This is a genomic window from Pseudomonas tructae, assembly GCF_004214895.1.
GTDB lineage: Bacteria > Pseudomonadota > Gammaproteobacteria > Pseudomonadales > Pseudomonadaceae > Aquipseudomonas > Aquipseudomonas tructae.
This window is the reverse complement of record NZ_CP035952.1, coordinates 1,026,124-1,083,794: the sequence shown is the minus strand read 5'-3', so window position 1 is coordinate 1,083,794 and position 57,671 is coordinate 1,026,124. Positions and strand designations below refer to the sequence as shown.

The window sequence follows — 57,671 nt, the reverse complement described above, 5'->3', positions numbered from 1 at the left end:
GAAGGCTTCCAGAAAGGTGCCGACGGCCAGTTGTCGTTCGCCGCGCGCTGGCTATTGGCGCCCTACCTGGCGGGGGCCTGGCTCAACTCGCGCGCGTGGACACGGCGTCATCCGCAAGCCGATGAAGTGTGCGACGGCGTGTACCTGGGGCGGATTCCGGGCAAGGGTGAAGCCGCGCACTTCACCGCCATTGTCGATCTGTGCGCCGAACTGCCCGCCGCCGTTGCCCCAGGCCAGGCCTACCGCGCCCTGCCCAGCCTCGATCTGGTCGTGCCCACAGCCGAGCGCTGCCGGGAAGCGGCGCTGGCCATCGAGCAACTGCGTGCCCAGGGCCCGGTACTGGTCTGCTGCGCCCTCGGCTATTCGCGCAGCGCCAGCGCCGTGGCCGCCTGGCTGGTGCTCAGCGGGCGCTGCGCCAACGCCGCACAAGCGCAGCAACGCATCAGCCAGGCACGCCCCGGGGTGGTCCTGCATGCGCAGCACCTGCGGGTGATTGAACGCCTGCAAACGGAGCCTTGCCAGTGAGCGACGAAATCCACCTGGCCCTGGTCGCCAGGCTGCTCAAGCGCGGGCGCCAGGTCGAGCGACTGGCCGACGGCATCAGCCTGTTGGCGGTGTTTTTTGGCTTGGCGGCGCCATTGCTCGGTGTGCCCGCATCGTGGTTCAGCGCCATGCTGTGCAGCCTGTTGCTGCTGGCAGGTTTGCTGCAGAAGTTCTTCGCTGTGCGCGTGGCGCTGGACGCCGAGCTGTTTGCCCACCTGGCCGCCCGCAACGATCAACTCGCGCAACACACCCAGGCCCTGGACCAGTCGTTGTTCGCCCTGGGTCTCAAGGCCAATCCGGTCGATGACCGCGACTGGCAGGCACGTAGTCTGGCCGCCATGGGCCTGCTGCGCAAACAACTGCTGTGTTTTGCCGTGCAGGCCGTGCTGGCGCTGACCGCCATCCTGCTTTTTCCCTTGCTCAACCTTGTCGGATAAGGACCTTGCCCATGCTTGCTGCCCTAACCGCCTTTGCCATCACCTCGGTCGCGCGCCTGATCACCGGCGCCCGCGCCTTGTGGCTGGGCTGCACGCCGCAACCGGTGCAACGGCTGTACTACGCCAACCACAGCAGTCACGGCGACTTCGTGCTGATCTGGGCGTCGCTGCCTCAGCCCCTGCGCCAGCACACCCGGCCGGTAGCCGGTGCCGATTACTGGCAAAAGCCGGGCATTCGCCAGTTCCTGATCAAGCGGGTATTCAATGGCGTGCTGATCGATCGCCAGCACAGCGACGCCCAGAGCCATCCCTTGCAACCGATCCAGGATGCTCTGGCCCAGGGCGATTCGCTGATCTTCTTCCCTGAAGGCACCCGCAACCTCAGCGACGAGCCGTTGCTGGCATTCAAGAGCGGCCTGTTTCACCTGGCCAGTGCCCACCCGCAGGTCGAGGTGATTCCGGTGTGGATCGCCAACCTCAACCGGGTCATGCCCAAGGGCCGCGCCCTGCCTTTGCCGCTGCTGTGCACCTTGAGTTTTGGCGAGCCCCTGCAACTGCTGGCAGACGAAAGCAAGCACGCGTTTCTCGACCGGGCCCGCCAGGCCCTGTTGGCCCTGGCCCCGAAGGAATCCTGAGATGGACAACAACACCCTTTCGCTGTTCGCCGGCATCGGCGGTTTGCTGCTGCTCGCCAGCCTGATCGGTCGCCTGCTCAAATGGCGCGCGGGCCCTGCGCCCCACGCGGTGATCGACAACCTCAATGCACGGATCAACGCCTGGTGGGTGATGGTCCTGGTCATCGGACTGGCCTTCCTGTTCGGCAAGCTGGGGGTGATCCTGCTGTTCTACTGCGTGTCGTTCTACGCCCTGCGTGAATTCCTGACCCTGACCCCGACCCGGCGCAGCGACTACCCGGCCCTGGTGGCGGCGTTCTATGTCGCCCTGCCGGTGCAGTACCTGTTGATCGCCATGGACTGGTACGGGCTGTTCAGCATTTTCATTCCGGTCTACCTGTTCCTGCTGTTGCCGATCCTCGCCAGCTTCGGCGGCGACACCACGCGTTTTCTCGAACGTGCCTCGAAAGTGCAATGGGGGTTGATGATCGCGGTCTACTGCCTGTCTTCGGTACCGGCGTTGATGACCCTGGATATCCCCGGCTACGAAGGCCGCAACCTGCTGCTGATCGCCTGGCTGATCCTCGTGGTGCAGATCTCCGACGTGCTGCAGTACGTCTGCGGCAAGCTGTTCGGCAAACACAAGGTGGCGCCAAAACTGTCGCCGTCAAAGACCGTCGAAGGCCTGGTCGGCGGCGTGGCCCTGGCCACGTTGATTGGCGCCACCTTGTGCTGGATCACCCCGTTCAGCTTCTGGCAGGCGGCGCTGATGGCCCTGACCGTCAACCTCATGGGCTTTGCCGGCGGCCTGGTAATGTCGGCGATCAAGCGCGACCGGGGGGTCAAGGACTGGGGCCACATGATCGAAGGCCATGGCGGCATGCTCGACCGCATGGACTCGGTGTGCTTCGCCGCGCCAGTGTTCTTCCACTTCGTACGCTACTGGTGGGTCTGAGCGTCAGACCAACAAATCGTAGGACAGCTTGCCGATCAGGATCAGTAGCAGCACCAGGAACAGCGCACGCACAAAAGGCACGCCCTTGTGCACCGCAAGCCAGGTGCCGGTCAACGCGCCGAGGATGTTAAAGGCGGCCATGGGAATGGCAATCAGGTAAAGGACGTTGCCAGTCGGGATGAAGAACAGCAGTGCGGCGACGTTGGTGGCAATGTTCACCAGCTTCGCTGACGCCGACGCGTGCAGAAAGTCGAAGGCAAAGCAGCGGATGAACAGGAAGATCAGAAAGCTGCCGGTACCGGGCCCGAACAGGCCGTCATAGAAGCCGATGGCGCCACCGATGACAATCGCCAGCAGCTTCTCACGGGTGCCGATACGCATCGGCTTGTGCAGGGCACCGAAGTCCTTTTTGCAGAAGGTGTAGATCGCCATCAGCACGATCAGCACCAGCACCGCCGGGCGCATCAACGATTGCGGCACCAGCGATACCGTCGCGGCGCCGACAAAGGCCATGGCAAAGGCTGCACAGGCCGCCGGGATCACCAGCCCCCAGTCGATCACCACCTTGCGCACGAACGAGCGGGCGGCAAACGCCGTGCCGCAGGCTGAAGCAACCTTGTTGGTGCCCAGCAACGCCGCCGGTGGCGACGCAGGCAACACGTTGAACAACGCCGGAATCTGGATCAGCCCGCCACCGCCGACTGCCGCATCGATCAGGCCGGCAGCAAAGGCAAACACGCAAAGGATGACAATATCGACCATGGTTTCAGGCTCTGGCAGTAAAGAACGGGCGCGCCAAGGTTAACCAACGGCCGATTTTTGTGTTGCAATGCCATATTGCGAAAACTGCAACGAGGTGGTGCATGGCCCTGGATATGCTGGCGGAACTGGAAGTGTTCGCCATGGTTGCCCGCAAGCGCAGCTTCGTCGCCGCGGCACGCGCCCTGGGGCGCTCGCCCAGCGCTGTGACCCGCGCTTTGCAAGCCCTGGAAGAAAACGCCGGGGCCAAGCTGTGCAATCGCTCGGCCAACGCCGTGAGCCTGACCGAAGCGGGTGAGCGTTTTCTGCCCTATGCCTACAAAATGCTCGATCTGCAACGTGAAGCCGACGAAGAACTGGCCGGGCTCAGCGGCCTTGCCTCCGGCTGGGTGCGTTTTTCCGCCCCCGAATCACTGGCGCCGGTATTGCCCGGCTTGATTGCGCAGTATGGCTTACGCTACCCGCAGGTAAACGTCGATGTGATCTTCAGCGACGAGCCGATCGACCCGGCCAACAGCAAGCTGGACTTCTCGATTAGGGGCGCCTTTGCCCAGGACAGCGAGCTGATCGGCTACCCGTTGTGGCGCTACTCACGCTCGCTGTATGCAAGCCCCACTTACCTGCAACGGCACGGTACGCCCCCATCGATCGAGGCGCTGGAGGCCCATGCGCTGATCCTGCACACCGCACCGCGCATTCTCAAGGAATGGCAGTTTCGCAGCGCCGAACAGGCGGTAAGCCTGCGGGTGCATCCCAAGTTTCGCTTCAGCTCCGGGGTTGCCGTGTTCCAGGCCGCCCTGGCCGGTGTCGGTATCGCCCGCCTGGCCGACTGGCTGGCCGAACCCGAGGTACAGGCCGGGCGTCTGCAGCGGGTCTGCCCGGAGTACCGTCTGACCGCCAGCAACGGCGACAGCCCGCAGATGCATGCGGTGTACCCGGCCGGCAGCCTGCCGCAACGGGTCAAGGCGCTGCTGGAGGTGATCCGCGGCTTTGGCGACAGCCTCGATCGATAACTGCGGACGTGCGCTCCCAGACACCAAAAGGTCGAGACCAGACATCTGCCCGGCACCGATCCCACCTATGGTGATGGGCCTTTGAGCAAACCTCTGGAGCCTGGAATGTCCGATTTCATCACTGTGCTGCGCGAGACCTGCCCCACCCCCGTGCTGGATGCAACCAAATGGCAACGCATCGGCGGCGACCCGCACACGGTCAACCTCAACGCCTATGTGTCGGCCGATGGCAGCAAGATCATGGGCACCTGGATCTGCACGCCGGGCAAGTTCCAGGTCAGTTACGAGAAGTGGGAGTATTGCCACTTTCTGGATGGCTATTGCGTGATCACCCCGGAAGGTGAACCAGCGGTACACCTGAAAGCCGGTGATGTGTTCGTCATCGAACCGGGGATGAAGGGCACCTGGGAAGTGGTGGAGACGGTGCGCAAGTACTTCGTTTTTGCCTGATGACAGAAGAACAGTTCGGGCCTGGACAGTACCCAGGCCCGAACCGGTTTCATTGCCCGTTTACAGCGACCGTCACGAAGAGATCGGCCGGCCGGTCTTGCGCCGCGAGTGAAAAGCCGCCGCCCTCGGGCGCAAAGGCCGCCATGGCGGCCACCAGGCCATGCACCTGTTGGTCCAGCAGCGCATCGCCAGGCGCGGCGCTGCTACGCAACCCCGCAGGTGCTACTGCGAAGTTGGCAACCATGGCGCTGGTCCACTGCGTACCATCGGCAAACTCGATCCGCTCCAGCTTGTAGCGATCATCAGTGGTCGTGAACCAATCCTGCACGGTGACCTGCTCCTGGCCATTGCGATGGCTGAAGATCACGTGGTTGCCGGAGCGACTGGTGAGGATGTCCTGCGCCGCGATGCCCTCGCCGAATCGCAGCACATCAATGTTGCCCGACGCAAAGCTGGTGTCATCGCGCAGCACATCCTGGCCATCACCGAGGTTGAACAGGTACAGGTCCGAACCCGTGCCGCCGTAGAGCTTGTCGTTGCCCGCACCACCGACCAAGCGGTCATTGCCAGCGCCTGCGGTAAGCGTGTCATTGCCAAGGCCACCGTCGAGCACGTCGTTGTCCGCACCCGAGGTCAGGCTGTCGTCGCCCCCCAGACCACTGAGCGTCTGATTGCCGGTACTTGCGCCCAACAGCACGTCGTTGCCTTCGGTACCGGTCGTCACCAGCAAGGGCGCAGACACCATGGCACTTGTCCACACCGTGCCATCGGCAAACTCGATCCGCTCCAGCTTGTAGCGATCATCAGTGGCAGTGAACCAGTCCTGCACGGTGACCTGCTCCTGGCCATTGCGATGGCTGAAGATCACGTGGTTGCCGGAGCGGCTGGTGACGATGTCCTGCGCAGCGATGCCCTCGCCGAATCGCAGCACATCACTGTTGCCCGACGCAAAGCTGGTGTCATCACGCAGCACATCCTGGCCATCACCGAGGTTGAACAGGTACAGGTCCGAACCCGTGCCGCCGTAGAGCTTGTCGTTGCCCGCACCACCGACCAAGCGGTCATTGCCAGCGCCTGCGGTAAGCGTGTCATTGCCAAGGCCACCGTCGAGCACGTCGTTGTCCGCACCCGAGGTCAGGCTGTCGTCGCCCCCCAGGCCACTGAGCGTCTGGTTGCCGGTACTTGCGCCAACCAGCACGTCGTTGCCCTCGGTACCGGTCGTCACCAGCAAGGGCGCAGACACCATGGCACTGGTCCACACCGTGCCATCGGCGAACTCGATCCGCTCCAGCTTGTAGCGATCATCAGTGGCAGTGAACCAGTCCTGCACGGTGACCTGCTCCTGGCCGTTGCGATGGCTGAAGATCACGTGGTTGCCGGAGCGGCTGGTGAGGATGTCCTGCGCAGCGATGCCCTCGCCGAATCGCAGCACATCACTGTTGCCCGACGCAAAGCTGGTGTCATCGCGCAGCACATCCTGGCCATCACCGAGGTTGAACAGGTACAGGTCCGAACCCGTGCCACCAAACAACTTGTCGTTGCCCGCACCACCGACCAAACGGTCATTGCCGGCCCCCGCAGTGAGGGTGTCGTTGCCAAGGCCACCGTCGAGCACGTCGTTGTCCGCACCCGAGGTCAGGCTGTCGTCGCCCCCCAGACCACTGAGCGTCTGGTTGCCGGTACTTGCGCCCAACAGCACGTCGTTGCCCTCGGTGCCGGTCGTCACCAGCAGGGGCGCAGACACCATGGCACTTGTCCACACCGTGCCATCGGCGAACTCGATCCGCTCCAGCTTGTAGCGATCATCAGTGGCAGTGAACCAGTCCTGCACGGTGACCTGCTCCTGGCCGTTGCGATGGCTGAAGATCACGTGGTTGCCGGAGCGGCTGGTGACGATGTCCTGCGCCGCGATGCCCTCGCCGAATCGCAGCACATCAATGTTGCCCGACGCAAAGCTGGTGTCATCGCGCAGCACATCCTGGCCATCACCGAGGTTGAACAGGTACAGGTCCGAACCCGTGCCGCCGTAGAGCTTGTCGTTGCCCGCACCACCGACCAGACGGTCATTGCCGGCCCCCGCAGTGAGGGTGTCATTGCCAAGGCCACCGTCGAGCACGTCATTACCCGAGCCGCTGGTCAGGCTGTCATTGCCGGCCAGCCCTCTGATTGTCTGATTGCCAGTACTGGGACCGGTAAGCACATCATCATTGGCCGTACCATTCATCGCCAGGGACAGTTCAGTGACGTAGGCGCTGTCCCAGCGGGTGCCATCGGCAAACTCGATGCGCTCCAGCTTGTAGCGATCATCACTGGAGGTGAACCAGTCCTGAACGGTGATCCGGTCCTGGCCATTACTGTGGCTGAGGATCACATGGTTGCCGGCACGGCTGATGCTGATGTCGTCGGCGCTGATGCCTTGGCCCAAACGCAACACATCGATGTTGCCGGAGGCGAAACTGCTGTCATCGCGCAGTACATCCTGGCCGTCGCCCAGGTTGAACAGGTACAGGTCCGAGCCCGAACCACCGTACAGCGTATCGTTGCCGGCACCGCCACTGAGCTGGTCGTTGCCACCACTGGCGGTGAGCGTGTCGTTGCCGGCCAGGCCACTGAGTGTCTGGTTGCCGGTGCTTGGCCCGACAAGGACATCATCGCCAGCCGTGCCGGTGATCACCAGCAGCGAAGTGGAGATCAGGGCACTGCTCCACACCGTGCCATCGGCAAATTCAATTCGTTCCAGCTTGTGGCGATCATCGCCGGTGCTGAACCAGTCCTGCACGGTAATCCGGTCCTGGCCGTTGCGATGACTCAGGATCACATGGTTGCCGGAGCGGCCGATGCTGATGTCGTTCGCGCTGATGCCTGCGCCGAAGCGCAGCACATCGATGTTGCCGGAGGCATAGCTGCTGTCGTCTCGCAGGATATCCTGGCCATCACCGAGGTTGAACAGGTACAGGTCCGAGCCCGAGCCACCGTAGAGCGTATCGTTGCCAGTCCCACCGCTGAGTTGGTCGTTACCGCCGCTTGCGGTCAGCGTGTCATTGCCGGCCAGGCCACTGAGGACCTGGTTACCGGTGCTCGGACCCGTAAGAACGTCATCCCCTTCTTCTCCACTCAGCACCAACAATGGCGCGGAGATCATCGCGCTGGTCCACACCGTACCGTCGGCAAACTCGATCCGCTCCAGCCGGTAGCGGCCATCGACAGAGGTGAACCAGTCCTGAACGGTGATCTGATCCCGGCCGTTACGGTGGCTGAGGATCACATGATTGCCAGAACGAGTGATGGTGATATCGTCCGCGCCAATGCCTTCGCCGAAACGCAGTACATCGATATTGTCGGCGTTGAAGCTGCTGTCATCGCGCAGCAGGTCCTGACCGTCGCCCAGGTTGAACAGGTACAAGTCCGAGCCTGAGCCACCGTACAGCTTGTCGTTGCCGGTACCGCCGTTGAGCGTGTCGGCCCCACCGCTGGCGGTGAGGGTGTCATTGCCCGCAAGCCCGATGAGGGTCTGGTTGCCAGTACTCGGCCCGCTGATCAGGTTATCGCTTGCATCCCCAGTCATCAGCAGCAGTGGCGCAGACACCATGGCGCTGGTCCACACCGTGCCATCGGCAAACTCGATCCGCTCCAGACGGTAGCGACTGTCGGCAGAGGTGAACCAGTCTTGTACCGTGATCTGGTCCCGGCCGTTGCGGTGGCTGAGCACGACATGATTGCCCGCGCGGGTTATGCTGATGTCGTCTGCGCCAATGCCTTCGCCAAAACGCAGCACATCGATATTGTCGCTGTTGAAGCTGCTGTCATCGCGCAGCACATCCTGGCCATCGCCCAGGTTGAACAGGTACAGGTCAGAGCCTGCGCCACCGTAGAGCACATCGTTGCCGGTGCCGCCATTGAGCTGGTCATTGCCGGCACCTGCGGTGAGGGTGTCGTTGCCCAGCCCACCCTCCAACAGGTCGTTGCCTGCGCCCGTGGTCAGGCTGTCGTTGCCGGCCAGCCCTCGTAAGGTTTGATTGCCAGTACTGGGGCCGGTGAGCACATCATCATTGACCGTGCCGTTCATCGCCAGGGACAGCTCGGTGACATAGGCGCTGGCCCAGCGGCTACCATCGGCGAACTCTATCCATTCCAGTTTGTAGCGATCATCGCTGGTGGTGAACCAGTCCTGCACAGTGATCCGGTCCTGGCCGTTGCGATGACTGAAGACCACATGGTTGCCGGAGCGGCTGATGGTGATGTCGTCGGCACCGATGCCTTGGCCGAAGCGCAGTACATCGATGTTACCGGAGGCAAAACTGCTGTCGTCGCGCAGCACATCCTGACCATCGCCCAGGTTGAACAGGTACAGGTCAGAGCCCGAGCCGCCGTAAAGCACATCATTACCGCTCCCGCCGTTGAGCTGGTCATTGCCGGCACCCGCGTCAAGCGTATCGTTGCCCAGCCCGCCTTCAAGCAGGTCATTGCCTGAGCCCGCCGTCAGGCGGTCATTGCCGGCCAGCCCGCGTATCGTTTGATTGCCGGTACTGGGACCGGCGAGCACATCATCATCAGCCGTGCCATTCATCGCCAGAGACAGTTCGGTGACATAGGCACTGGTCCACTGACTGCCATCGGCGAACTCGATGCGCTCCAGCTTGTAGCGATCATCACTGGAGGTGAACCAATCCTGCACGGTGACCTGGTCCTGGCCATTGCGGTGGCTGAGGATCACATGGTTGCCGGAGCGGCTGATGGTGATGTCGTCGGCGCTGATGCCTTGGCCGAAACGCAACACATCGATGTTGCCGGAGGCGAAACTACTGTCATCGCGCAGTACATCCTGACCATCGCCCAGGTTGAACAGGTACAGGTCCGAGCCCGAACCACCGTAAAGCCTATCGTTGCCGGTACCTCCACTGAGCTGGTCGTTGCCACCGCTGGCGGTGAGCGTATCGTTGCCAGCCAGGCCATTGAGAGTCTGGTTGCCGGTGCTGGGCCCCACCAGTACATCGTCTGCTTCGCTACCGCTGATCACCAGCAACGCAGTGGAAATCATGCTGCTGCTCCACACCGTGCCATCGGCAAACTCGATGCGTTCCAGCTTGTAGCGATCATCAAGGGTACTGAACCAGTCCTGCACGCTAATCCGGTCCTGGCCATTGCCATGGCTGAAGATCACATGGTTGCCGGAGCGAGTGACGGTAATGTCTTGCGGCCCGATACCGGCGCCGAAGCGCAACACATCGATATTGCCCGAGGAGTAGCTACTGTCGTCGCGCAACACATCCTGGCCGTCGCCTAGATTGAACAGGTACAGGTCCGACCCCGAGCCACCGTAAAGCACATCGTTGCCGGTACCGCCGGTGAGCTGGTCGTTGCCGCCGCTGGCTGTGAGCGTGTCATTGCCAGCCAGACCGTTAATAATCTGGTTACCGGTACCCGGCCCGGTGAGCACGTCATCGCCCTCTGTCCCGTTCTGCACCAGCAGTGGCGCAGACACCATGGCACTGGTCCACAGCGTGCCATCGGTAAACTCGATTCGCTCCAACCGGTAGCGGCCATCTGCGGCAGCGAACCAGTCCTTGATCATCACGCTGTCCTGGCCGTTGCGGTGGCTGAGCAGCACGTGATTGCCGGATCGGGTGACGATGATGTCATCGGCGCTGATCCCGGCGCCAAAACGCAGCACATCGATGTCACTGCCGTTGAAACTGCTGTCGTCACGCAGTACATCCCGGCCATCACCCAGGTTGAACAGGTACAGGTCAGAGCCCGAACCTCCGTACAGCGTATCGTTGCCCACGCCCCCCTCAAGGCGATCGGCGCCGCCTCCCGAGGTCAAGGTATCGTTGCCCGCACCACCGTTCAGGGACTGTACGAAGTCAGCACTGACCCCGGTAATGATGTCGTCTCCTTCACCACCCAGTTGCTGCAGCAATCGCGCATTGAGCTCGGCGCTGGTCCAGACCGAGTTGTCGGCAAACTCGATCCGCTCCAACTGATAACGGCCAGAGTTGCTGGCAAACCAGTTCTTCACCGTGATCCTGTCCACGCCATTACTGTGGCTGAGCAGCAAATCCAGCCCAGAGCGGCTGACGGCCAGGTCGGCAGGCGCAATGCTGTTGCCGAACCGGAGAATGTCCACCTTGTCGTTGCCATTGCCGAAATTGTCATCGGCGATGACGTCCTGACCATCACCCAGGTTGTAGATGTAGATATCAGCACCGGCACCACCGTTGAGCACATCATTGCCGATGCCCCCGCGAAGCAGGTCCTCACCGGCTCCTGCGGTCAGGATGTCGTTACCTGCTCCGCCACTCAATATCTGCGAAAAATCAGCACTGACGCCGGTATAGACGTCATCACCGGAGCCTCCAAGGAAACGCAGCACCTGCGCACTGAGGTCGGCGCTTTTCCACACCTGGCCGTCGGCGAATTCGATGCGCTCCAACTGATAACGCCCGGAGTTCTGAGCAAACCAGTTGCTGATGGTGATGCTGTCCTGGCCATTGCTATGGCTGAGCAGCAAGTCCTTGCCGACGCGGCTGACGCTGATATCCCGGGCAAAAATGCCGCTGCCCAAGCGCAGGGTGTCGACGATGTTGTTACTTTGATATTCGTTGTCATCGCTGATCCGGTCCTGGCCATCGCCCAGGTTGAACAGGTAGACATCCGAACCACGACCACCGGCGAGGGTGTCATTGCCACGGCCGCCGTGGACCAGGTCGTTGCTCTCCCCCAGGCTGAGCGTGTCGTCACCACTGGTGCCGTAGCGGTAGGTCAATGACGTGGCACCCTGGGTCAACGTAGCAACAACGGCAGCGACTGCCGAACTGGAATACACCGTGAGGTCGTTGCCTTGAATAAAGCCGTGCAGGGCACCGCGCAGCAACTCCAGGTTCCTGCCGCTGCCCGTGTTCACGCCACGCACCGCCTGAATGAAGTCAAGCAACGTCTCCTGCCCACGGGCAGGGTCTGATTGCACAACCCCGACAAGATCATCGATTATCCGACTGAAATCACCGAGCCAGGCACCTGTACCGTTGTCCTTTACCCAGCCAATCTGGTTGAACAGCGGCTGCAGGTGAGTGCTGGACGCCAACTGATAGAACACCGTGTCGACAAGGTCCCGGAACAGCCCATTGAATATCGCGGCATACTCTTGCCCCGAACCTCGCGGCAGATCGATCGCATCACCATAGAACGCTTCAAGCGCGCCAATCCGACGCGCATCGATGATGGACTGGTAATAGTTACGGTACTCACCGGTTTGCCCGGTCCATTTGAATATCAGTTTTTCGAGCACTGCTTGCCGCTGTTGCCGGGACTGCGCGCCGACAAACTCGCCCACCAAACTTTGCAGTTCGCCCGAGGCGTCACGCACCATGGCCTGGTGCAAGGAGTGAACTTTCCCAAAGCCTGCGGCATCGGGCAGTTGCGCAATGGCCGCACTGACCTCGAGCAGGTCTTCTTTTACCAACGAGGGATTACGCACAAACCAGACATCGGTCATGGTCGCTTGCTGGCCATTGTCCTTGGTAAAACTGCCCACTTGCCGGTGTTCATTACCAAAGGCGTCGGCCTGCGTCTGCTCGGTATACTTCAACGCCAGCGACTGTATGCCCAACTGACTGAGCGAATACAACTCTCCCTCATCGGACACACCGTTCTGATTGAGGTCACGCCACACCCTGAGCGAACTGAACGCACTGTCGGCACTGTCGACCTTGCCATCTGCGTTGCTGTCCAGCCGGGCAAGCGCCTGAAAACCGTTGCGTGCCTTGCTGCCGTCAGCCAGCAGGGTCTGATCGCCAAACAGCTCGGCGCCACGGGTAATCTTGCCATCGCCGTCAAGGTCCAGCGCCAGCAAGCCGTCATCAGCGGCGGCGAACCCGGTCAATTCACGCAGGCCATCGCCGCCGTGGTCAAAGTAGATACCCGCCGCCAAACCGCTGGTTTCCACACCGTCACCATCAAGGTCGAGGATCAGCGGTGACCCAGGAGCAGGTGGAGGGGTCTGGGGCGGCGGCGGTGGTGGTGCGTCACCATTGGGGGTCGGGTCGACGCCGTTGGGAATACCATCACCATCCTTGTCGGGGTCCTTGTCATCGGGGATGCCGTCGCCATCCAGGTCACCCGGACCGCGTGGATTCAGGTCGTAATCATCGGGAATGTAGTCACCATCGTCATCCAGGTCCTTGAAGTCCGGAATTCCGTCGGCGTCGGTATCCGGACCAAAAGGGTCCTTGTCGATGGTGTTGGGAATGCCATCACCGTCGGTATCGTAGGTCGGCAGGTTCAAGTCCCAGCCGGGATAATTGCCGCCATTGTTGGGCAAGGTCGGGGGAATACCGGCGGCGTCCAGCAGGGTTCTGGTCACCGCATTGCAATTGGTTCCGAACATGTCGTAATCGGTGGTACTGCCCTGAATCTGGCCAGCCACGGTCTTCAAGGTTTGCCAAACCTCGGCAGCATTGCGCCCGCTCAGATCCAGTTCGACCTGACCGCGCTCGGCAGGAGAATCGTTGCCCCGGGCATCGCGAGAAGACTCCAGAGGCTGGTCAATCTTTACGTCGATCTCGCCAAAGTCGAAAGGGTTATCGCTCTGCGGCCCGCCTCTGATAACCGTCTCATTGCCAGCGTCATCCTGATAGACAAGGTAGCTGTGCTTGAAATTAGTGCCCGCGACTGACTTGGACTCGATAAATATCTTCGCCATCATGCGTTCCTGCCGTTGAGTTACACCGCGCCAGACCTACCTGTCCACTCAATCCACAACGACATCGACGACTAACTGATTTTGATTGTAAGTGGCCGTTATTGTTTTACTGAAATCCCACGCTGCCATCCGCGACGCCATGTCCTCGGCCACCGGTACGGTGTAGATGAACTGGTCACGGCCAGTCGTAGCGCTAGCCGGTACGGGCAGCGCGCCGAGTGTGTTCATATATTGGGTAAACTGGGCCTGCGTCATGACACCCGCCGCGGCTTTCGACAATAACTGGCTGTAGTGTTTTGCCGATCCACGAAAGTGCTCGAACGAAAAGGCACGACGGCCCTCGAGCAAATCTTCGAAGTTATAAAGAAGAAGAAATTGATGAAAGACCGGGTTGCCTTTCATATCGACGCTCAAGGCAATGTTCCAGTGAACGTGTACGCCGTCTGCTGCCGTACATTCTCTGGACAGGCCGATAAACCTGACTTTATCGGTGGATGAATACAAGGCGTCAATCGCGGGTTCGTCCTTGATGACGGTGAACTGCCCACGCAAAGCGGCAACCGCATCAAGGTCCATTCGCGCACCCGCAACGTCACGCACATAGCGCTCAAACGACAGCAGGTTCTCGTCCAGTGAGCAAACATCTTCCATCGGTTTTCCCTCAGGTCGCTCCACAGCTGCGTGGATAGAATCGGCACCGAGCAAAACACCTACCGTTACCAGCACTGACACCCTGCGCCGGAGCCATCGCTCGACAGTTGCCTGGGCGATTTCATTGAGCATGACGGGGACTGCTAGGTGAAAGATCCATTTTCATCACGCTTGCGAATGGTCGCAAATGGCCACTCCACCAGTGTAATCGGCAATGGAAAATCTGCTTGAAGAAATTTGTGCACATGGATCGGAGGTAACAACGCTGGCAAGGCCAGCTCCCACAGAGTGATGTGTGCGCAGTACCTGTGGGAGCCAGCCTTGCTGGCGATGCTCTGTTTACTCGGGCTTGCGATAACCTTCGACAATCGCCGAGAAATCCTTGCCACCCTCGCCGCGCAAGCTCATGGCCTGGTACAGCTGTTGGGCTACTGCGCCGAGAATCACCGGTTGATGCGCCTGGCGTGCCGCCTCTGTCGCCAGCCCCAGGTCCTTGAGCATCAGCTCGGCACCAAAACCACCGGTGTAACCGCGTGACGCCGGGGCGGTTTCGATGATGCCCGGCCACGGGTTGTAGGTGTCCGAACTCCAGCAGCGGCCGGTAGAACTGTTGATGATGCCCGCCAGTACCTTGGTGTCGATGCCCAGCGCATTGCCCAGAGCCATGGCTTCGGACACGCCGATCATCGAGATGCCCAGCAGCAGGTTGTTGCAGATCTTGGCGATCTGCCCGGTACCGACTTCGCCGCAGTGAACGATGTTGCGGCCCATCTGCGCCAGCACCGGCTGCAGGGTGGCGAACAGATCAGCACTGGCCCCGACCATGAAGGTCAGGGTGCCGGCCGCAGCGCCACCGGTACCGCCTGACACCGGCGCGTCAGCCAGGTCAACGCCTTGCTTGGCCGCTGCGGCCGCCACGTCACGGGCAGTCTGTGGATCGATGGTGCTGCAGTCGACCACTGGCGTTCCGGCTTTGACACCCGCCAGCACGCCGTCTTCGCTGAGGTACACGCCGCGCACATGGGCGGCAGCCGGCAGCATGGTGATCACCAGTTCGCTGTGCTGCGCGGCATCACGTGGCGAGCTGCTGATTTGCCCACCGAGCTCGGCAAGTTCGGCCAGCACGCTCTTGTTCAAATCGAACAGGTTCAGCTGATGCCCGGCCTTGATCAGGTTGCGGGCCATGGGCGCGCCCATGTTGCCCAGGCCGATGAATGCGATACGCATGATGAGCTCCTTAGCGCAGGCTGATGGTGGTGTTCACGCCATCGTTGACGCTGTCATCATCGAACCAGCGGCTGGTGACGGTCTTGGTCTGAGTGTAGAACTGCACCACCTGTTTGCCGTACGGGCCCAGGTCGCCCAGCTTGGAGCCACGCGAACCGGTGAAGCTGAAGAACGGTACCGGCACTGGAATCGGGATGTTGATGCCGACCTGGCCAACGTCGATCTCGCTCTGGAACTTGCGCGCTGCGGCGCCGCTCTGGGTGAACAGGCCGGTGCCGTTGCCGAAGGGGTTGCGATTGACCAGGGCGATGGCTTCATCGAGGGTATCGACTTCCAGCACCACCAGCACCGGGCCGAAGATTTCCTGGGTGTAGATCTGCATGTCGGTGGTCACCCCGGAGAACAGGGTCGGGCCGACGAAGTTGCCCTGCTCGTAGCCCGGCACGCTGACCTCGCGGCCATCGAGCTCAAGCGTGGCGCCTTCTTTGATACCGCTTTCGATCAAGCCCAGCACCCGCTCCTTGGCGCGCTTGGAGATCAGCGGACCGACATCGGTGCCCAGCTCGCTGCCAGCGTTAACCTTGAGCTTGGTCGCCAGCTCCTTGAGCTCCGGCAGCCACTCGCGGGCCTTGCCCACCAGTACCGCCACCGACGTAGCCATGCAGCGCTGGCCGGCCGCGCCGAAACCGGCACCGACCAGGGCATTGAGGGTTTGCGTACGGTTGGCGTCCGGCAGCACCACGGCGTGGTTCTTGGCGCCCATCATCGATTGCACGCGTTTGCCGTGCTGGCCCGCCAGGTTGTAGACGTGGGTGCCGACTTCGGTGGAGCCGACGAAGGAAATCGCCTTGATGTCGCTGTGGGTGCACAGGGCATCGACCACCTGCTTGCCGCCATGCACGACGTTGAGCACGCCGGCCGGCACGCCGGCTTCGAGCGCCAGCTCCACCAGCATCATGGTCGACAGCGGGTCCTGCTCGGACGGCTTGAGCACGAAGGTGTTGCCGCAGACGATGGCCATCGGGAACATCCACAACGGGATCATCGCCGGGAAGTTGAACGGGGTGATGCCGGCACAGACGCCGATCGGCTGGCGCAAGGTGTAGGTATCGACGCCGCCGGCAACGTTCTCGGCGAACTCGCCCATCTGCAGGCTGCCGATACTGCAGGCATGCTCGACCACTTCCAGGCCGCGGAAGATATCGCCTTCGGCATCGGCAATGGTCTTGCCCTGCTCGGCACTGAGGACTACGGCAATTTTCTTCGAGTGTTCGCGAATCAGCGCCTGCAGCTTGAGCATGATGCGCATGCGTGCACCGATCGGGGTGTCGCGCCAGGTCTTGAACGCCCGCTGACCCGCAGCGATGGCGGCATCGACTTCTTCGGCGGTGGCAAAAGGTACGCGGGCCAGCACTTGCTGGGTGGCCGGGTTGACCACGTCACGCCATTCGCTGGTTTTCGACTCGACCCACTGGCCGTCGATCAACAGCTTGACCTGCTCGACCTTGGTCTGGCCGGGAGTAAGGGATGCGTTCATCTGCGTTCTCCTGAAATTGTTGTTAGGAAGAGAAGACGCCACCGGGTCAGCCACGGCGAGCGCTTGGGTCCAGGGCTTTTTTGGAGTATAGATGTGCAAACATCTAATAAGAACGCACATAAAAGCCGGACCAACATGCAAAAAAACATCACCTCCCTGGGCTCGCTGAACTGGGATGACCTGAAATTCTTTCTCGAAGTGGCGCGTACCCGCAAGGCCAGCAGCGCGGCCAAGCGCCTGGGTGTCGACTACACCACGGTGTCGCGGCGGATCAGTTCGCTGGAGGTGGCGCTGGGCACCTTATTGTTCGAAAAGTCGCGGACCAACGGCTTTGTCCTCACCGCCGAAGGCCAGCGCCTGCTCAGCTATGCCGAGTCGATCGAAAGCACCCTGCACATGGCCTGCGAGCAGGTGTCCGGCTCTGGCGTGGCGCTGTCGGGGCACGTGCGCATGGGCTGCACCGAAGGTTTTGGCAGTTTCTTCGTCACCCCGCAACTGAGCCACTTCGTCGATGCCTACCCGGCGATCTCGGTAGACATCCTGCCGCTGCCGCACTTCATCAGCCTGTCCAAGCGCGAGGCCGACATCGTCATCGCCCTGGAGCGCCCGGAACACGGGCCATACGTGTGCTGCAAGCTGTGCGACTACCGCCTGCGCCTGTACGCCACCCAAGCGTACCTGGACAGCCACGAGCCGATCACCCGCAGCAGCGACCTGGCCCGGCATCAATTCATCAGCTACGTCGACGACCTGGCCTTCAGCTCCGAGCTTCTGTACCTGGCCAACCTGATCCCGGCCGCCAGCGCCAACCTGCGCAGCACCAGCGTGATCGCCCAGTACGTGGCGGCCCAACAGGGTCGCGGGCTGGCGATACTGCCGTGTTTTCTGGCCGCACAAGACCCGCGCCTGGTGGCGATACTGCCGCAGGAAGTGGAGATTACCCGGCAGTTCTGGATGTATTGCCGGGAAGACTTGAGGAAGTTGAAACGGATCACCCTGCTATGGGACTACATCCGCGACGTCACCGAGCGCAACGCCCCGCTGCTGATGGGCGAGTCGCGCTCGATGAGCTTTGCCGACTGACTCAGTCGGAGGCGACCACGATCGATACCCGGCGGTTTTCCAGGCGGCCGGCGCGGGTGTCATTGCTGGCCACCGGTTCGTTGCTGCCAAGACCACGGGTTTCGACGTTCTCGGCGCGCATGCCGACGCCAATCAGGACATTGGCCACGCTCTGCGCCCGGCGCTTGGACAACTGCTCGTTGTAGGCCGCGCGGCCCGAGGCATCGGTGTGGCCATCGACGCGTACGCGCTGGATGTTCACCGACAGCAGCGACTTGCCAATGCGCTCGACGATGGCCTTGCTTTGGGCGTTGAGGGTGTCGACATCGCTGCCGAATAGCACTTTGCTCGACAGGCCGAACTCCCAGCCTTCATCGGTAAGCTGGAAGCCCTGTTGCTTGAGCAGGGCAATCTGTTCGGCGCTCAGGCCTTTGGGCGGCACGCTCTGACAGCCACCCAGGGCAAACAGCGCCAGGGCCAGGCAGACAAAGTGAAAACGTAGACGTTGGCTTAGGTGAATCACGGTTCAGCTCCTGTTTTTTACGTGATGGGCAGAGCGCTCCGTCTCTGCCATGTCGCCCTGGCCACGCAAATTACGCTTGGCCTGATACATCGCCGCATCGGCGGCATTGAGCAAGTCGGACGGGCTCAAGCCGTCGTCGGGAAAATAGGCAATGCCAATGCTCAGCGACGTGATGATGCTGCGCCCTTCACTGAGGCGGATCGGCAGTTTCATGCTGGCCGCAATCTTTTCGGCAATGCGCAGCGCATCTTCGCGCTTGTGCAGCGGTGCCAGCAGCACCGCGAATTCGTCGCCGCCCAAACGCGCCACCAGGTCGTTTTCCCGAAGCTGCGCGCGCACCCGCGTGGCCACGCTGATCAATACTTCATCGCCAGCGGCATGGCCGAAGTTGTCATTGACCTCCTTGAAGTTGTCGCTGTCGAGAAACAGCAGCGCCAGGTGTTCCTGATGCTTGGCGGCATTGCGCAGGGTCCGGCTCAGGCGGCCCTCGAAAAATGCCCGGTTCGGCAGGCCGGTGAGGCTGTCGTGGCTAGCCTGGTGGGCCAGGCTTTCGTTCTCGCTTTGCAGGTGGCTCTGCCAGGACTCCAGCTCATCGAGCAAGGCATTGAAGTCGTTGCCCAGCTCATTGAGCTCGGCGATCGACGCTGGCGGCACCCGCCGATCGAAGCTGCGTTCGCGGCGTGCGGCATGGGCAACACTGGCCAGGCTGCGCAGCGGCACGACGATATCACCGAACATTCGCCGCGACAGGTACAGCGCGCTGAAGGCACTGAGCGCCATGCACAGCAGGATCCCGGCCAGGCCACTGAGCAGAAAACGCACCAGGCTGCCACCCTGGCCCACCAGTTCGATGCGCCCGACCTGCTGGCCCTGGTGCAACACCGGCATGATGATCGGCTCTTCCAGCAGGCTGCGGGCGATCAACTGCTCGGCCTGCGCCAGCAAGCCGTCTTCGCTGCGCTGCCAACGGGCCAGCAGCGCACCGTTGTCATCGAAGACCTTGGCATCGGCCACCTCTTCCGTGGCAGCAATCAGCGCCAGCGCCTCATTGGCCACATCCGCGTCGTTGAACACCACAGCGGCTTCGACGGTGTAATTGATCGAGCGGGCAATCAGGTGCAGGTTGTGATTGGCGTACACGCGCAGGGCCAGAACCCCGAGCAGGGTCAGCGATACCCCGGCAAGGCCCACCGCCAGCAGTGCCACGCTCAGATGACGGCGGCCCAGCACCGCACGCAGGGTCGGACGCTCGCGCGCCTTGCCAAAGCCCATCATGGTTGCGCCGCCCGCCGCCGCGACAGCTGCAGCACACTGGGGTGAATACGCACGCCACTGCGTGCCACCGAGTCGAGGTTGACATCAAACGCCACCTGGCGGTCGCTGACCCGCAGGCAGAACAGGCTGCCCACCGTGCACGGGTCGTCCGCCTCGCTCATGCTCAGTACCGGATGACCGCTGAGCGCACTGAACAGCCGCGTACGTTCATTCTGGCTGAGCGTGCCGATATAGATAGCATCGCATTCATTGGCAATGCGCGGGTCATCGGCCAGCAAGCGGCGCACCAGCACCGGGCGGCCAGTGGCCTGGGTGGTGCCCTTGACCAGGTCGTCGGCGTATTCGGTTGGACCGATCAGGCACAGGCGCAATTGCGCCGGCTCCACCGGCCAGCGTGCATAGCTAAGGATCCCCAGCACCACCTGTGTGACCGCTTCGGCCCGCTGCTCGGCAAGATTGGCGGTGGCCGCGGATTCAGCCCGGGCCTGTGCGCCTAACAGCAACAGCAACGCGGCCAGCAGCGGGCGCGTCAGAGTCGTCACACGTCCCGATCTCGGGGCGGCCACATTCATGAAGGAAATCTCTTAAAACCATGCAGGATGATGCCGCAACGATAGCACAGCGCCCGATTTTCCAGCGAGGGAGCTGCCCGGCGGCGATCCGGTAAAAGGCTGAATCGCCCTAGTCATACCTGTTCCAGCATCAACCCTGAAATGCGTTTGACCTTACGCCGCACCGCGTCCTCGAATACACCCAGGCGCGGCTCGATCAAACTAAAACAGGTCTTGGCCCGGGTGATACCGGTGTAGATCAATTCCTTGGTCAACACCGGATTGAGGGTATCGGGCAGCACCAGCGCCGTGTGGGTGAACTCTGAGCCCTGGGACTTGTGCACGGTCATGGCAAATACCGTCTCGACCTCGTTGAGCCGACTGGGCAGAACGAACCGCACACCGCCTTTCCCATCGTTACGGGCAAAGGCCACACGCAGTACCTGCTGCCCTTCATGCTGCTCATCGGGCAGGCGTAGGGCGATGCCAACGTCACCGTTCATCAGGCCCAAGCCATAATCGTTACGGGTCATCAGTACCGGCCGACCTTCGTACCAGGGCTGCTCGCTATCGATCAACCCAGCGCCGCCAAGCACTCGGCTGACCCGCTGGTTCAAGCCTTCTACACCCCAGGGCCCCTTGCGCACGGCGCACAGCAACTGGAAGGTTTCAAAGCCCTGCAGCACCTGCAGGGCCCAGGTTTCCCAGCGCGGATCGTCCACCGGCGTGGCCAGTGGCGGGCGCTGCTGGCGCAGGGTCTGCAGGTAGCTGCGATAACCCTGGGGCCCGTCACTACCGCGGCCCAGGCCTTCGAGCAGCAGGCGATCGAAAGTGCGGTCCTGTTCACTGCGCAGGCTCAGGGCAAACACATCGTCCTGCTTCTGGTTGAGCAGGGCTCGGGCCTGATCGGCCTCCTGGCGGTTGACCAGGCGCGCCAGCTGGCCAATGCCGCTGCCTTCGCCGAAGCGCCGCGAAAAGCGCAGCATCACCACTTGCTGCGCCAGCGGATACTCATCGACAGTGCCAGGCAGCAGTTCGCTGCCGACCAGGGGGGCACCACTGACCTGCTCCAGCCAGGCCTGAGTCTGGGGGCTGTAACGCCCGGCTTCGGCATCGCGGCACAGGTCACCGAGTACCGCACCGGCCTCGACCGAAGCCAACTGGTCCTTGTCACCCAGCAGCACCAGGCGCGCATGGGGCGGCAAGGCGCCAAGCAGGTTGGCCATCATTTCCAGGTCGATCATCGACGCTTCGTCGACCACCAGCACATCCAGCGGCAAGGGGTTGCCAGCATGGTGGCGAAAATGCCGCGAGCCCGGGCGACTGCCGAGCAGACGGTGAACCGTGGAAACATCGGTAGGAATGTTCTGGCGTACATCAGCGGCCACCGCCAGGCGCTCCACCTGTTGGCCGATGGACTCGGTCAGGCGTGCTGCAGCCTTGCCGGTCGGCGCCGCCAGGCGAATACGCAGCGGGCGACCGGCTTCGACGGCGGGCGATTGCAGCAGAGCCAGCAACCGCACCACGGTGGTGGTCTTACCGGTGCCAGGGCCTCCGGTAATGATGCTGAAGGCACTGCGGGTGGCCAGGGCGCAGGCCAGCTTCTGCCAGTCGACCTGGCCGCTCGGGGCAGCACTTTCGAACAATTGCCCCAGGCGTGCCGTCAGATCCGCCGGGGTTGGCTCGACCTGCTGCAGGCGCTCGCGCAAGGCGTTGTCGATTCGACGCTCGTAAGCCCAGTAACGGCGCAGGTACAGGCGCTGGCCATTGAGCACCAGTGGCCGCGCGCTGTCTTGCTCGCTGTTGCCCTGAGCTACCAGGCGGCTGCGGCGCAGCTGCTGCAGCCAGGTGTCGAGCTCCAGGCGTTCAAGCAATTGCGACGGCAATAGCAAAGGCCCGGCCAGGGCGTCGCCTTCGGGCGGCAACGACAGGGCAAAATCCGGTTCGGCCAACGTCGCTTGCAGGTCCAGGCAGACATGGCCGTGGCCCAGTTGATGACTGGCCAAGGCCGCCGCCAGCAGCACCAAAGGCTCGCCACCAGGTTCGCGCTCCCCCAGAAAACTCACGAAGGCGCGGTCCAGGGCTCGCAGCCAGCCTCGCTCGACCCAGCGATCGAGCAAGGCCAGCAGGTCCTCGCCCTTGCTCAATGGTGCCAGTGCGGCCAGATGGCGGGCATCCAGTGGCGTCGGCAACAGGTCATCGAGGCTACGGCTCATGGTGCGTCTCCGAAGAACAGGTCATGTTGTTGCGGGGCGCTGACGCCACGGAACAGTGCATCGAGCCGCTCGATCAGCTCACGCGGTGGCTTGACGAAATACAGGCCGCGCGATGCCGACTCGACACCGCGCAAAAAGATGAACAACGCGCCGCCGACGTGCTGGTCGTAGTCATAACCAGGCAGGCGCGCACGCAACTGGCGGTGCAGGGCCAACAGGTAGAGCACGTATTGCAGGTCGTAGCGATGGCTGAGGATCGCCCCTTCCATGGCCAGTTCACTGTAGGCCTGGTGATCAGGGCCGAGCCAGTTGGATTTGTAATCCGCCACGTAGTAGCGGCCCTCATGCTCGAAGGCCAGGTCGATAAAGCCCTTGAACATGCCATTGAGCTGGGCCGGTTGCGCCGCCAGGCGGGCAACCCCCTGATGGGTGTGCTCGCACACCAGTTGATCGAGCCTGCCGACATCGACCTTATGGCTGGCGAACCAGAATTCCATTTCGATCTGGTAGCCGCGCAACTGGCTCAAGGACAGTGGCGAACTGCCTGGCGCCAGGGCCATGGGCTGCTCGAGCAGATGCTGCAACCACTGGCTGAGGGTCGGGATCCAGCCGGTCCAGTCGCGGCGGTTGCAGCGCTGGCCAACGGTGCGGGTCAACTGCTCGGGGTTGGCACTGACCTGGGCGAAGCCTTCATGGCCGGCCCATTCGAGCAAGCCATGGAGAAAGGTGCCCGGGTTCGGCCCGCGGGGGAAGCGGTGAATATCGCCACTGCCAGGCATGACTTCACGCAGTTGCTGCAGGTCGGGCCGCTCGTCATCGAGCAGTTGCTGCGCCTGGGAGCTGTCGGCCGCCAGGGTCATGGCCTCTTCGCCAATGCGAAGGGCGCTGTAGGATGCGATCCACCAGTTTTCCGCAGCCCGGCGCTTGGGCTGGCGCGCCGGCAGCAGTTCGGCCTGGTTGCGCGGGGCGCTGTAGGCCTGCTCATCTGCCGCTGGGCGCTCGATGCAAGCGATGGCCGGACAACCGGACTGCAGGGCCTGTAGCCATTCGCCCAACTGGGTCGAGGCCGGCAAGGCGCTGCCGCCGCCCAGCAGATAACCGAGCGCCGAGCGATGCAAGGTCGAGGTCTTGCCGGTACCGCGTTTGAGATCGGCGACACCAAGCCAGCACGCATGCTGGGCGCGGGTCAGGGCGACGTACAGCAGGCGCAGGTCTTCGGCCAGGCGTTCGTCGTCGGCCAGGGCGATCTGTTCGGCAGCCGGGGTCAGGGTCAAGTGCGCCTGGCCCTCGCTGTCGTGCCAGGCCAGCGGCAAGCGCGAGCCATCCACAGGCTTGCTGGTGCAGATGAAGGGCAGGAACACCAAGGGATACTCCAGGCCCTTGGACTTGTGGATGGTGACCACCTTGACCAGTTGCTCATCACTTTCCAGACGCAGGATCTGCTCTTCGCCGGCCTGGCCGGAACTGGCCAGGTGTTCGCCCAGGTGACGAATCAATGCCTGCTCGCCATCCAGTTCGGTGGCAGCTTGTTGCAGCAGCTCAGCCAGGTGCAGCAGGTTGGTCAGCACCCGCTCGCCATCACTGCGAGCCATCAACACCTGGGGCAGATCAAAGTCGTGCAATAGATGCCGCAGCATCGGCAGCACACCCTGGCTGCGCCAGATCAGCCGGTACTGACGAAACCGCATGACCCAGCGCTCCCACACCCGCTCATCCTGGTTCAGTTGCGCCAGGGCGCTGAGCGGCAGGTTGAGGGTAATGCTCGCCAGCGCCGCCTTGAGCAGGCGCTCGGCATCCGGCTCGGCGCAGGCTTTGAGCCAGGCCAGCAGGTCGTGGGCTTCCTGGGCGGCGAACACCGAGTCCTTGTCCGACAGGTATACGCTGCGCACATCGCGGGCTGCCAACTCTTCACGAATCAACTGCGCCTCGCGGCCGTCGCGCACCAGAATGGCAATGTCCGAGGGCAGGCAGCCGCGCAGCGACTGGTCGGCCCGAAGGAAACCACTGCGCCCCTGCTGTCCGCCATTGAGCAAGGCGACGATCTGGCTGGCGCAGCTGGCGGCCAGTTGCTGACGATAAACGGCGCCGGACACCGGCTCTTCACTGCTCAGTTGCCAGAGGTTGAGTGCCGCCAGTGGCGCGCCATCAACCTGAAACTGCTCGCTGCGGCCCTGGGCCATGACCTCAAGGAACGGCACCGGGTTGTCGCTGCCGTCACGGAACAGGAAGGCGCCACGGCCCTGCTCGCGCACTTCGGCCTGCATGAACACATGGTTGACCGCCGTGACCATGGCCTGGCTCGAACGGTAATTGGTATCGAGGCTGTGCAGGCGTCCGGCCGTGGCCCGGCGTGCGCCCAGGTAGGTGAAGATGTCGGCACCGCGGAAGGCATAGATCGCCTGCTTGGGATCGCCGATCAGGAACAGGCCGGTATCGCGCAGGTTCTCTTCAATCCGATAGATACGCTGGAAGATCCGGTACTGCACCGGGTCGGTGTCCTGGAATTCGTCGATCAGGGCCACCGGGAACTGCTCGCGGATCAACCCGGCCAGGCGCTCACCGGCATCACCGCGCAACGCGTGGTCCAGGCGCAGGAGCATGTCGTCAAAACCCATCTCGGCGCGGCGGCGCTTTTCCTGTTCAAAGCGTGCGCCGACCCAGGCGGCAGCATGTTCGAGCAGACAGGCGTCTGGCGTGGGCAAGCCCTGAAGCTGGTCGCGCAGACTTTCCATCGCCTGCAGTGCCGGGTGCACGGGCGGCTCGCCCTTCCAGGCTTCGGCCATGCCGGCGCGGGTAAAGCGGCTGAAGCCGGTACCCAGGTCCAGTTCCAGCGCCTGATCGTCCTCTGCCCAGGCCTTGAGCTTTTCGCACCAGGGCTCAAAGTAACGCGCCTGCATCTTGCGCCCGTCGACCAGCTTGGCGGCCAGGCCGTCACGGCAGATCTGCAGCAACTCGCCAGACCATTGCGCCCAAGGCGCCTTGAGCGTGTGCAGCAGTTCGGTACGTTGTTGCAGCACCGCCTCGATCAGCGCCTGCGGCTCTTCGTCATTGCTCTCAATGCGCTGACGGCCGAACAGGGCGCGGACGCGTGGCAGCAAGGCTGCGGGGCTGAGCCAATTGGCACGCACCCAGGCCAGCGCATCACCTTGCATGCTGTAGCAGAAACGGCGCCAGTAATCACGCATGACCTGGCCCAGCAGATCGCTGTGGTCGGTTTCCAGGGTCTGGGTAAACAGGCTGCCACTGTCGAACGCGTGCTCGCGCAGCATGCGCTGGCACCAACTGTGGATGGTCGACACCGCTGCTTCGTCCATCCACTGTGCGGCTACGTCCAGGCGGTTGGCACAACTGGCCCACACCGACGGCTCATAGTCATCGCGCAATTGCTCAAGCAAGGGATCGGCGTCACTCAACTCGCCCCGAAAGTAGCGCGCAGCTTGCGCCAGGCGGGTGCGGATGCGTTCACGCAGCTCCTTGGTGGCGGCGTCGGTAAAGGTCACTACCAGGATCTGTGGCGGCAGCAGCTCGCGACCAAAACCCTGCTCGCCGCCATGGCCGAGCACCAGGCGCAGGTACAGCGCCGAGATGGTGAAGGTCTTGCCGGTGCCGGCACTGGCCTCGATCAACTGGCTGCCGTGCAGGGGAAAGGTCAGGGCCAGGGGGGCTGGAGCAACAGCAAGGCTCATCGAGCGCTCTCCTCTTTGCCCAGCGTCTGCCAGGGTGCTTCGAACATCGGACGGTACAGGGCTTCGCACCAACCTTCGAACTCTTCACTGGCTGCAAGCGCCGCGAAATCGCTGAACTGACGGGCCAGCGCAGTGCTTTCACTGCGCTCACCGAAGGTGTTCTGGCCATCGCCATCGTAGGCCTTGGCCGCAGCCGTCAGGGCCTTGTCGGCATCGCTCTGGGCCAGCCAGGCGAATGCGGTCTTCACCGCCACCGGCAAGGGTGCGTTCATACCCGCTTGGCGGGCCAGCAACAAATCACCCAACAGTTCAGCCGCTGTTGCCTGCTCCAGGGGCGCAAGCAACAGCGTGACATCTGTGGCGACCACCGCGCTATGCAACTGCAAGCCAACCGCACAGGCAGCCAGGTGCATGACCCAGGTCGAGGTCAGGCGGTGCCATTTGAGGGTACGGCCGCTGCTGATGCCATTGGGCAAGGTGGTAATGCTCAACAGCGATTCATCGTCGCGCTGGTAGACCCGGCCCAACCAGCCTTCAAGCTTGAGCTGGCGGTACTCGAAACGGATCGGCACGGCGTTATCCACAGGCAACGGCCATTGCTGCAGCAACTGTTGATAACGTTGCAGCAGGTCGGGCAATGGCTCGATCAGTTCAGCCTGCAGGCACTCACCGAAACCGGCCAGCGGCAACAGCCCGCAACCCTGCAGGCGTCGGGCCTGGGTGGTCAATGCCCGCTCGCTGTCCTTCGGCTCGGCCAGGGCTGCAGCCAGCAGGCTTTCACTCAAGCTGTAGCGCTGCAGGGCGTCGAGGACAAAGGGCTCTTCATCGGCCAAGGGTGCTTCCACCGACTCGAAGAACACTTTCAACCGCTGGCTGAAGAAGTGTCGTACCGGATGGCGGAGAAAGTCCTGCAACTGAGTCAGGGTCAGTGCTTCATCGCTACTGTAAGGTGGCAGTTCATCCGCTGGCGTTTGTTGATCGCCAGGCACATGCAAGGTGCGCCACTCCCGGGCATAGCTGAACAGGCTGCTGCCCTTGTGGAAGTAGCGGCCACTAAAGGGCTGCAGTGGATGCTCCACCGTTAGCGCATGCAGCAACTGTTCGCCGGCATTGTGCTTGCCGCCGATCTCGGCGCCGGCCAGACGCCAACCCGCAGCCAGATGATCACGCAATTGACCGATCAGCACCGAAGCCGGGCGTTCGCTGTTGTCGCGGATGCTACGCCCGACCCAGCTGACGTACAGCTGGTCACGGGCCGACAGTAGCGCTTCGAGCAACAGGTAACGGTCATCCTCACGCCGCGAACGATCCCCTGGTCGGTAGTCGCTGCCCATCAGGTCGAAGTCCAGCGGCGGTTGCGCACGCGGATAGTCGCCATCGTTCATGCCCAGCAGGCAGACCACCTTGAACGGGATCGCGCGCATGGGCATCAGGGTGCAGAAGTTCACCGAGCCGGCCAGAAAACGCTGGGACAGGCGGCCCTGGTCAAGCCCGGCCAGCCAGGCCTCACGGACCACGGTGAGTGGTAGCAGGTCTTGCAGGCCGACCGACTCGCAGGTCTGCAGCCAGGTTTCGCGCAGGGTCTGCAACTGCACCAGCAGGTAGTCGTCATGCTCGGTTTCGGCGAGAAAGAACACTTGCAGCAAGGCATGCAGACGCTCGCCCCACTCGTTGGCAGTGGCCACCCGGGACAATTGTTCGTGGGCGATTTCCAGGGCATCGAGCAGGGCCACCAGAGGGCCGATCAAGGCAGCATCCAGGCCACCGATTTCATCAAACGGCTCGATGCCATCGCAGCCTTGGCCAACACCCACAGCGTAACCCAGCAGCATGCGGCGCAAACCAAAGCGCCAGCTGTTCTGCTCAAGCTCGGCCGGCAAACCGAGGCCGGCACGTTGCTCGGCGTTCAGGCCCCAGCGAATACCGGCGCCTTCGATCCAGCGGTGCAGGGTCGGCAGGTCGCTTTGCTTGATGGCGAAGCGCGCACGCAGCGCAGGTACATCGAGCAAGTCGAGGATCTCGCTGACGGCGAATCGGCTGTCGGGCAACTTGAGCAGGTGTTCCAGGGCAATCAGCAGCGGGTCGCGACCACGCTGGCCCTGGTCGGTCAGGGTGAAGGGGATGAAACGCGGATCGTTGCGGTCCAGCTGGCCAAACACGGCGCGAATGTGCGGCGCGTAGGTATTGATGTCCGGGAGCATGACGATGATGTCCCGGGGGCGCAGGGCAGGATCGGCGCTGAAGCGTGCGAGCAACTGGTCGTGGAGGATTTCCACTTCACGCTGCGGGCTGTGGCCAACGTGAAAACGTACCGAGCGATCTTTGCCTGGAGCGACCTCGGGCCAGCGTTCGCGGGTTTCGGCCAGCGGACGCAACTCAAGAATGTCGTCCTGTAACTGGTTGAGCAGGGTGTGCGGTTCACTGTCACTGAACAGGTCGATACGCCCATCGCTGAAGGCTGCGCGGTAACTGCCGGGGTCGTCGTAGCTGTCGAGCAGGTTGATGTAGTCACGGCCTTGCTTGCCCCAGGCAGCCAGCAAGGGATGCGCGTGCTGGTGCAGGGCCTGGGCATCGATCAGGCTGGGCATGCCCTGTTTGCGTTGCTGGCGCTTGTATTGATGGCGCAGCAGGTCCTTGTCGGCAACGATGTCGGCCCAGTGGTGGCGGCAGGGGTTGTGCACGCAGAGCAGCACCTGGCTGAAGCGGGCCAGGCCTGCCAGCGCCTCCAGCGCCTGGGCAGGCAGCGACGAGATACCGAAGACAATGACCCGTGACGGTAAACCGGGTGGGGCCTGCTCCAGGCTGTTGATCCGCTCGATGAAGCGTTGATGAACGCCGGCGCGGCTCTGGGCCATGCCCTCTTCACCGACATCCAGCAGCAAGGCCCGCCATAGCTCTGCCTGCCAGCAATTGGCAGGTGGCAGCGGCCGGGATTCGCCGCGGGCGCTGTTGAGCACGTGGCGGCCAGCGGCCCAGTCCTTGAGCCAGTCGGCGCGATACACCTGATATTGGTCGAACAGGTCAGCCAGCCGCTCGGCCAACTGGTAGCGCTTGCGCAGGTCGCTGTCGTCGGTGAGAAAGCGCTGCAAGGGCTCGAAATGCGGTTTTTCGATGACTTCGGGCAGCAGGCGCATCAGACGCCAGGTCAGTGGCGCCTTGTCGAGCAGCGACACCTCGGGAATTTCTTCGCGGCCCAGCACTTTACGGTACAACTGCCACATGAAACTGCCCGGCAGTTGCACCTCGACTGCGGCGGCAATGCCGCAGCCACCCTGGTCATCGTCCTGAGGATCTTCGGCCAGGGCCAGCTTCAGCCATTGGGCGATGCCGTTGCTCTGCACCAGGGCGATTTCGTTTTCCAGCGGTGCCAGCGGGTAGCGGCGCATCCAGCTCACCACCAGGCTGCGCAGTTCATCCAGGCGGTTGCCGTGAACCACCATGAAACCTGGTTGAAGAGTCTGGCTGTGTGGCATGGAGCTTCCCTGGGGGCTGGCGAACTTGAAAGAACCTTATCATGGAAGGCTTGGAAGGAGCGGCACGGTGGGAGCGGGCTTGCCCCGCGATGCGATGTGGCTGACAGAATGCTATCGCGGGGCAAGCCCGCTCCTACAGTCGAGGCAAACGCAAGAAAGACAAAACCCCTACCTGCATGCGCAGATAGGGGTTTCGGAATTTAATCTTGACGATGACCTACTCTCACATGGGGAAACCCCACACTACCATCGGCGATGCATCGTTTCACTACTGAGTTCGGGATGGGATCAGGTGGTTCCAATGCTCTATGGTCGTCAAGAAATTCTGTTGCCAGAAGGTCTTGTTTAAGACACTCCAGCGAATCGGGTATGTGATGGTTTGTGAGGTACAAATCTTCGGCTTTGTGTCTTCACAACACCGCAATCTGATGCTCTTTCGAGTAGTCAAATTGCTTGGGTGTTATATGGTCAAGCCTCACGGGCAATTAGTATTGGTTAGCTCAACGCCTCACAGCGCTTACACACCCAACCTATCAACGTCGTAGTCTTCGACGGCCCTTCAGGGAGCTCAAGGCTCCAGTGAGATCTCATCTTGAGGCAAGTTTCCCGCTTAGATGCTTTCAGCGGTTATCTCTTCCGAACATAGCTACCCGGCAATGCCACTGGCGTGACAACCGGAACACCAGAGGTTCGTCCACTCCGGTCCTCTCGTACTAGGAGCAGCCCCTCTCAAATCTCAAACGTCCACGGCAGATAGGGACCGAACTGTCTCACGACGTTCTAAACCCAGCTCGCGTACCACTTTAAATGGCGAACAGCCATACCCTTGGGACCGGCTTCAGCCCCAGGATGTGATGAGCCGACATCGAGGTGCCAAACACCGCCGTCGATATGAACTCTTGGGCGGTATCAGCCTGTTATCCCCGGAGTACCTTTTATCCGTTGAGCGATGGCCCTTCCATACAGAACCACCGGATCACTAAGACCTACTTTCGTACCTGCTCGACGTGTCTGTCTCGCAGTCAAGCGCGCTTTTGCCTTTATACTCTACGACCGATTTCCGACCGGTCTGAGCGCACCTTCGTACTCCTCCGTTACTCTTTAGGAGGAGACCGCCCCAGTCAAACTACCCACCATACACTGTCCTCGATCCGGATAACGGACCTGAGTTAGAACCTCAAAGTTGCCAGGGTGGTATTTCAAGGATGGCTCCACGCGAACTGGCGTCCACGCTTCAAAGCCTCCCACCTATCCTACACAAGCAAATTCAAAGTCCAGTGCAAAGCTATAGTAAAGGTTCACGGGGTCTTTCCGTCTAGCCGCGGATACACTGCATCTTCACAGCGATTTCAATTTCACTGAGTCTCGGGTGGAGACAGCGCCGCCATCGTTACGCCATTCGTGCAGGTCGGAACTTACCCGACAAGGAATTTCGCTACCTTAGGACCGTTATAGTTACGGCCGCCGTTTACCGGGGCTTCGATCAAGAGCTTCGCGTTAGCTAACCCCATCAATTAACCTTCCGGCACCGGGCAGGCGTCACACCCTATACGTCCACTTTCGTGTTTGCAGAGTGCTGTGTTTTTAATAAACAGTCGCAGCGGCCTGGTATCTTCGACCGGCATGAGCTTACGGAGCAAGTCCTTCACCCTCACCGGCGCACCTTCTCCCGAAGTTACGGTGCCATTTTGCCTAGTTCCTTCACCCGAGTTCTCTCAAGCGCCTTGGTATTCTCTACCCAACCACCTGTGTCGGTTTGGGGTACGGTTCCTGGTTACCTGAAGCTTAGAAGCTTTTCTTGGAAGCATGGCATCAACCACTTCGTCGCCTAATGGCAACTCGTCATCAGCTCTCGGCCTTAAGATCCCGGATTTACCTAAGATCTCAGCCTACCACCTTAAACTTGGACAACCAACGCCAAGCTGGCCTAGCCTTCTCCGTCCCTCCATCGCAATAACCAGAAGTACAGGAATATTAACCTGTTTTCCATCGACTACGCTTTTCAGCCTCGCCTTAGGGACCGACTAACCCTGCGTCGATTAACGTTGCGCAGGAAACCTTGGTCTTTCGGCGTGGGAGTTTTTCACTCCCATTGTCGTTACTCATGTCAGCATTCGCACTTCTGATACCTCCAGCAAGCTTCTCAACTCACCTTCACAGGCTTACAGAACGCTCCTCTACCGCGTCACCTAAGTGACACCCGTAGCTTCGGTGTATGGTTTGAGCCCCGTTACATCTTCCGCGCAGGCCGACTCGACTAGTGAGCTATTACGCTTTCTTTAAAGGGTGGCTGCTTCTAAGCCAACCTCCTAGCTGTCTAAGCCTTCCCACATCGTTTCCCACTTAACCATAACTTTGGGACCTTAGCTGACGGTCTGGGTTGTTTCCCTTTTCACGACGGACGTTAGCACCCGCCGTGTGTCTCCCATGCTCGGCACTTGTAGGTATTCGGAGTTTGCATCGGTTTGGTAAGTCGGGATGACCCCCTAGCCGAAACAGTGCTCTACCCCCTACAGTGATACATGAGGCGCTACCTAAATAGCTTTCGAGGAGAACCAGCTATCTCCGAGCTTGATTAGCCTTTCACTCCGATCCACAGGTCATCCGCTAACTTTTCAACGGTAGTCGGTTCGGTCCTCCAGTCAGTGTTACCTAACCTTCAACCTGCCCATGGATAGATCGCCCGGTTTCGGGTCTATACCCAGCGACTAAACGCGCTATTAACACTCGCTTTCGCTACGCCTCCCCTATTCGGTTAAGCTCGCCACTGAATATAAGTCGCTGACCCATTATACAAAAGGTACGCAGTCACCTAACAAGTAGGCTCCCACTGCTTGTACGCATACGGTTTCAGGATCTATTTCACTCCCCTCTCCGGGGTTCTTTTCGCCTTTCCCTCACGGTACTGGTTCACTATCGGTCAGTCAGTAGTATTTAGCCTTGGAGGATGGTCCCCCCATATTCAGACAAAGTTTCTCGTGCTCCGTCCTACTCGATTTCATGACCAAGAGATTTTCGCGTACAGGGCTATCACCCACTATGGCCGCACTTTCCAGAGCGTTCCGCTAATCTCAAAGCCACTTAAGGGCTAGTCCCCGTTCGCTCGCCACTACTAAGGGAATCTCGGTTGATTTCTTTTCCTCAGGGTACTTAGATGTTTCAGTTCCCCTGGTTCGCCTCTTGCACCTATGTATTCAGTACAAGATACTCAGCTTATGCTGAGTGGGTTCCCCCATTCAGAGATCTCCGGATCAAAGTCTGTTTGCCGACTCCCCGAAGCTTATCGCAGGCTACCACGTCTTTCATCGCCTCTGACTGCCAAGGCATCCACCGTATGCGCTTCTTCACTTGACCATATAACCCCAAGCAATCTGGTTATACTGTGAAGACAACATTCGCCGAAAATTTGTAATGTCTCACAAATTTTACCTTAGCCTGAACACACACCAGTGAAAGTGCTGTTCAGTCTATCTTTCTATCACATACCCAAATTTTTAAAGAACGATTCTGAAAAAGTTCAGAAATCAATATTCGAAGCGAATATTCATTTCTAAGCTTTGACATGGTAACAAAGGGGTGGTGGAGCCAAGCGGGATCGAACCGCTGACCTCCTGCGTGCAAGGCAGGCGCTCTCCCAGCTGAGCTATGGCCCCAACAAGAAACTGGTGGGTCTGGGCAGATTCGAACTGCCGACCTCACCCTTATCAGGGGTGCGCTCTAACCAACTGAGCTACAGACCCAGTCAAGAGCTGTTACCGATATCGTCTTCTTCAATGAATCAAGCAATTCGTGTGGGAGCTCATAAGACAGCTGATGTCTGTCGATTAAGGAGGTGATCCAGCCGCAGGTTCCCCTACGGCTACCTTGTTACGACTTCACCCCAGTCATGAATCACACCGTGGTAACCGTCCTCCCGAAGGTTAGACTAGCTACTTCTGGTGCAACCCACTCCCATGGTGTGACGGGCGGTGTGTACAAGGCCCGGGAACGTATTCACCGCGACATTCTGATTCGCGATTACTAGCGATTCCGACTTCACGCAGTCGAGTTGCAGACTGCGATCCGGACTACGATCGGTTTTGTGAGATTAGCTCCACCTCGCGGCTTGGCAACCCTCTGTACCGACCATTGTAGCACGTGTGTAGCCCAGGCCGTAAGGGCCATGATGACTTGACGTCATCCCCACCTTCCTCCGGTTTGTCACCGGCAGTCTCCTTAGAGTGCCCACCATTACGTGCTGGTAACTAAGGACAAGGGTTGCGCTCGTTACGGGACTTAACCCAACATCTCACGACACGAGCTGACGACAGCCATGCAGCACCTGTGTCAGAGTTCCCGAAGGCACCAATCCATCTCTGGAAAGTTCTCTGCATGTCAAGGCCTGGTAAGGTTCTTCGCGTTGCTTCGAATTAAACCACATGCTCCACCGCTTGTGCGGGCCCCCGTCAATTCATTTGAGTTTTAACCTTGCGGCCGTACTCCCCAGGCGGTCAACTTAATGCGTTAGCTGCGCCACTAAAATCTCAAGGATTCCAACGGCTAGTTGACATCGTTTACGGCGTGGACTACCAGGGTATCTAATCCTGTTTGCTCCCCACGCTTTCGCACCTCAGTGTCAGTATGAGCCCAGGTGGTCGCCTTCGCCACTGGTGTTCCTTCCTATATCTACGCATTTCACCGCTACACAGGAAATTCCACCACCCTCTGCCCTACTCTAGCTCGCCAGTTTTGGATGCAGTTCCCAGGTTGAGCCCGGGGATTTCACATCCAACTTAACGAACCACCTACGCGCGCTTTACGCCCAGTAATTCCGATTAACGCTTGCACCCTCTGTATTACCGCGGCTGCTGGCACAGAGTTAGCCGGTGCTTATTCTGTCGGTAACGTCAAGATACTCACGTATTAGGTAAGTACCCTTCCTCCCAACTTAAAGTGCTTTACAATCCGAAGACCTTCTTCACACACGCGGCATGGCTGGATCAGGCTTTCGCCCATTGTCCAATATTCCCCACTGCTGCCTCCCGTAGGAGTCTGGACCGTGTCTCAGTTCCAGTGTGACTGATCATCCTCTCAGACCAGTTACGGATCGTCGCCTTGGTGAGCCATTACCTCACCAACTAGCTAATCCGACCTAGGCTCATCTGATAGCGCAAGGCCCGAAGGTCCCCTGCTTTCCCCCGTAGGGCGTATGCGGTATTAGCGTTCCTTTCGAAACGTTGCCCCCCACTACCAGGCAGATTCCTAGGTATTACTCACCCGTCCGCCGCTGAATCGAAGAGCAAGCTCTTCTCATCCGCTCGACTTGCATGTGTTAGGCCTGCCGCCAGCGTTCAATCTGAGCCATGATCAAACTCTTCAGTTCAATACTGCTTGGGTTTTGAGAAAACCCTAAACTTGGCTCAGCAATCTCAAATGACTTACTTTCAAATCTTTCGATTTTTCGTGTAGCCACTTGTGATGCTGATAATCTTTTTGACTATCAGTCTGAGCTCACAAGCACCCACACGAATTGCTTGATTCAGTTGTTAAAGAGCGGTTGGTTAAGAGCTTTTCGTCTCAACCGAGGCGCGCATTCTACGCTTTCCTCAGAGCCTGTCAAGCGTTTATTTTGAAGTTTTTCGTTTCACTTCAAGCACTTGACTCGCTGCGATCTCTCGTTAGCGGGAGGCGAATTCTACAGCGTTTCAATCCGCTGTCAACCGCCTTTTTCACCGCTAGCGATCTTTCGATCGAAGCCCTTCCAACACCACCCTGAACTGCTAACTCATTGAAACTCAAAGAGTTTTCAGTTCCGACTGCGCCGGAAGAGGGGCGAATTATAGAGAGATTAAATCGAGCGTCAAGGACTTATTTCAAATTTGTTTCAGGAGAGTCGCTTTGGCTATAAGCCACAAGCTTCAAGCTGCAAGTAAAAGCGCTAACACCGCGCTCAACTTGTAGCTTGCAGCTCATAGCTTGAAGCTACTGTTTAAAGACTAGGGAAAGCAAACTGCGACGCTTCATGGCTGGCACGTTGCGGCCAACGCTGGGTAATGGCTTTACGGCGCGTGTAGAAACGCACGCCATCCGGACCATAGGCATGCAGGTCACCAAACAGCGAGCGCTTCCAGCCGCCGAAGCTGTGATAAGCCACTGGTACCGGCAGCGGAACGTTGACGCCGACCATGCCCACTTCGATTTCGTCACAGAACAGGCGCGCCGCTTCACCGTCACGGGTGAAGATGCAGGTGCCGTTGCCGTACTCGTGTTCGTTGATCAGGCGCATGGCCTCTTCCAGGCTGTCTACCCGCACCACACACAGCACCGGCCCGAAGATCTCTTCTTTATAGATGCGCATCTCTGGGGTCACACGGTCGAACAAGGTACCGCCGACAAAGTAGCCGTCTTCGTTGCCGGCAACCCGATAGCCACGCCCGTCGACCACCAGTTGCGCACCGGCAGCCACGCCATCGTCGATGTAGCCAACCACCTTGTCCCGGGCCGCAGCGGTAACCAGCGGGCCCATGTCCAGGCCACAGGACGTGCCGGCACCAATCTTCAATGCCTTGATCTGTGGTTCGAGCTTGGCGATCAGCGCATCGGCCACCTGGTCGCCAACGCACACGGCTACGGAGATGGCCATGCAGCGCTCACCGCAAGAACCGTAGGCTGCGCCCATCAGTGCGCTGACAGCATTGTCCAGATCCGCATCCGGCATCAACACCGCATGGTTTTTTGCCCCGCCAAGTGCCTGGACACGCTTGCCGCGTTTGGTGCCTTCGGCATAGATGTATTCGGCGATCGGCGTGGAACCCACGAAACTCAGGGCCTTGACCTCAGGCGCCTCGATCAGCGCATCAACCGCTTCCTTGTCGCCGTGCACCACATTGAGCACGCCTTTGGGCAGGCCGGCCTCGTGCAGCAGTTGGGCGATCAGCAGGGTCGAGCTCGGATCGCGTTCCGATGGTTTGAGGATGAAGCAGTTACCGCAGGCAATGGCCAATGGATACATCCACAGCGGGACCATGGCCGGGAAGTTGAACGGGGTGATACCGGCCACCACGCCCAGCGGCTGGAAGTCGGACCAGGCATCGATGTTCGGGCCGACGTTGCGGCTGTACTCGCCCTTGAGCACTTCCGGGGCGGCGCAGGCAAACTCGACGTTCTCGATACCGCGCTTGAGTTCACCGGCGGCATCTTCCACGGTCTTGCCGTGCTCTTCGCTGATCAGCTGGGAGATACGCGCCTCATTCTGCTCCAGCAGTTGCTTGAAGCGGAACATCACCTGGGCACGCTTGGCCGGTGGCGTGTTGCGCCAGGCCGGAAAAGCGGCCTTGGCCGAGTCGATGGCCTGCTGCACCGTTTGCTTGCTGGCCAGGGCGACTTTGTGGATAGCCTGGCCGGTGGACGGGTTGAAGACATCGGTGGTGCGCGCATCAGTAGCGACCAGTTCGCCGTTGATCAGGTGTTGAACAGTGCTCATGCAAAACTCCAGTAAGGGGGTATGCCTGGGCGCGAGTTCACTCGCGCCCACTGCTTATATATAGAGGGACGATCAATCGACCTGGTTGATGGCTTCGCCGACTGCATCGAACAGGCGGTCCAGTTCCTGCGCCTGGCTGTTGAAGGTTGGGCCGAACTGCAGGGTGTCACCACCAAAGCGCACATAGAAGCCGGCTTTCCACAGCTTCATGGCGATCTCGTACGGGCGCACGATGGCATCGCCGTCACGGGCGGCAATCTGGATCGCACCGGCCAGGCCGTAGTTGCGAATGTCGATGATGTTCTTCGCGCCCTTGACCCCGTGCAGAACCTTCTCGAAGTGCGGCGACAGTTCGGCGGCCGATTGCACCAGGTTTTCCTTCTCCAGCAAATCCAGCGCGGCGATACCGGCGGCGCAGGCGACCGGGTGAGCCGAGTAGGTGTAGCCGTGGGGGAATTCCACCGCGTACTCCGGGGTCGGCTGGTTCATGAAGGTCTGGTAGATTTCGCTGCTGGCAATCACCGCGCCCATCGGGATAGCGCCGTTGGTGACTTGCTTGGCGATGCACATCAGGTCCGGGGTTACACCGAAGGCATCGGCACCGAACATCGAACCCATGCGGCCAAAACCGGTAATGACTTCGTCGAAGATCAGCAGGATGTTGTGCTGGTCGCAGATTTCACGCAGGCGTTTCAAGTAGCCCTTCGGCGGCGGCAGCACGCCGGCGGAGCCTGCCAGTGGCTCGACGATCAGCGCGGCGATGTTCGAGGCATCGTGCAGCTCGATCAGCTTGAGCATTTCATCGGCCAGGGCGATACCGCCCTCTTCCGGCATGCCCTTGGTGAAGGCGTTGCCCGGCAGCAGGGTGTGCGGAATGTGATCGACGTCGAGCAACTGGCCGAACAGCTTGCGGTTGCCATTGACGCCGCCCAGGCTGGTGCCGGCGATGTTGACCCCGTGATAGCCACGGGCACGACCGATCAGCTTGGTCTTGGTGGCCTGGCCTTTGAGGCGCCAGTAGGCACGGACCATCTTCACCGCAGTGTCAGCGCACTCGGAACCGGAGTTGGTGTAGAAGACGTGATTGAGGTTGCCCGGCGTCAGGTCGGTGATTTTCTCGGCCAGCTGGAACGACAGCGGGTGGCCGAACTGGAAGGCCGGCGAGTAATCGAGCACGCCCAGTTGGCGCGATACCGCTTCCTGAATCTGTTTGCGGGTGTGACCGGCGCCGCAGGTCCACAGACCGGACAGCGCGTCATAGATCTTGCGACCCTTGTCGTCAGTCAGGTAGCTGCCTTCGGCGGCGACGATCAGCCGAGGATCGCGCTGAAAATTGCGGTTGGCGGTATAGGGCATCCAGTGGGCGTCCAGCTTGAGCTGGCTAGCCAGACCGACAGGAGCGTTTTCAGGCAGATTCATCGGACAAATCCTCGCAGGGCAATTGGGCAGCGACAAATGTTGATAGCGCTAAATTGGCATGGACGTAAGGTTTGGAAAATCTTGCTCTTCTAATCTTCAGATCAAGCACGGCTAAACATTAATGCCCAGCCTTGCAGGAGAACGAGGGTACCAAGAGTTTCCCAACGTCTGCACAACATGCATGATGCCGACGGCCCCTTCCGCAAATCTGGCGCAGGACGCGCAAGAGCACCGACCATGAAAACAATTCTCTGTTTGCTGATCGCAGCCCTGGTGGGCGCCGCTGCCCAACTTGCCGGCGTGCCCCACGGACTGTTATTGGGCGCTATTGTCGCCAGTGCAACACTGGTCAGCCGGCTGCGTTTTACTCCCAACCTGCGCTTTGGCCTGGAATATGTGCAGATTGTGATGGGCATCGCCACCGGGCTGATGTTCGAAGCCTGGGACAGCGACACGGTGGCAAGCATTCTGCCGAGCCTGGGCTTTCTGCTGCTGTGCCTGAGCGCGCAGATCACCGTTGCCGGATTGTGGCTGTTCAAGGGTTGCGGCTGGAATCTCAAGGATTCGCTGCTGGCCGTTTACCCCGGTGCCCTGGCTGCGGTGTTCGACTTGCTGGAGTCGGAGCGGGCTTCGAGCAAAGTGATTGTCGTGCACCTGATACGCCTGGTGTCGATCACCCTGCTGGTCACCTTGTGCATTCGCACAGGTAGCGATGTACCCGCAAGCGCGAGCGCTTCGCTCACCCCTAGCCTGGCGCTGACGCTGGTATCGCTGATTACCTTGTGCATCCTGCTCGGGCGCCTGCTGCTCAAGCTTGGCGTTCCTGCCCCCTTCATGCTCACGGCGATCATCGCCACGGCAGTCTATGTAAAGCTAGGTTTGCTGCAGGCTTTTCACATGCCCGGCTGGAGCGTGGATTTCGCCGCGCTGATCCTCGGTGTGCTGATCGGCGCCAGGTTCAGGGAAATCAGCTTCAAGGAACTCATCCGTCATGGCAGTGCGGGGCTGATGTCCCTGGGCCTGATGCTGGCGGTCGCTGCAGCGTTTGCCGCAGCGGCCGCCAAGGTACTGGGCAACGATCCCTTCACCTTGTGGCTGGCCTACATGCCCGGCGCCATCGAGACCATCGCCATCGTCGCTTTGAGCGGTGGGCTGAATGTGGTTTTCGTCCTGACGCATCACTTGCTGCGCATGGTCGTGTTGCACTTCGCCCCGGCCCTGCTCGTCCAGGCTCGGCGCTGGCGCGAGAATGTCTGATCAGCGTATGTTGTGTGACTTTCATGTCCTCGAATGCAAAGGCACTGCGTGAAACGTCCACAAACCCTGGCCCAGGTCAGCGATTTCGATATCCGCCTGCTGAAGATCTACCGTAGCGTAGTGGAATGCGGTGGCTTTTCCGCTGCCGAGAACGTGCTGGGTATCGGCCGCTCGGCCATCAGCCAGCAGATGAGCGACCTTGAGCAGCGCCTGGGCCTGCGCCTGTGCCAGCGGGGGCGCGCCGGTTTTTCGCTGACCGAAGAGGGCCGCGAGGTGTACCAGTCGGCGTTGCAGTTGCTCAGCGCCCTGGAAAGTTTTCGCACCGAGGTCAACGGCCTGCACCTGCATTTGCGCGGCGAACTGAACATCGGCCTGACCGACAACCTGGTGACCTTGCCGCACATGCGCATTACCCACGCCCTGGCCCAGCTCAAGGACCGTGGCCCGGATGTGCGTATCCAGATCCGCATGATCGCGCCCAGCCAGGTCGAACAAGGCGTGCTCGATGGCAGCCTGCATGTCGGCGTGGTACCGCAGACCAGCCCGTTGTCGGGGCTTGAATACCAACCGCTGTACAGCGAGCGCTCGCTGCTCTACTGCGCAGTCGGCCATCCGCTGTTCTATGCCGATGACCGACAACTGGACGACGAGCGCCTGAACAGCCAGGATGCCATTGCTCCGACATTCCGCCTGCCTGCCGATGTCCAGGCCCATTACCAGGCACTGAACTGCACCGCCAGCGCCTCGGACCGCGAAGGCATGGCCTTCCTGATCCTGACAGGGCGCTATATTGGCTATCTGCCGGACCACTATGCGAGCTTCTGGGTGCAACAAGGCCGGCTGCGTGCACTCCAGCCCACCGAACGCTTCTATGACCTGAGCCTGTGCTGGGTAACGCGCAAGGGCCGGCGCCCGCACCTGGTGCTGGAAAGCTTCCTCGAAAACCTGGCGGCTACTCGCTGAGGGCTAATGCTGGTAGGTTAGCCAGACATAAGAGATACCCATTATTGCCTTGTCTGGAACCGTTCATGACCCTTGAAGTCCCTGCGCATCGCTCCCACGCCTCGGGCAAGCCCGCTGGCCGCATTCGCCAGAAGAACGAGCAGGCCATCATCCAGGCCGCCGAAGACGAATTCGCCCGCCATGGCTTCAAGGGCACCAGCATGAACACCATCGCCCTCAAGGCCGGGTTGCCCAAGGCCAACCTGCACTATTACTTCACCAACAAGCTGGGCCTGTACGTGGCGGTGTTGAGCAACATCATCGAGTTGTGGGACAGCACCTTCAACGCCCTGACCGTCGACGATGACCCGGCCCAGGCGTTGAGCAGCTACATCCGCACCAAGATGGAATTTTCCCGGCGCAATCCGCAGGCCTCACGGATCTTCGCCATGGAGATCATCAGCGGCGGCCAGTGCCTGAGCGACTACTTCAGCGAAGACTACCGCGCCTGGTTCAAGGGCCGCGCTGCGGTGTTCCAGGCCTGGATCGACGCCGGCAAGATGGACCCGGTCGATCCGGTACACCTGATCTTCCTGCTCTGGGGCAGCACCCAGCACTATGCCGACTTTGCCACCCAGATCTGCCAGGTCACCGGCCGCAGCCGCCTGACCAAGCAGGACATGGAAGATGCCAGCAACAATCTTATCCACATCATTCTCAAGGGCTGTGGCCTGACACTACGCGACTGAACCTGCCTTATGCCTTTTACCCTGCTCGACACCTGCGAGTTTCGCGAAGAGATTCGCAAGAGCCGTTTCATCACCCTGGCTGCGCCGATCAGCAGCCCGGCCGACGCCATGGACTTCATCGAACGCCATAGCGACCTGGCCGCCACCCACAACTGCTGGGCCTGGAAACTCGGCGGGCAGTACCGCAGCAGCGACGACGGCGAACCCGGTGGCACTGCCGGGCGGCCGATCCTGGCCGCCATCGAGGCCCAGGATTGCGACCAGGTAGTGGTGTTGGTCATCCGCTGGTACGGCGGCATCCAGCTGGGCACTGGCGGCCTGGCCCGGGCTTATGGTGGTGGCGCCAACAAGTGCCTGCAGCAGGCCGAAAAACGCTTGCTGGTCAGCCGCAACGAGCTGACCTGCAGTTGCAGCTTCAGCGAACTGGCACTGCTCAAATTGCGCGTGGCCGAAGCCGATGGCCTGGTGCTGGATGAACAATTCACGGCCAATGGCGTCGACCTGCGCCTGGCCCTGGGCGAGGAACAGATCGAGCTGCTGCAGCGCCAGCTGGCCGACCTCAGCCGTGGCCGGATCCTGCTGGAGCGCGCCTGAGCTTTTGCCCACATTCACTGTGGGCCCGGCTGTGGATAAGCTCTGGGCATTCGCCTGCGAGCCTTTATTCACGGGCCCTGCAGAAGAACGATCATATTTTGATCAAGATTTGATGACAACGCTTCAACTGCCGAGAAATCAGTAAGTTATCCCCAGATATGGCGACTGAAACCGGTCACGAACCGGCTTTTATCGCGCTTGTGAGCTTGCACACAAATACTGTGGAGCAAGCTGTGGATAAGCCGTGCACCCCTGCGCCAACACCCTGCGGAGCCACGGCTTGGCTAGACTGGTTATTCTTTGATCAATCCTTGCTTCCCCCTGAGAGGAGTTTTCTATGCCCACGAACAAAACCGCCCTGATCATCGGCGCCTCGCGCGGCCTGGGCCTTGGCCTGGTGCAACGCCTGGTGGAAGACGGCTGGGATGTGACCGCCACCGTGCGCGACCCAGTCAAGGCCAGCGCCCTGAGCGCCTTGCCGCGGGTACAAGTCGAAACCCTGGAAATGAACAGTGGCGAGCAAATTGATGCGCTCCAGCAACGCCTGCAAGGCCAGACATTTGACCTGCTGTTCGTCAATGCCGGTGTCATGGGCCCTGGCGTACAGAACGCCGAAGTTGCGCAATTGGCTGATGTGGGCGATCTGTTCATGACCAATACGGTGTCGCCGATTCGCGTTGCCCAGCGCTTCACCCCGCAACTGCACAACGATGGTGTGCTGGCATTCATGAGTTCGATCCTTGGCTGCGTCGCCATTCCCGACGGCAGCGAAATGTGCCTGTACAAGGCCAGCAAGGCGGCGTTGAATTCGATGATCAACAGCTTCGTCACCCTGCAACAACCACCACAGACCGTCCTGGCCATGCACCCGGGCTGGGTGAAAACCGACATGGGCGGCGAGAACGCCGAGATCGACGTGCTGACCAGCACCCAGGGCATGCTTGAGCAGATCAAGGCCAGCACCGGCAAGGGCGGCCTGCACTTCATCAATTACAAAGGCGACAGCCTGATCTGGTGAACCTTCGCGCGGTGGGTGTAGACTCGACACCTCGCCCACCGCGGCGGACCTGGATCAGCAGACAGGGCAACACTGAGCTGGCGAACCTGAACCCACTTTCAGAGGAGCCGGCACCATGCCTGCGACCCGCATCTGGTTGAAAAACCCCCTCGCCATCTTCACAGCCAATTCCCTCGACGCCCGTGGCGGCCTGGTGATTGAAGACGGCCGTATCCAGCAAGTACTCGGCCTTGGCCAAAGCCCGGCCAGCCCCTGTGGACAAGTCTTCGATGCCCGCGAACACGTCGTGCTGCCAGGACTTATCAACACCCACCACCACTTCTACCAGACCCTGACCCGCGCCTGGGCGCCAGTGGTCAACCAGCCGTTGTTCCCCTGGCTGAAGACCCTCTATCCGGTCTGGGCCCGGCTGACCCCGGCCAAGCTTGAACTGGCGACCCGCGTGGCCCTGGCCGAGCTGTTGCTGTCGGGCTGCACCACCGCCGCCGATCACCACTATCTGTTCCCCGACGGCCTGGAAAATGCGATCGATGTGCAGGTGGATGCGGTACGCAAACTGGGCATGCGCGCCATGCTCACCCGCGGCTCCATGAGCCTGGGCGAGGCCGACGGCGGCCTGCCACCCCAGCAGACGGTGCAACAAGGCGAAGTGATCCTCGCCGACAGCCAGCGACTTATCCACAGCTACCACCAACGTGGCGAAGGCGCGCAGATCCAGATTGCCCTGGCACCCTGCTCACCGTTCTCGGTCACGCCAGAAATCATGCGCGCCAGCGCCGAGCTGGCCGAAGAACTGGACGTGCGCCTGCACACTCACCTGGCCGAAACCCTCGACGAAGAGGACTTCTGCCTGCAGCGCTTCGGCCTGCGCACGGTGGATTACCTGGACAGCGTCGGCTGGCTCGGCCCGCGCACCTGGCTGGCCCATGGCATTCATTTCAATCCGGACGAGATCGCCCGCCTGGGCGCCGCCGGTACCGGCATCTGCCATTGCCCAAGCTCGAACATGCGCCTGGCCTCGGGCATCTGCCCGACCCTGGACCTGACCGGGGCCGGTGCGCCGGTGGGCCTGGGTGTGGACGGCTCGGCCTCCAACGATGCCTCCAACATGATCCTCGAAGCGCGCCAGGCCCTGTACCTGCAACGTCTGCGTTATGGTGCCGAAGCGATCACCCCGGAACGTGTCCTGGGCTGGGCTACCCGTGGTTCGGCGCAGTTGCTCGGGCGCAGCGACATTGGCGAACTGGCGGTGGGCAAGCAGGCCGATCTGGCCCTGTTCAAGCTCGACGAACTGCGTTTCTCCGGCAGCCACGACCCACTCTCGGCCCTGTTGCTGTGCGGCGCCGATCGTGCTGACCGGGTCATGGTCGGCGGCCAGTGGCGGGTCATCGACGGCCAGATCGAAGGCCTGGACGTCCAGGCCCTGATCGCCGATCACCGTCAGGCGGCGGCGCAACTGATCGCCGGCTAAGGTTGGCCAGCGCCGCTACCCTTTGGGTATCGCGGCGCTGCTTCTGTGGGTAGCTGGCGCTGTGTAGAATGACGACAACCGCACCTGATGAGACAGCAAAACCATGTACGACTGGCTTAACGCGCTGCCCAAGGCAGAATTGCACCTGCACCTGGAAGGATCGCTGGAGCCCGAGTTGCTGTTCGCCCTGGCCGAGCGCAACAAGATCGCCCTGCCCTGGAACGATGTCGAAGCCCTGCGCGGCGCCTACGCGTTCAACAACCTGCAGGAGTTTCTCGACCTTTATTACCAGGGCGCCGATGTACTGCGCACCGAGCAAGACTTCTACGACCTGACCTGGGCCTACCTGCAGCGCTGCAAGGCGCAGAACGTGATTCACACCGAACCGTTCTTCGACCCGCAGACCCACACCGATCGCGGCATTGCCTTCGACGTGGTGCTCAACGGCATCAGCGCTGCCCTCAAGGATGGCCAGCAGCAATTGGGTATTAGCAGTGGCCTGATCCTCAGTTTCCTGCGCCACCTGAGTGAAGATGAAGCGCACAAGACCCTCGACCAGGCCTTGCCGTTTCGCGATGCCTTCATCGCCGTCGGCCTCGACAGTTCGGAAATGGGTCATCCGCCGAGCAAGTTCCAGCGCGTGTTCGACCGTGCCCGCAGCGAAGGCTTCCTGACCGTTGCCCACGCTGGCGAAGAAGGCCCGCCCGAGTACATCTGGGAAGCCATCGACCTGCTGAAAATCCAGCGCATCGACCACGGTGTACGCGCCATCGAGGACGAACGCCTGATGCAGCGGATCATCGACGAGCAGATCCCGTTGACCGTCTGCCCGCTGTCCAACACCAAGCTGTGCGTGTTCGAGCACATGAGCCAGCACAACATCCTCGACATGCTCGAGCGTGGCGTGAAGGTCACGGTCAACTCCGATGACCCGGCGTACTTTGGTGGTTATGTCACCGAGAACTTCCAGGCCCTGCATGAACACCTGGGCATGACCCAGGATCAGGCCCGGCGCCTGGCGCAGAACAGCCTGGATGCGCGCCTGGTAAAACCTTGACCCGGTAGGCGCGGCGATGCGACAGCCCCACGGCCTGTCGCATCCTGCAACGCTCCCCGCGCGGCTCAGCCTGCGGTTTTCAATACCGGCAGTTGAGCCATGCGGTTGATATGCGCCAGGCCCTGGGCGTTTATCTGCAGCATCCGTGATGTTTCACTCTCGCGTATCCAGCCAGACTGCAGGAACAACTTCAGCAAACTGCTGCCCAGTGCGCCACCGAGGTGTGGACGGTGGTCGCTCCATTCACTGCAACAGCGACAACTGCTGAAGCTGCGCCGCTGATGCTGGGCCAGGGCGCCGATGAAAATCCCGTAGGCGGCAAACTGTGTACGCCCAATGCTGGTGACTTCGATCTGCTGCTCGCTACCTTCCAGCCAACCGGCATCGAACAAGCGCTGATACAGATCCGCCGCCAACTCGCCTCCCAAGTGATCCCCGCACAATCGCGCCCGGCGCATGGACAACGGGATGCCGCCCACCGCCTGCTCGGGACTGTTTTGGGGTATGTTCACCTGGACGCTGGCCAGCGCTTCGACGGCAGCCCCAACTTCGGGGGCTGCCAGCCTGAAATAGCGTTTACGCCCCCTTGGCTCCAGTTTGAGCAACCCACTGGCCGACAATCTGGCCAGGTGAGCGCAGGCCGAGGACGGCGTCAGGCCTGCCATACTGGCCAGCTCATCGGACGGACGCGCCATGCCATCAATCAAGGCCCAGAGCATGGCACTGCGTTTCGGGTCGGCCAGCAAACTGGCGATCTGGCTGATACTCGTTACTGGTTTCATATCTCAACTCCCTGCGAGATCCTGTCTGATATCGATTGATTAACCATGCCAGCAGCATTTACTGCGAGGTGTCCGATGCCAGAAAGCCAGGAAGTTAACGTTATCAAGTCGCCGTCATCTCGCCGCAATACAAATATACAAAAGTTTTTCAGCGTATTTGCAACCAAGGATACTTCAACGAAACTCGATCCGGAGCAAAGCCAGATAACATCTGGTTGAGAGACAACCCTTGCCAGCCTGGACATGGAAGTATCTCTCGCTGGAAATGACTGCTGGATCCATTATAAACCGGGTAGCGCAAACAATATTTCGACCAGCCCCATGGTATTGGCAACCTCAGCCAGGGCCTCTGCGCTCGGCACAGCGCAGGCACTTGCAGTGGAACACGCCAGCCCCCACAACACGTATCTCGCTATCGACAAGCGGACTATCAACAACCCCCAACATCCCGATAAAACCTACAATAATTTTTGCTCCAACTTACAATTAATAGTGTTAAACATGTAGGCACAGCAGCGAAAATCTTCTACCGCTCAATTTAATTGTCCAACATTTCAAACATCGCCTGGCAACGTGATCTAAGTAGATCTCGCAATAGCTGCACCGGTTTGCCCAACTGCGCCCGATGGGTACACATCAAGTTCAAGGGTGCCGGCTCACCGCGCAGGTGCGGCAACAGCAACTTCAAGCGACCTGCCTGCACATCACCGGCAACATCCAGCCAGGACTTGTAAGCAATCCCCACCCCAGCCACGGCCCAGCGCCGAACCACATCGGCATCATCACAGAAACGATCGCCGCTCACGCCCACGCCCGTGGCACTGGTCCCCTGGCCAAATCGCCAGTGGTCGTGGACTCGATTGCCCAGTTGGTACAGCAGGCAATTGTGCTGTGCCAACTCAGCAATCTGCGTCGGCTCCCCACAACGGGCCAGATAGGCAGGCGAAGCACACAAGACCCTTCGGTTCTCCAGGCACAAGGGCAAGGCCACCAGGCTGGAGTCCTCCGGGGCGCCGTAACGCAAGGCGATATCCGCCGACTGGCGGAACAGGTCGGCATTACGATCGCCCAACAACAGGCGCACGTTGAGCTGCGGGTGCTCGCGCTGCAGTTCGTCGAGCCAGGGCAACAGCACGTTACGGCCAAAATCCGACGGCGCCGACAACAACAGGGTACCGCTGACCTGATCTTGACCGTGGGCCAGGATCCGCCGCCCCTGCTCCAGGCTCGACAGCGCAGATCGGGCATGTTGCAAGTAACTTTCACCCTCGGCGGTCAAACGCAGGTTGCGGGTCGAACGTGCCAGCAAGCGTACGCCCAGTTGCTGCTCAAGGCGCTTGAGCGAGGCACTGGCCACTGCCGGTGACAGGTTCAACAGGCGTGCCGCGGCAGACAGGCTGCCCATTTCGGCGGCCCGGACGAACAGTTGCAGATCGTCGATACGCACCAGCCCACCTTCTATTATCAAAATAGTATTGAAAGAATCTGTAGTTTTAGCGGCTTTTATTGGCAAGTGAAAGCATCAATCATGGCCACATTGACTCCGCCTCGAGAACTGCCCCATGAAAGCCATTGCCTATTATCATTCCCTGCCAATCAGCGACGCAGCTGCGCTGCAGGACATCGAATTGCCAGCTCCCGAGCCCGGCCCGCGCGACTTGCTGGTAGAGGTGCGGGCGATCTCGGTCAACCCTGTCGACACCAAGGTTCGCCAGAACGTCCAGCCAGAAGCAGGCGCTGCCAAGGTCCTGGGCTGGGATGTCGCCGGGGTGGTCAAGGCGGTGGGCAGCGATGTCAGCCTGTTCCAGCCCGGTGACAAGGTCTATTACGCCGGCTCCATCGCCCGCGCAGGTGGCAACAGCGAACTGCATGTGGTGGATGAACGAATCGTCGGGCACATGCCCAAACGCCTGGGGTTTGCCGAGGCTGCGGCGCTGCCGTTGACGGCCATCACCGCCTGGGAGCTGCTGTTCGAGCGCTTGCAGATCGCCGAAGGCCAACAGGATCTGGGCCAGAGCCTGTTGATCGTTGGCGCCGCCGGCGGTGTCGGCTCGATCCTCACCCAACTGGCAAGCCAGCTGACCGGCCTGACCGTCATCGGCAGTGCCTCACGCCCGCAGACCCAGGATTGGGTGCGAACGCTGGGCGCCGACCGAATCGTCGATCACAGCCAGCCACTGGCCGCCGCCCTCAAGGCCCAGGGCATTGAGCAGGTCACTCATGTGGCGAGCCTGACGCAGACCGACCAGCATCTGGATCAACTGGTCGAAGCCCTGGCGCCGCAAGGCAAGCTGGCGCTGATCGATGACCCCAAGCAGCTGGATGTGACCAAGCTCAAGCGCAAGAGCCTGTCGCTGCACTGGGAGTTCATGTACACCCGTTCGCTGTTCGAAACCGCCGACATGATCGAGCAGCACAAGCTGCTCAATCGGGTGGCCGAACTGATCGACAACGGTACGCTGAAGACCACCCTGGGCGAGCACTTCGGCACCATCAATGCCGCCAACCTGCGCCGCGCCCACGCCCTGCTGGAAAGCGGCGCAGCCAAGGGCAAGATCGTCCTCGAAGGCTTCTGAAACAGCGCGCCCACCGTGCTTGCGGGGTGGGCGCGACCGTCAGTCCGACAACTGATCCAGGTCATTCCGCCACCCATGGTCGGCGCTACAATGCATCAGCCAACGCCAACCTCAGGTATGCAAACATGAATATCCAGGTCAGTGCATCAGCAAAAAAGCCCGGCTGCCCATGGCAGGTTCAACTCGACCAGCACGTCGTCAGCTTTCGCAGCGAGGCCGAGGCCCGCGCCTTCGTCAACACCCTGCAAGCGCGGCTCCAGGCCCCACATCCGCTCAAGCGCAGCGGCTGAGATTCAACCGCCGGGTCAGCATCGCCACGCTGACCACCGCCAGGCCGCAGAGGCTGATGACGATGGCCATCGGCACCGCCGTGCCGTCATGCAGCACGCCGACCAGCGCTGCGGCACCGGCGGCGACACTGAATTGCAGGCAACCGAGCAGCGCCGAAGCGCTACCGGCCCGTGCCCCCTGCCCGCTCATGGCCAGGGCCGAGGCATTGGGGATGATGCAGCCCAGGCTGGCAATGCACACGAACAGTGGAATCAGCAACGGCCACAGCGCCGCCGGATGCAAGGCACTGATGCCCAGCAGGGTCAGGCCCGCCGCCAGGTAAATCCACACCGCGCGCGCCAGCAGGAAGGCCGGGCCACGCTTGGCCAGCAACCGCGCATTGACCTGCGCCACCAGAATGAACCCCGCCGCGTTGCTGCCAAACAGCCAACCGTAATGCTCGGCAGGAACCCCATAGAGCTTGATGAATACGAACGGAGAGCCGGCGATGTAGGCAAACATCCCGGCGATTGCAATACCGCCGGTCAAGGCGTGGCCAAGAAAGATGCGGTCCTTGAACAAGCGCCCGTACTGGCGCAGCGAACCGGACAAGGGCGGGCGCGGCTGGTTGGCCGGCAGGCTTTCCGGCAGGCCCAGGGCCACCGCCAGGGTGCACAGGGCGCTGAACAGGGTCAGGGCGAGGAAAATCGACTGCCAGCCATAGAGATTGACCATCAGCCCGCCCAGCATTGGCGCAAGGATCGGCGCCAGGCCCATGACCAGCATCAACTGCGAGAAGACCTTGGCCGACCCCACCGCATCGCACTTGTCGCTGACGATCGCGCGCGACAGCACCATCCCGGCGCAACCGCCCAGGGCCTGAACGAAGCGAGCCAGGATCAGCGCATCGAGGGTCGGCGCAAAGGCGCAAGCCAGTGATGCGACAGTGAACAGTGTGACCCCGACCAACAGCGGGACGCGCCGGCCAAAACGGTCGGCCACCGGCCCATAAGCCAGCTGGCCAAGCGACAGACCAAGAAAGTATGCCGCAAGGGTGGTCTGAATGTGCTTCTCGTCAGTGCCGAAGGCCAGGGCCATGGCCGGGAAGCCGGGCAGGTAGAAGTCGATCGCCAGGGGCCCGAAGGCACTCAGGGCGCCCAGAATCAGGATGGTTCGCAGGTTCATCGGAAATCCGTAGCAGGCTAAGCAAGTCCGCTAGTCTAACCGCCCCGCCGGGGTTTCGCTGGCCGAGTTACGCCTGCGCGATGAAACTTTTATCCACCGCGCAAGCGACAGCACTCAGACTGCTTCGGCGGCATAGCCCTCTTCGCGAATCGCCGTGAGAATCTGCTCTGCCGACAACTCGCTGCGCACTTTGACCTGCTTGTGCGCCAGGTCGACCTCGACCACAGCGTCCTCATCCTGAGTGTGAACCGCGCGAGTGACAGCCTTGACGCAATGGCCGCAGGTCATTCCTTGAACAGTGAATACTTGCATTGCAACAGCCTCCTGTGGGGTTTGAGCGCAGTCTCAAGCTTGCCACCGGGGCAAGGTCAAGTTCATTGATTGTCTGCCGGGCTGGAAATCATCGTGCCGCTGCGCCAAGCTGCATGCCTGACGATTGATAAGCAGGAGTTTGTTTCATGCGCAGGGCAGCTTTAGGTCTGATCGGCCTGCTGGGAGTAATGGGCCTGGTGCCGCAGGCCAGTGCCGAGGGCAACGCCGACTACAGCATTCTGACCATTTCCCGCGAACGCCTGGAAGTGGCGACCTCATGCGAGATCGGTGTGTACCTCGATGATCAGCTGTCTGCGCGGCTGTTCCAGGAACAGACGACCTCGTTCAACTTGCCGCCGGGCAAGGTCGCGGTTCGCCTGCGCCTGCTGCCGGCACAGATGCCGGGCTGCCAGAACGGCCTGGAGAACCAGCGCAGCCAACAACTGACCCTCAAGGCCGGTGAGATCAACAAGTACCGCATCGCCATGGACCAGAATGGCCTCAAGCTGATCAGAGCCGGCTTGGGCTATTGACCTTCCCCGCATGGCAAGGTTGATGCTTGAGGCCTGTCCAAGGAGGAGTGCCCCATGTCCGCATCTACCACATTCGACCTGCCGATTGCCGGCATGACCTGCGCCAGCTGTGCTGGCCGGGTCGAGCGCGCCCTGCGCAAGGTCGTCGGTGCCGAACAGGTCAGTGTCAACCTGGCCACCGAACAGGCCCGGGTCCAGGCCCCGGCCGACAGCCTGCCGGCGCTGGTCGAAGCCGTTGAACAGGCCGGCTACAGCGTGCCATCCCAGACCCTGGAACTGCAGATCGGCGGCATGACCTGCGCCTCTTGCGCCGGGCGCGTCGAGCGTGCCTTGGCCAAGGTCCCGGGGGTGCAGCAGGTAACCGTCAATCTCGCCAATGAACGCGCCCACCTGCAGCTGTTTGGCCCGGTGGACAGCAGCGTGCTGATCGATGCTGTCAGCCGTGCCGGCTATTCTGCAAGCCTGCCGCAAAGTGCCAAGGTCAACCAGGCCGACGCTGAGCGCCGCCTGCACAAGGAGCGCTGGGCGGTGGCCCTGGCCGTACTGCTGGCCCTGCCGCTGGTGCTGCCCATGGTCCTGCAACCCTTTGGCATCCACTGGATGCTGCCGGCCTGGGCGCAGTTCGTCCTCGCCACACCGGTGCAGTTCATTCTCGGCGCGCGCTTCTATGTGGCTGCCTGGAAAGCCGTGCGCGCCGGCGCCGGCAACATGGACCTGCTGGTGGCCATTGGTACCAGCGCCGGCTACGGCCTGAGTATCTATGAATGGGCCACGGCCAGCGCCGGGGTCATGCCGCACCTGTACTTCGAAGCCTCGGCGGTGGTGATTGCCCTGATTCTGCTCGGCAAATACCTGGAAAGCCGGGCCAAGCGCCAGACCGCCAGTGCCATCCGCGCCCTCGAGGCGCTGCGCCCGGACCGTGCACTATTGCTGGTCGACGGTCAGGAACGTGATGTCGCCATCAGCGAACTGCGCCTGCACGACTTGGTGCTGGTCAAGCCCGGTGAGCGCTTCCCGGTCGACGGTGAAGTCGTCGAGGGCCAGAGCCATGCCGACGAAGCGCTGATCAGCGGTGAAAGCCTGCCGGTGCCAAAACAACCTGGCGACAAGGTCACCGGTGGCGCGATCAACGGTGAAGGCCGCCTGCTGGTGCGCACCCTGGCCCTGGGCACGGAAACCGTACTGGCGCGCATCATCCGCCTGGTCGAAGACGCCCAGGCCGCCAAGGCGCCGATCCAGAAGCTGGTCGACCGGGTCAGCCAGGTGTTCGTCCCGGCCGTGCTGGTGCTGGCGCTGATCACCCTGGTGGGCTGGTGGTTGAGCGGAGCACCGATTGAAACCGCACTGATCAACGCCGTCGCCGTGCTGGTCATTGCCTGCCCTTGCGCCCTGGGCCTGGCCACACCGACCGCGATCATGGCCGGCACCGGCGTCGCCGCCCGCCATGGCATCCTGATCAAGGACGCCGAAGCCCTGGAGCGCGCCCATGCGGTCAACCGTGTGGTGTTCGACAAGACCGGCACGCTGACCTCCGGTAGCCCGCGTATCGTCCACAGCCAGGCGTTGGCGGGCGAGCAGGCGCTACTGCTGCAATGGGCCGGTGCCCTGCAGCGCGGCAGCGAGCACCCGCTGGCCAAGGCGGTGCTCGATGCCTGTGAAGAGCAAGGCCTGGTAGTGGCCGATATCAGCAACAGCCAGTCGCTGACCGGACGCGGTATCGCCGGCAGCCTCGAGGGTCGCGAGTTGGCCCTGGGCAACCGTCGCCTGCTCGATGAAAGCGGCCTGCAACCCGGCGAGCTGGCCAGCAGCGCCCAGGCCTGGGAAGCCGAAGGCCGTACCCTGTCATGGTTGATCGAGCGCAGCCCGCAGCCACGGGTGCTGGGCCTGTTCGCCTTTGGTGACAGCCTCAAGCCCGGCGCCGGGCAAGCAGTACGGCAATTGGCCGGGCAAGGTATCAGTAGCCACCTGCTGACCGGCGACAACCGCGGCAGTGCCAAGGTGGTCGGTGAAGCCCTGGGCATCAGCGACGTGTACGCCGAAGTGTTGCCCGCCGACAAGGCCGCCACGGTTGCCACGCTCAAGCAGTCCGGTGTGGTCGCCATGGTCGGCGACGGCATCAACGATGCGCCAGCGCTGGCTGCCGCCGACATCGGCATCGCCATGGGTGGCGGCACCGACGTGGCCATGCAGGCCGCCGGCATCACCCTGATGCGCGGCGACCCGCGACTGGTGCCCGCCGCCCTGGAAATCAGCCGCAAGACCTACGCCAAGATCCGCCAGAACCTGTTCTGGGCGTTCATCTACAACCTGATCGGTATTCCGCTGGCCGCCTTCGGTATGCTCAATCCGGTACTGGCCGGTGCGGCCATGGCCCTGTCGAGTGTCAGCGTGGTCAGCAATGCGCTGTTGCTGAAAACCTGGAAACCCGCCACCCCGCCCGAGGACCAAGTCCCATGAATATCGGCCAGGCTGCCCGTCGCTCGGGCCTGAGTGCGAAAATGATCCGTTACTACGAGTCGATCGGCCTGCTCAAGCCTGCCCTGCGCAGCGACAGTGGATATCGCCTGTACCAGCAGGACGACCTGCACCAACTGGCGTTCATCAAGCGCTCGCGGGACCTGGGCTTTTCCCTGGAAGAAGTCGCCCGCCTGCTGACCCTGTGGCAGGACCGCCAGCGCGCCAGCGCCGACGTCAAGGCCCTGGCCAGCCAGCACATTGACGACCTCAACCGGCGGATCGAGGAGTTGGTGAGTTTGCGCGACACCTTGAGCGAGCTGGTCGCTCACTGCCAGGGCGACGACCGCCCCGACTGCCCGATCCTCAAGGACCTGGCAGCCGGCGGCAGTTGCTGTCACTGACGAGGTTTACTGCAGCCAAGGCGGCGCTGGCTCCTCGTCCCTGACCGTGCCCCGTTCGGCGTCGGCCTTCGCCGCACGCCGACGGGCGTCATCAATGCGCGCAGCGTCGATCTCGCGCATTACCCCATCCACGTCAGCGCTGTGCTCGTCATCGGCGAACACCCCGCTCAGCGGGCTTTCCGGCAGCAGTTTGCCTGCCTGGTACAGGGCCCACATCTCGCGGGCATAGCGCGTCTGTTTGAGCTCCGGGGCAAAGCGCCCGAAATAGGCAGCCATGTTGCCGACATCGCGCTCGAGCATACTGAATGCATGGTTGTTGCCCGCGGCGTCCACGGCTTGCGGCAGATCGATGATGACCGGACCATCGGGGCCAAGCAGCACGTTGAACTCCGACAGGTCGCCATGGACCAGCCCCGTGCAAAGCATCAGCACGATCTGACGAATCACGAAAGCGTGGTACTCCCGGGCCTGCTCAGGCTCCAGGTGCACGTCGTTCAGGCGTGGCGCGGCATCACCGTGCTCATCGGCCACCAACTCCATGAGCAGCACGCCATCGAGGAAGTCATAAGGCTTGGGCACCCGTACACCGGCATTGGCCAGGCGGAACAAGGCTGCCACTTCGGCGTTCTGCCAGGCGTCTTCGGCCTCTTTGCGGCCGAACTTGGAGCCCTTGGCCATGGCTCGGGCCTGGCGGCTGTTGCGCACCTTGCGGCCTTCCTGGTACTCGGCGGCCTGGCGGAAACTGCGCTTGTTGGCTTCTTTGTAGACCTTGGCGCACCGTAGCTCCCGACCGCAGCGGACCACATACACTGCAGCCTCCTTGCCACTCATCAGCGGTCGCAGTACCTCGTCGACCAGTCCATCTTCAACCAGCGGTTCAATGCGTTTTGGAGTCTTCATCGGTTTTTTTCGGGGGTCCTGTCTGGCCAAACACGTGATTGTTATAGGTCACAGGTCCGAGAACCTGCGTGTCGCTGAAGCAGACCGTACTGCGTTGTAACGGCTATCTGCCTGACTTGCCATTCTTTTTCTGGCTCGAGGCGACCAATCGGTCACAAAAATCGCCAATCGCCAATAAATACGGGGCAGCGCCCGCAAGTAACACTTTATTTCCGGAGCACACGGCGGATGTAGTCTGCAGCAGACTCGTACGTTTACAAGAAAAATTCTGGGCCTTTGCCGTAATCGCCGCCTTGCCGGTGATTCTGGTCGCCACCCTGAAGTAAGGTTTTTTGCGGTCTTGAGATCGAGCGCCGCCCGCGCGGCGCATCGCGGGTCAAGCCCGCTCCCACATTTGTTGCAACGTGCCATGGTCTGTGAGGGCGGCGTTGTCAGCCTGGTGCCAGGCGAGAGAGCGTGTTTAGACCGAAAACCTGACGGCTACAAGCGCAGCTCGCCGGGGGTGAAGCCGAACAGGCCCTTGAACGCAGCAATATAGGCCGAAGTGGAGTCGTAACCGCAGCCCAGCGCGGCTTCGGTCACACTCTGCCCGGCCTCCAGAGCCGTCAACGACGACAACAGGCGCATACGCTGGCGCCAGCTGCGAAAGCTCAAGCCGGTTTCACGCAGAAACAGGCGGCTCAGGGTTTTCTCCGAGGTGTTCAGGTGCTGGGCCCATTGCCCAAGGGTTTGCGCCTGTTCAGGGTGGGCGAGCAACGCGTTGCACAATTGCAGCAAGCGCGGTTGCTGTGGCAACGGCAGCGAAAACCCCACCTGTGGCAGAGCCTGCAACTGGTCGAGCAACACCGCCACCAGCCGCGCCTCGGCGCTGTCGCCTTCAGGATAAGTCACCGCCAGCAAGCAGAACTGCTTGATCAGCTCGCGGGCCAGCGGTGTTACTTCCAGCACCCGGCATTGCGCCGGCGCCCAGCTGGCCTCTTCGCGACGCACATACAGGCTACGCATCTCGGCCTGCATCGAGGTCACCACCTCATGCTCGACCCCGGCGGGAATCCACACGCCCCACTGTGGCGGGGCGAAGTAGCTGCCGTCGGCGGTATAGACCCCGAGCACGCCGCTGATCGCATAGGAGAACTGCGCCCAGTCATGCTGATGGCGCGGCGTCCACGAACCGGCACCGAGGCTTTCGGCGCGGGCATACAGAGGCCTGGGCAAGCGCTGCAGTTGCGGAATCGCCCGGGCCGAGGGTTGTTGTCCGTTACTCGGCATCAGTTGGCCTTATGTCGCAAGACGGTAAATACCTGCCGAGCGTAGCCTCTGGGCTCAATGAATACAAAATGATTCGCAGGCCCGCCTATGCAAGCGCTCCAACACCTCAAACGCGTGGTAACCGACTGGTTTCTGTGCGGCATGTTCCTGGCCACCTTCCTCGCCTGGCTGTTTCCCCAGTTCGGCCGCAGCGGTGGCGCCATGCACGCTGACGTGGTGATCAATGTCGGTGTGTTCCTGGTGTTTTTCCTGCACGGCATCAACCTGTCCAGCGAGCAGATCGGTCACGGCCTGAAAAACTGGCGCCTGCACCTGATGGTCCAGGGCTTCACCTTCATGGTCTTTCCCCTGCTGTGGTGGCTGGGCAATAAAGTACTCGCAAGCCAGTTGCCAGCGCTGCTGATGCTCGGTTTCTTCTATCTCTGCGCCCTGCCCTCGACCATCTCCTCGTCGGTGGCGCTGACCGGCAGTGCTGGCGGCAACGTGCCGGCGGCGATCCTCAACGCCAGCCTGTCCAGCGTACTCGGCATCTTCCTCACCCCCTGGCTGGTCAGCCTGGTGGTTGGCAGTGGCAGCGACGGCATCGACCTGGGCGCCACCCTGCTTGATCTCTGCGCCTTGTTGCTGCTGCCTCTGGTGCTTGGCCAACTGCTGCGGCCCTGGTTCGGGCGCTTCTTTACCCGGCACAAGCGCTACACCAATGTTGTGGATAAGTTGGTGATCCTGCTGCTGGTGTATGCGGCGTTCTGCAACTCGATGGTCTCGGGGATGTGGCAGCAGCAAGGCGGTTCGGTGATCGCCATTGCTTTGGTTGGCAGCGCCCTGTTGCTGGCGCTGATCCTGCTGCTCACCACCCGCAGTGCCCGGGCGCTGCACTTCAGCCCGGCGGACGAAGTGGCTGCGGTATTTTGCGCCAGCAAGAAATCCCTGGCCGCAGGTGCGCCAATGGCCGCGCTGATTTTCGGGGCACACCCGGGGTTGGGGCTGATCCTGCTGCCGATCATGATCTACCACCCGCTGCAACTGATCGTCTGCTCGATTATGGCCGAGCACTACGCCAATCGCCCGGCCCCGCTGCTCAGTCAGCCCGCGCCGGTCAACGCTCGATGATCGCCGTCACGCCCTGACCGCCAGCGGCGCAGATGGAGATCAGGCCACGGCCCTTGCCGGCACTGGCCAGCAACTTGGCCATGTTGGCCAGAATGCGCCCGCCGGTTGCCGCAAAGGGATGCCCGGCGGCCAATGAACTGCCTTTGACGTTGAGTTTGCTGCGGTCGATCGACCCCAAAGGCGCCTCCAGGCCCAGGCGGCTTTTGCAGTACTCGGGGTCTTCCCAGGCCTTGA

41 protein-coding genes, 2 tRNA genes and 3 rRNA genes (2 of these 46 only partly in view) are annotated in these 57,671 nt (G+C 61.3%); 21 read left to right on the top strand and 25 right to left on the bottom strand.

Features of this window, described 5'->3' with window-relative positions:
• The 4 genes in view from EXN22_RS04880 to EXN22_RS04865 are tightly spaced (at most 11 nt apart) and all read left to right on the top strand, a layout consistent with a single transcriptional unit that may run on beyond the window.
• A protein-coding gene (locus tag EXN22_RS04880) for a phosphatase PAP2/dual specificity phosphatase family protein (protein ID WP_130263004.1) crosses the window boundary here: on the top strand, positions 1 to 525 show its 3' portion. The gene continues 795 nt to the left of window position 1, outside the view; only the last 525 of its 1,320 coding nucleotides appear in the window; its start codon lies beyond the left edge, outside the window; it ends in the stop codon at positions 523 to 525.
• Positions 522 to 980, top strand: coding sequence for a hypothetical protein (locus tag EXN22_RS04875; protein ID WP_130263003.1), 459 nt, complete (start codon positions 522 to 524; stop codon positions 978 to 980). Before EXN22_RS04880 ends, EXN22_RS04875 begins: the two co-directional genes overlap by 4 nt.
• Before the next feature lie 11 nt (positions 981 to 991).
• Entirely contained in the window at positions 992 to 1,615 is a 624-nt protein-coding gene (locus EXN22_RS04870; RefSeq protein WP_130263002.1) for a lysophospholipid acyltransferase family protein, read from the top strand.
• A gap of 1 nt (position 1,616) precedes the next feature.
• Positions 1,617 to 2,549: a phosphatidate cytidylyltransferase gene (locus EXN22_RS04865; protein WP_130263001.1), complete on the top strand. Its 933-nt coding sequence runs from the start codon at positions 1,617 to 1,619 to the stop codon at positions 2,547 to 2,549.
• 3 nt (positions 2,550 to 2,552) lie between these two features.
• Here EXN22_RS04865 and EXN22_RS04860 read toward each other — a convergent pair whose 3' ends face one another.
• Positions 2,553 to 3,311, bottom strand: a complete 759-nt coding sequence (locus EXN22_RS04860; RefSeq protein WP_130263000.1) for a sulfite exporter TauE/SafE family protein — start codon at positions 3,309 to 3,311, stop codon at positions 2,553 to 2,555.
• Between the two features lie 101 nt (positions 3,312 to 3,412).
• Between EXN22_RS04860 and EXN22_RS04855 the strand changes: the two genes are divergently transcribed.
• Positions 3,413 to 4,321, top strand: coding sequence for a LysR family transcriptional regulator (locus tag EXN22_RS04855; RefSeq protein WP_130262999.1), 909 nt, complete (start codon positions 3,413 to 3,415; stop codon positions 4,319 to 4,321).
• A gap of 105 nt (positions 4,322 to 4,426) precedes the next feature.
• On the top strand, positions 4,427 to 4,771 hold the full coding sequence (locus EXN22_RS04850; RefSeq protein WP_130262998.1) for a cupin domain-containing protein: 345 nt from the start codon (positions 4,427 to 4,429) through the stop codon (positions 4,769 to 4,771).
• 49 nt (positions 4,772 to 4,820) lie between these two features.
• On the opposite strand, the gene EXN22_RS04845 is transcribed toward EXN22_RS04850, so the two are convergent.
• From EXN22_RS04845 to EXN22_RS04830, 4 genes are all read right to left on the bottom strand, one after another.
• On the bottom strand, positions 4,821 to 13,472 hold the full coding sequence (locus EXN22_RS04845) for a calcium-binding protein (protein ID WP_165392183.1): 8,652 nt from the start codon (positions 13,470 to 13,472) through the stop codon (positions 4,821 to 4,823).
• 48 nt (positions 13,473 to 13,520) lie between these two features.
• The gene (locus EXN22_RS04840) at positions 13,521 to 14,255 is read right to left on the bottom strand and encodes a hypothetical protein (RefSeq protein WP_130262996.1); all 735 of its coding nucleotides are present in this window, start codon (positions 14,253 to 14,255) and stop codon (positions 13,521 to 13,523) included.
• A 207-nt stretch (positions 14,256 to 14,462) separates the two neighbouring features.
• On the bottom strand, positions 14,463 to 15,350 hold the full coding sequence (gene mmsB / locus EXN22_RS04835) for a 3-hydroxyisobutyrate dehydrogenase (protein ID WP_130262995.1): 888 nt from the start codon (positions 15,348 to 15,350) through the stop codon (positions 14,463 to 14,465).
• A 10-nt stretch (positions 15,351 to 15,360) separates the two neighbouring features.
• Entirely contained in the window at positions 15,361 to 16,887 is a 1,527-nt protein-coding gene (locus EXN22_RS04830) for a CoA-acylating methylmalonate-semialdehyde dehydrogenase (RefSeq protein ID WP_130262994.1), read from the bottom strand.
• A 135-nt stretch (positions 16,888 to 17,022) separates the two neighbouring features.
• Here EXN22_RS04830 and EXN22_RS04825 point away from each other — a divergent pair, with 135 nt between their 5' ends.
• Complete coding sequence (locus EXN22_RS04825; protein ID WP_130262993.1) at positions 17,023 to 17,970, top strand: LysR family transcriptional regulator; 948 nt, start codon at positions 17,023 to 17,025, stop codon at positions 17,968 to 17,970.
• Between the two features lies 1 nt (position 17,971).
• Here EXN22_RS04825 and EXN22_RS04820 read toward each other — a convergent pair whose 3' ends face one another.
• The 13 genes from EXN22_RS04820 to EXN22_RS04755 all read right to left on the bottom strand — a co-directional run bounded on the left by EXN22_RS04820 (position 17,972) and on the right by EXN22_RS04755 (position 38,554).
• Positions 17,972 to 18,472 (bottom strand): OmpA family protein, encoded by a 501-nt coding sequence (locus tag EXN22_RS04820; protein ID WP_130262992.1) that lies wholly within the window; start codon positions 18,470 to 18,472, stop codon positions 17,972 to 17,974.
• 3 nt (positions 18,473 to 18,475) lie between these two features.
• Positions 18,476 to 19,744 carry a diguanylate cyclase domain-containing protein gene (locus EXN22_RS04815; protein ID WP_130266756.1) on the bottom strand — a complete coding sequence of 423 codons (1,269 nt, stop codon included), beginning with the start codon at positions 19,742 to 19,744 and terminating at the stop codon, positions 18,476 to 18,478.
• Positions 19,744 to 20,319 (bottom strand): YfiR family protein, encoded by a 576-nt coding sequence (locus EXN22_RS04810; RefSeq protein WP_130262991.1) that lies wholly within the window; start codon positions 20,317 to 20,319, stop codon positions 19,744 to 19,746. The genes EXN22_RS04815 and EXN22_RS04810 overlap by 1 nt, the downstream gene beginning before the upstream one ends.
• Positions 20,320 to 20,432: 113 nt before the next feature.
• Positions 20,433 to 22,514, bottom strand: a complete 2,082-nt coding sequence (recD, locus tag EXN22_RS04805; RefSeq protein WP_130262990.1) for an exodeoxyribonuclease V subunit alpha — start codon at positions 22,512 to 22,514, stop codon at positions 20,433 to 20,435.
• On the bottom strand, positions 22,511 to 26,200 hold the full coding sequence (gene recB, locus EXN22_RS04800) for an exodeoxyribonuclease V subunit beta (RefSeq protein ID WP_130262989.1): 3,690 nt from the start codon (positions 26,198 to 26,200) through the stop codon (positions 22,511 to 22,513). Before recB ends, recD begins: the two co-directional genes overlap by 4 nt.
• Positions 26,197 to 29,673: an exodeoxyribonuclease V subunit gamma gene (gene recC / locus EXN22_RS04795; RefSeq protein ID WP_130262988.1), complete on the bottom strand. Its 3,477-nt coding sequence runs from the start codon at positions 29,671 to 29,673 to the stop codon at positions 26,197 to 26,199. The genes recB and recC overlap by 4 nt, the downstream gene beginning before the upstream one ends.
• Before the next feature lie 204 nt (positions 29,674 to 29,877).
• Positions 29,878 to 29,993, bottom strand: a 5S ribosomal RNA gene (gene rrf / locus EXN22_RS04790).
• 144 nt (positions 29,994 to 30,137) lie between these two features.
• Positions 30,138 to 33,027, bottom strand: a 23S ribosomal RNA gene (locus EXN22_RS04785).
• 223 nt (positions 33,028 to 33,250) lie between these two features.
• A tRNA-Ala gene (locus EXN22_RS04780) sits at positions 33,251 to 33,326 on the bottom strand.
• Positions 33,327 to 33,336: 10 nt separating this feature from the next.
• Positions 33,337 to 33,413 (bottom strand) — tRNA-Ile (locus EXN22_RS04775).
• A gap of 85 nt (positions 33,414 to 33,498) precedes the next feature.
• Positions 33,499 to 35,035, bottom strand: a 16S ribosomal RNA gene (locus EXN22_RS04770).
• Together the 16S, 23S and 5S rRNA genes with 2 tRNA genes alongside form the textbook arrangement of a ribosomal RNA operon.
• Before the next feature lie 606 nt (positions 35,036 to 35,641).
• Positions 35,642 to 37,135 carry a CoA-acylating methylmalonate-semialdehyde dehydrogenase gene (locus EXN22_RS04760; protein WP_130262987.1) on the bottom strand — a complete coding sequence of 498 codons (1,494 nt, stop codon included), beginning with the start codon at positions 37,133 to 37,135 and terminating at the stop codon, positions 35,642 to 35,644.
• Positions 37,136 to 37,207: 72 nt separating this feature from the next.
• Entirely contained in the window at positions 37,208 to 38,554 is a 1,347-nt protein-coding gene (locus EXN22_RS04755; RefSeq protein WP_130262986.1) for an aspartate aminotransferase family protein, read from the bottom strand.
• Between the two features lie 237 nt (positions 38,555 to 38,791).
• Between EXN22_RS04755 and EXN22_RS04745 the strand changes: the two genes are divergently transcribed.
• From EXN22_RS04745 to EXN22_RS04715, 7 genes are all read left to right on the top strand, one after another.
• Positions 38,792 to 39,811, top strand: coding sequence for an AbrB family transcriptional regulator (locus EXN22_RS04745; protein ID WP_130262984.1), 1,020 nt, complete (start codon positions 38,792 to 38,794; stop codon positions 39,809 to 39,811).
• Between the two features lie 48 nt (positions 39,812 to 39,859).
• Positions 39,860 to 40,774, top strand: coding sequence for a LysR family transcriptional regulator (locus tag EXN22_RS04740; RefSeq protein ID WP_233281679.1), 915 nt, complete (start codon positions 39,860 to 39,862; stop codon positions 40,772 to 40,774).
• Positions 40,775 to 40,839: 65 nt separating this feature from the next.
• On the top strand, positions 40,840 to 41,502 hold the full coding sequence (locus EXN22_RS04735; protein WP_130262982.1) for a TetR/AcrR family transcriptional regulator: 663 nt from the start codon (positions 40,840 to 40,842) through the stop codon (positions 41,500 to 41,502).
• 9 nt (positions 41,503 to 41,511) lie between these two features.
• The gene (locus EXN22_RS04730) at positions 41,512 to 42,096 is read left to right on the top strand and encodes an IMPACT family protein (RefSeq protein ID WP_130262981.1); all 585 of its coding nucleotides are present in this window, start codon (positions 41,512 to 41,514) and stop codon (positions 42,094 to 42,096) included.
• Positions 42,097 to 42,433: 337 nt separating this feature from the next.
• A complete protein-coding gene (locus EXN22_RS04725) occupies positions 42,434 to 43,114 on the top strand; it encodes an SDR family oxidoreductase (protein ID WP_130262980.1) in 681 nt (226 codons plus the stop codon).
• 115 nt (positions 43,115 to 43,229) lie between these two features.
• Positions 43,230 to 44,585: an 8-oxoguanine deaminase gene (locus tag EXN22_RS04720; protein WP_130262979.1), complete on the top strand. Its 1,356-nt coding sequence runs from the start codon at positions 43,230 to 43,232 to the stop codon at positions 44,583 to 44,585.
• 103 nt (positions 44,586 to 44,688) lie between these two features.
• Positions 44,689 to 45,642: an adenosine deaminase gene (locus EXN22_RS04715; protein ID WP_130262978.1), complete on the top strand. Its 954-nt coding sequence runs from the start codon at positions 44,689 to 44,691 to the stop codon at positions 45,640 to 45,642.
• A 65-nt stretch (positions 45,643 to 45,707) separates the two neighbouring features.
• On the opposite strand, the gene EXN22_RS04710 is transcribed toward EXN22_RS04715, so the two are convergent.
• Together EXN22_RS04710 and EXN22_RS04705 are read right to left on the bottom strand one after the other, a co-directional pair.
• Positions 45,708 to 46,424 (bottom strand): ArsR/SmtB family transcription factor, encoded by a 717-nt coding sequence (locus tag EXN22_RS04710; RefSeq protein WP_130262977.1) that lies wholly within the window; start codon positions 46,422 to 46,424, stop codon positions 45,708 to 45,710.
• Between the two features lie 538 nt (positions 46,425 to 46,962).
• On the bottom strand, positions 46,963 to 47,874 hold the full coding sequence (locus tag EXN22_RS04705; RefSeq protein WP_130266755.1) for a LysR family transcriptional regulator: 912 nt from the start codon (positions 47,872 to 47,874) through the stop codon (positions 46,963 to 46,965).
• A gap of 112 nt (positions 47,875 to 47,986) precedes the next feature.
• Between EXN22_RS04705 and EXN22_RS04700 the strand changes: the two genes are divergently transcribed.
• Positions 47,987 to 49,000, top strand: a complete 1,014-nt coding sequence (locus tag EXN22_RS04700; protein WP_130262976.1) for a zinc-binding alcohol dehydrogenase family protein — start codon at positions 47,987 to 47,989, stop codon at positions 48,998 to 49,000.
• Positions 49,001 to 49,125: 125 nt separating this feature from the next.
• Complete coding sequence (locus EXN22_RS26140; protein WP_010221743.1) at positions 49,126 to 49,290, top strand: hypothetical protein; 165 nt, start codon at positions 49,126 to 49,128, stop codon at positions 49,288 to 49,290.
• Here the strand turns inward: EXN22_RS26140 and EXN22_RS04695 are convergent.
• Positions 49,274 to 50,455, bottom strand: coding sequence for a multidrug effflux MFS transporter (locus tag EXN22_RS04695; protein WP_130262975.1), 1,182 nt, complete (start codon positions 50,453 to 50,455; stop codon positions 49,274 to 49,276). The two genes, EXN22_RS26140 and EXN22_RS04695, sit on opposite strands and share 17 nt — an antisense overlap.
• A gap of 114 nt (positions 50,456 to 50,569) precedes the next feature.
• Positions 50,570 to 50,767, bottom strand: coding sequence for a heavy-metal-associated domain-containing protein (locus tag EXN22_RS04690; RefSeq protein ID WP_130262974.1), 198 nt, complete (start codon positions 50,765 to 50,767; stop codon positions 50,570 to 50,572).
• Between the two features lie 146 nt (positions 50,768 to 50,913).
• On the opposite strand from EXN22_RS04690, the gene EXN22_RS04685 reads away from it, so the two are divergent.
• The 3 genes from EXN22_RS04685 to cueR are packed head-to-tail and all read left to right on the top strand — an operon-like array spanning position 50,914 to position 54,158.
• Positions 50,914 to 51,300 (top strand): hypothetical protein, encoded by a 387-nt coding sequence (locus EXN22_RS04685; protein ID WP_130262973.1) that lies wholly within the window; start codon positions 50,914 to 50,916, stop codon positions 51,298 to 51,300.
• 54 nt (positions 51,301 to 51,354) lie between these two features.
• Positions 51,355 to 53,757, top strand: coding sequence for a heavy metal translocating P-type ATPase (locus EXN22_RS04680; RefSeq protein WP_130262972.1), 2,403 nt, complete (start codon positions 51,355 to 51,357; stop codon positions 53,755 to 53,757).
• Entirely contained in the window at positions 53,754 to 54,158 is a 405-nt protein-coding gene (gene cueR / locus EXN22_RS04675) for a Cu(I)-responsive transcriptional regulator (protein ID WP_038997336.1), read from the top strand. Before EXN22_RS04680 ends, cueR begins: the two co-directional genes overlap by 4 nt.
• A 6-nt stretch (positions 54,159 to 54,164) precedes the next feature.
• Here cueR and EXN22_RS04670 read toward each other — a convergent pair whose 3' ends face one another.
• On the bottom strand, positions 54,165 to 55,058 hold the full coding sequence (locus EXN22_RS04670; RefSeq protein ID WP_130262971.1) for a PA4780 family RIO1-like protein kinase: 894 nt from the start codon (positions 55,056 to 55,058) through the stop codon (positions 54,165 to 54,167).
• 68 nt (positions 55,059 to 55,126) lie between these two features.
• Here EXN22_RS04670 and EXN22_RS04665 point away from each other — a divergent pair, with 68 nt between their 5' ends.
• A complete protein-coding gene (locus tag EXN22_RS04665; RefSeq protein ID WP_130262970.1) occupies positions 55,127 to 55,384 on the top strand; it encodes a hypothetical protein in 258 nt (85 codons plus the stop codon).
• A 154-nt stretch (positions 55,385 to 55,538) separates the two neighbouring features.
• Here EXN22_RS04665 and EXN22_RS04660 read toward each other — a convergent pair whose 3' ends face one another.
• Positions 55,539 to 56,327 (bottom strand): AraC family transcriptional regulator, encoded by a 789-nt coding sequence (locus EXN22_RS04660; RefSeq protein ID WP_130262969.1) that lies wholly within the window; start codon positions 56,325 to 56,327, stop codon positions 55,539 to 55,541.
• A gap of 87 nt (positions 56,328 to 56,414) precedes the next feature.
• Here EXN22_RS04660 and EXN22_RS04655 point away from each other — a divergent pair, with 87 nt between their 5' ends.
• Entirely contained in the window at positions 56,415 to 57,437 is a 1,023-nt protein-coding gene (locus EXN22_RS04655) for a bile acid:sodium symporter family protein (protein ID WP_130262968.1), read from the top strand.
• Here the strand turns inward: EXN22_RS04655 and EXN22_RS04650 are convergent.
• On the bottom strand, positions 57,424 to 57,671 hold the 3' portion of the coding sequence (locus EXN22_RS04650) for an acetyl-CoA C-acetyltransferase (protein ID WP_130262967.1). The gene runs 1,030 nt beyond the window's last position; only the last 248 of its 1,278 coding nucleotides appear in the window; its start codon lies beyond the right edge, outside the window — the gene reads right to left on this strand; its stop codon occupies positions 57,424 to 57,426. The genes EXN22_RS04655 and EXN22_RS04650 overlap by 14 nt on opposite strands.

Coding starts and splice junctions, on each gene's coding strand:
- EXN22_RS04870 (WP_130263002.1), top strand. CDS start 992: ATGCTTGCTGCCCTAACCGCCTTTGCCATCACCTCGGTCGCGCGCCTG.
- EXN22_RS04865 (WP_130263001.1), top strand. CDS start 1,617: ATGGACAACAACACCCTTTCGCTGTTCGCCGGCATCGGCGGTTTGCTG.
- EXN22_RS04860 (WP_130263000.1), bottom strand. CDS start 3,311: ATGGTCGATATTGTCATCCTTTGCGTGTTTGCCTTTGCTGCCGGCCTG.
- EXN22_RS04855 (WP_130262999.1), top strand. CDS start 3,413: ATGGCCCTGGATATGCTGGCGGAACTGGAAGTGTTCGCCATGGTTGCC.
- EXN22_RS04850 (WP_130262998.1), top strand. CDS start 4,427: ATGTCCGATTTCATCACTGTGCTGCGCGAGACCTGCCCCACCCCCGTG.
- EXN22_RS04845 (WP_165392183.1), bottom strand. CDS start 13,472: ATGGCGAAGATATTTATCGAGTCCAAGTCAGTCGCGGGCACTAATTTC.
- EXN22_RS04840 (WP_130262996.1), bottom strand. CDS start 14,255: ATGCTCAATGAAATCGCCCAGGCAACTGTCGAGCGATGGCTCCGGCGC.
- mmsB (WP_130262995.1), bottom strand. CDS start 15,350: ATGCGTATCGCATTCATCGGCCTGGGCAACATGGGCGCGCCCATGGCC.
- EXN22_RS04830 (WP_130262994.1), bottom strand. CDS start 16,887: ATGAACGCATCCCTTACTCCCGGCCAGACCAAGGTCGAGCAGGTCAAG.
- EXN22_RS04825 (WP_130262993.1), top strand. CDS start 17,023: ATGCAAAAAAACATCACCTCCCTGGGCTCGCTGAACTGGGATGACCTG.
- EXN22_RS04815 (WP_130266756.1), bottom strand. CDS start 19,744: ATGGGCTTTGGCAAGGCGCGCGAGCGTCCGACCCTGCGTGCGGTGCTG.
- EXN22_RS04810 (WP_130262991.1), bottom strand. CDS start 20,319: ATGAATGTGGCCGCCCCGAGATCGGGACGTGTGACGACTCTGACGCGC.
- recD (WP_130262990.1), bottom strand. CDS start 22,514: ATGAGCCGTAGCCTCGATGACCTGTTGCCGACGCCACTGGATGCCCGC.
- recB (WP_130262989.1), bottom strand. CDS start 26,200: ATGAGCCTTGCTGTTGCTCCAGCCCCCCTGGCCCTGACCTTTCCCCTG.
- recC (WP_130262988.1), bottom strand. CDS start 29,673: ATGCCACACAGCCAGACTCTTCAACCAGGTTTCATGGTGGTTCACGGC.
- EXN22_RS04760 (WP_130262987.1), bottom strand. CDS start 37,135: ATGAGCACTGTTCAACACCTGATCAACGGCGAACTGGTCGCTACTGAT.
- EXN22_RS04755 (WP_130262986.1), bottom strand. CDS start 38,554: ATGAATCTGCCTGAAAACGCTCCTGTCGGTCTGGCTAGCCAGCTCAAG.
- EXN22_RS04745 (WP_130262984.1), top strand. CDS start 38,792: ATGAAAACAATTCTCTGTTTGCTGATCGCAGCCCTGGTGGGCGCCGCT.
- EXN22_RS04735 (WP_130262982.1), top strand. CDS start 40,840: ATGACCCTTGAAGTCCCTGCGCATCGCTCCCACGCCTCGGGCAAGCCC.
- EXN22_RS04730 (WP_130262981.1), top strand. CDS start 41,512: ATGCCTTTTACCCTGCTCGACACCTGCGAGTTTCGCGAAGAGATTCGC.
- EXN22_RS04725 (WP_130262980.1), top strand. CDS start 42,434: ATGCCCACGAACAAAACCGCCCTGATCATCGGCGCCTCGCGCGGCCTG.
- EXN22_RS04720 (WP_130262979.1), top strand. CDS start 43,230: ATGCCTGCGACCCGCATCTGGTTGAAAAACCCCCTCGCCATCTTCACA.
- EXN22_RS04715 (WP_130262978.1), top strand. CDS start 44,689: ATGTACGACTGGCTTAACGCGCTGCCCAAGGCAGAATTGCACCTGCAC.
- EXN22_RS04710 (WP_130262977.1), bottom strand. CDS start 46,424: ATGAAACCAGTAACGAGTATCAGCCAGATCGCCAGTTTGCTGGCCGAC.
- EXN22_RS04700 (WP_130262976.1), top strand. CDS start 47,987: ATGAAAGCCATTGCCTATTATCATTCCCTGCCAATCAGCGACGCAGCT.
- EXN22_RS26140 (WP_010221743.1), top strand. CDS start 49,126: ATGAATATCCAGGTCAGTGCATCAGCAAAAAAGCCCGGCTGCCCATGG.
- EXN22_RS04695 (WP_130262975.1), bottom strand. CDS start 50,455: ATGAACCTGCGAACCATCCTGATTCTGGGCGCCCTGAGTGCCTTCGGG.
- EXN22_RS04690 (WP_130262974.1), bottom strand. CDS start 50,767: ATGCAAGTATTCACTGTTCAAGGAATGACCTGCGGCCATTGCGTCAAG.
- EXN22_RS04685 (WP_130262973.1), top strand. CDS start 50,914: ATGCGCAGGGCAGCTTTAGGTCTGATCGGCCTGCTGGGAGTAATGGGC.
- EXN22_RS04680 (WP_130262972.1), top strand. CDS start 51,355: ATGTCCGCATCTACCACATTCGACCTGCCGATTGCCGGCATGACCTGC.
- cueR (WP_038997336.1), top strand. CDS start 53,754: ATGAATATCGGCCAGGCTGCCCGTCGCTCGGGCCTGAGTGCGAAAATG.
- EXN22_RS04670 (WP_130262971.1), bottom strand. CDS start 55,058: ATGAAGACTCCAAAACGCATTGAACCGCTGGTTGAAGATGGACTGGTC.
- EXN22_RS04660 (WP_130262969.1), bottom strand. CDS start 56,327: ATGCCGAGTAACGGACAACAACCCTCGGCCCGGGCGATTCCGCAACTG.
- EXN22_RS04655 (WP_130262968.1), top strand. CDS start 56,415: ATGCAAGCGCTCCAACACCTCAAACGCGTGGTAACCGACTGGTTTCTG.